This window comes from Leifsonia sp. EB34, assembly GCF_041260585.1.
Lineage (GTDB): Bacteria > Actinomycetota > Actinomycetes > Actinomycetales > Microbacteriaceae > Leifsonia.
Genome location: NZ_JBGCCV010000001.1, coordinates 1,677,668 through 1,732,629, shown reverse-complemented (window position 1 = coordinate 1,732,629; position 54,962 = coordinate 1,677,668). Strand labels below are relative to the sequence as shown.

62 protein-coding genes and 1 pseudogene (1 of these 63 cut by a window edge) are annotated in these 54,962 nt (G+C 71.2%); 20 read left to right on the top strand and 43 right to left on the bottom strand.

Going from position 1 to position 54,962, the window contains the following annotated elements; genetic code table 11:
* Positions 1-594: the 5' portion of a hypothetical protein gene (locus tag ABIA36_RS08435; RefSeq protein WP_369961845.1), read on the bottom strand. Its footprint begins 45 nt before the window's first position; only the first 594 of its 639 coding nucleotides appear in the window; the start codon lies at positions 592-594; its stop codon lies off the left edge, out of view.
* A gap of 99 nt (positions 595-693) precedes the next feature.
* On the opposite strand from ABIA36_RS08435, the gene ABIA36_RS08430 reads away from it, so the two are divergent.
* Entirely contained in the window at positions 694-921 is a 228-nt protein-coding gene (locus ABIA36_RS08430) for a hypothetical protein (protein ID WP_369961844.1), read from the top strand.
* Positions 922-962: 41 nt separating this feature from the next.
* Here the strand turns inward: ABIA36_RS08430 and ABIA36_RS08425 are convergent, their stop codons facing one another.
* Complete coding sequence (locus ABIA36_RS08425; RefSeq protein ID WP_369961843.1) at positions 963-1,151, bottom strand: hypothetical protein; 189 nt, start codon at positions 1,149-1,151, stop codon at positions 963-965.
* 16 nt (positions 1,152-1,167) lie between these two features.
* Complete coding sequence (locus tag ABIA36_RS08420) at positions 1,168-1,797, bottom strand: TMEM175 family protein (RefSeq protein WP_369961842.1); 630 nt, start codon at positions 1,795-1,797, stop codon at positions 1,168-1,170.
* On the opposite strand from ABIA36_RS08420, the pseudogene ABIA36_RS08415 reads away from it, so the two are divergent.
* Positions 1,730-2,296 (top strand): annotated as a pseudogene (locus ABIA36_RS08415) (NUDIX hydrolase); the annotation flags it as partial. The gene ABIA36_RS08420 and the pseudogene ABIA36_RS08415 overlap by 68 nt on opposite strands.
* 20 nt (positions 2,297-2,316) lie before the next feature.
* On the opposite strand, the gene ABIA36_RS08410 reads toward ABIA36_RS08415, so the two are convergent.
* Genes ABIA36_RS08410 through ABIA36_RS08400 form a run of 3 tightly spaced genes read right to left on the bottom strand, consistent with a single transcriptional unit; the run spans position 2,317 to position 4,388 of the window.
* Entirely contained in the window at positions 2,317-2,892 is a 576-nt protein-coding gene (locus ABIA36_RS08410) for a cysteine hydrolase family protein (RefSeq protein WP_369961841.1), read from the bottom strand.
* Between the two features lie 28 nt (positions 2,893-2,920).
* Complete coding sequence (locus ABIA36_RS08405) at positions 2,921-3,322, bottom strand: DUF6855 family protein (RefSeq protein ID WP_369961840.1); 402 nt, start codon at positions 3,320-3,322, stop codon at positions 2,921-2,923.
* Positions 3,323-3,359: 37 nt separating this feature from the next.
* Complete coding sequence (locus ABIA36_RS08400) at positions 3,360-4,388, bottom strand: serine hydrolase domain-containing protein (protein WP_369961839.1); 1,029 nt, start codon at positions 4,386-4,388, stop codon at positions 3,360-3,362.
* 175 nt (positions 4,389-4,563) lie between these two features.
* Between ABIA36_RS08400 and ABIA36_RS08395 the strand changes: the two genes are divergently transcribed.
* The 5 genes from ABIA36_RS08395 (at position 4,564) to ABIA36_RS08375 (ending at position 10,270) form a co-directional block, all read left to right on the top strand.
* Complete coding sequence (locus ABIA36_RS08395) at positions 4,564-5,859, top strand: sugar ABC transporter substrate-binding protein (protein WP_369961838.1); 1,296 nt, start codon at positions 4,564-4,566, stop codon at positions 5,857-5,859.
* Between the two features lie 10 nt (positions 5,860-5,869).
* Positions 5,870-6,850 carry a carbohydrate ABC transporter permease gene (locus ABIA36_RS08390; RefSeq protein WP_369961837.1) on the top strand — a complete coding sequence of 327 codons (981 nt, stop codon included), beginning with the start codon at positions 5,870-5,872 and terminating at the stop codon, positions 6,848-6,850.
* Positions 6,847-7,755, top strand: a complete 909-nt coding sequence (locus ABIA36_RS08385; RefSeq protein WP_369961836.1) for a carbohydrate ABC transporter permease — start codon at positions 6,847-6,849, stop codon at positions 7,753-7,755. The genes ABIA36_RS08390 and ABIA36_RS08385 overlap by 4 nt, the downstream gene beginning before the upstream one ends.
* A gap of 8 nt (positions 7,756-7,763) precedes the next feature.
* Entirely contained in the window at positions 7,764-9,389 is a 1,626-nt protein-coding gene (locus ABIA36_RS08380; RefSeq protein ID WP_369961835.1) for an amylo-alpha-1,6-glucosidase, read from the top strand.
* A gap of 356 nt (positions 9,390-9,745) precedes the next feature.
* Positions 9,746-10,270, top strand: a complete 525-nt coding sequence (locus ABIA36_RS08375; RefSeq protein ID WP_369961834.1) for a hypothetical protein — start codon at positions 9,746-9,748, stop codon at positions 10,268-10,270.
* On the opposite strand, the gene ABIA36_RS08370 is transcribed toward ABIA36_RS08375, so the two are convergent.
* Positions 10,267-11,178 (bottom strand): endo-1,4-beta-xylanase, encoded by a 912-nt coding sequence (locus ABIA36_RS08370; protein WP_369961833.1) that lies wholly within the window; start codon positions 11,176-11,178, stop codon positions 10,267-10,269. The two genes, ABIA36_RS08375 and ABIA36_RS08370, sit on opposite strands and share 4 nt — an antisense overlap.
* A gap of 204 nt (positions 11,179-11,382) precedes the next feature.
* Complete coding sequence (locus ABIA36_RS08365) at positions 11,383-12,042, bottom strand: GntR family transcriptional regulator (protein ID WP_369961832.1); 660 nt, start codon at positions 12,040-12,042, stop codon at positions 11,383-11,385.
* A gap of 152 nt (positions 12,043-12,194) precedes the next feature.
* Here ABIA36_RS08365 and ABIA36_RS08360 point away from each other — a divergent pair, with 152 nt between their 5' ends.
* From ABIA36_RS08360 to ABIA36_RS08335, 6 genes are all read left to right on the top strand, one after another.
* Positions 12,195-14,237 carry a beta-galactosidase gene (locus ABIA36_RS08360; RefSeq protein WP_369961831.1) on the top strand — a complete coding sequence of 681 codons (2,043 nt, stop codon included), beginning with the start codon at positions 12,195-12,197 and terminating at the stop codon, positions 14,235-14,237.
* Complete coding sequence (gene gcvPA, locus ABIA36_RS08355; protein ID WP_369961830.1) at positions 14,234-15,610, top strand: aminomethyl-transferring glycine dehydrogenase subunit GcvPA; 1,377 nt, start codon at positions 14,234-14,236, stop codon at positions 15,608-15,610. Before ABIA36_RS08360 ends, gcvPA begins: the two co-directional genes overlap by 4 nt.
* Positions 15,607-17,229 carry an aminomethyl-transferring glycine dehydrogenase subunit GcvPB gene (gene gcvPB / locus ABIA36_RS08350; protein ID WP_369961829.1) on the top strand — a complete coding sequence of 541 codons (1,623 nt, stop codon included), beginning with the start codon at positions 15,607-15,609 and terminating at the stop codon, positions 17,227-17,229. Before gcvPA ends, gcvPB begins: the two co-directional genes overlap by 4 nt.
* Positions 17,226-18,377: an ATP-NAD kinase family protein gene (locus ABIA36_RS08345; protein WP_369961828.1), complete on the top strand. Its 1,152-nt coding sequence runs from the start codon at positions 17,226-17,228 to the stop codon at positions 18,375-18,377. Before gcvPB ends, ABIA36_RS08345 begins: the two co-directional genes overlap by 4 nt.
* Positions 18,368-19,126: an SDR family NAD(P)-dependent oxidoreductase gene (locus ABIA36_RS08340; RefSeq protein WP_369961827.1), complete on the top strand. Its 759-nt coding sequence runs from the start codon at positions 18,368-18,370 to the stop codon at positions 19,124-19,126. The genes ABIA36_RS08345 and ABIA36_RS08340 overlap by 10 nt, the downstream gene beginning before the upstream one ends.
* 96 nt (positions 19,127-19,222) lie before the next feature.
* A complete protein-coding gene (locus tag ABIA36_RS08335; protein WP_369961826.1) occupies positions 19,223-19,972 on the top strand; it encodes a formylglycine-generating enzyme family protein in 750 nt (249 codons plus the stop codon).
* Between the two features lie 35 nt (positions 19,973-20,007).
* On the opposite strand, the gene ABIA36_RS08330 is transcribed toward ABIA36_RS08335, so the two are convergent.
* The 31 genes from ABIA36_RS08330 to ABIA36_RS08180 form a co-directional block, all read right to left on the bottom strand.
* Entirely contained in the window at positions 20,008-21,333 is a 1,326-nt protein-coding gene (locus ABIA36_RS08330) for a glycosyltransferase (RefSeq protein ID WP_369961825.1), read from the bottom strand.
* Between the two features lie 225 nt (positions 21,334-21,558).
* Positions 21,559-21,795, bottom strand: coding sequence for a carbon storage regulator CsrA (csrA, locus tag ABIA36_RS08325; protein ID WP_369961824.1), 237 nt, complete (start codon positions 21,793-21,795; stop codon positions 21,559-21,561).
* Positions 21,796-21,858: 63 nt separating this feature from the next.
* Positions 21,859-22,608 (bottom strand): ABC transporter permease, encoded by a 750-nt coding sequence (locus ABIA36_RS08320; protein ID WP_369961823.1) that lies wholly within the window; start codon positions 22,606-22,608, stop codon positions 21,859-21,861.
* 241 nt (positions 22,609-22,849) lie between these two features.
* The gene (locus tag ABIA36_RS08315) at positions 22,850-23,626 is read right to left on the bottom strand and encodes a hypothetical protein (RefSeq protein ID WP_369961822.1); all 777 of its coding nucleotides are present in this window, start codon (positions 23,624-23,626) and stop codon (positions 22,850-22,852) included.
* Positions 23,601-25,646 carry a flagellar biosynthesis protein FlhA gene (locus tag ABIA36_RS08310; RefSeq protein WP_369961821.1) on the bottom strand — a complete coding sequence of 682 codons (2,046 nt, stop codon included), beginning with the start codon at positions 25,644-25,646 and terminating at the stop codon, positions 23,601-23,603. The genes ABIA36_RS08315 and ABIA36_RS08310 overlap by 26 nt, the downstream gene beginning before the upstream one ends.
* Entirely contained in the window at positions 25,643-26,764 is a 1,122-nt protein-coding gene (locus ABIA36_RS08305; RefSeq protein WP_369961820.1) for a flagellar biosynthesis protein FlhB, read from the bottom strand. The genes ABIA36_RS08310 and ABIA36_RS08305 overlap by 4 nt, the downstream gene beginning before the upstream one ends.
* Positions 26,764-27,519, bottom strand: a complete 756-nt coding sequence (locus ABIA36_RS08300) for a flagellar biosynthetic protein FliR (RefSeq protein WP_369961819.1) — start codon at positions 27,517-27,519, stop codon at positions 26,764-26,766. Before ABIA36_RS08300 ends, ABIA36_RS08305 begins: the two co-directional genes overlap by 1 nt.
* Positions 27,520-27,521: 2 nt before the next feature.
* A complete protein-coding gene (locus ABIA36_RS08295) occupies positions 27,522-27,794 on the bottom strand; it encodes a flagellar biosynthetic protein FliQ (protein ID WP_369961818.1) in 273 nt (90 codons plus the stop codon).
* Between the two features lie 10 nt (positions 27,795-27,804).
* Positions 27,805-28,647, bottom strand: coding sequence for a flagellar type III secretion system pore protein FliP (fliP, locus tag ABIA36_RS08290; protein ID WP_369961816.1), 843 nt, complete (start codon positions 28,645-28,647; stop codon positions 27,805-27,807).
* Positions 28,644-29,102, bottom strand: a complete 459-nt coding sequence (gene fliO / locus ABIA36_RS08285; RefSeq protein WP_369961815.1) for a flagellar biosynthetic protein FliO — start codon at positions 29,100-29,102, stop codon at positions 28,644-28,646. Before fliO ends, fliP begins: the two co-directional genes overlap by 4 nt.
* 3 nt (positions 29,103-29,105) lie before the next feature.
* Entirely contained in the window at positions 29,106-29,795 is a 690-nt protein-coding gene (gene fliN, locus ABIA36_RS08280; RefSeq protein ID WP_369961814.1) for a flagellar motor switch protein FliN, read from the bottom strand.
* 14 nt (positions 29,796-29,809) lie between these two features.
* The gene (locus ABIA36_RS08275) at positions 29,810-30,697 is read right to left on the bottom strand and encodes a flagellar motor switch protein FliM (protein WP_369961813.1); all 888 of its coding nucleotides are present in this window, start codon (positions 30,695-30,697) and stop codon (positions 29,810-29,812) included.
* Positions 30,694-31,530 carry a flagellar motor protein MotB gene (locus ABIA36_RS08270; protein WP_369961812.1) on the bottom strand — a complete coding sequence of 279 codons (837 nt, stop codon included), beginning with the start codon at positions 31,528-31,530 and terminating at the stop codon, positions 30,694-30,696. The genes ABIA36_RS08275 and ABIA36_RS08270 overlap by 4 nt, the downstream gene beginning before the upstream one ends.
* Complete coding sequence (locus tag ABIA36_RS08265) at positions 31,527-32,348, bottom strand: motility protein A (protein ID WP_369961811.1); 822 nt, start codon at positions 32,346-32,348, stop codon at positions 31,527-31,529. Before ABIA36_RS08265 ends, ABIA36_RS08270 begins: the two co-directional genes overlap by 4 nt.
* Before the next feature lie 2 nt (positions 32,349-32,350).
* Positions 32,351-32,578 (bottom strand): flagellar FlbD family protein, encoded by a 228-nt coding sequence (locus ABIA36_RS08260; RefSeq protein WP_369961810.1) that lies wholly within the window; start codon positions 32,576-32,578, stop codon positions 32,351-32,353.
* Positions 32,579-32,674: 96 nt separating this feature from the next.
* The gene (locus tag ABIA36_RS08255) at positions 32,675-33,853 is read right to left on the bottom strand and encodes a flagellar hook protein FlgE (RefSeq protein WP_369961809.1); all 1,179 of its coding nucleotides are present in this window, start codon (positions 33,851-33,853) and stop codon (positions 32,675-32,677) included.
* Positions 33,854-33,879: 26 nt separating this feature from the next.
* Complete coding sequence (locus ABIA36_RS08250; RefSeq protein ID WP_369961808.1) at positions 33,880-34,317, bottom strand: flagellar hook assembly protein FlgD; 438 nt, start codon at positions 34,315-34,317, stop codon at positions 33,880-33,882.
* Positions 34,318-34,333: 16 nt separating this feature from the next.
* Positions 34,334-35,683, bottom strand: a complete 1,350-nt coding sequence (locus ABIA36_RS08245; RefSeq protein WP_369961807.1) for a flagellar hook-length control protein FliK — start codon at positions 35,681-35,683, stop codon at positions 34,334-34,336.
* Positions 35,680-36,528 carry a C40 family peptidase gene (locus tag ABIA36_RS08240; protein WP_369961806.1) on the bottom strand — a complete coding sequence of 283 codons (849 nt, stop codon included), beginning with the start codon at positions 36,526-36,528 and terminating at the stop codon, positions 35,680-35,682. The genes ABIA36_RS08245 and ABIA36_RS08240 overlap by 4 nt, the downstream gene beginning before the upstream one ends.
* Positions 36,525-36,953: a flagellar export protein FliJ gene (locus ABIA36_RS08235; RefSeq protein ID WP_369961805.1), complete on the bottom strand. Its 429-nt coding sequence runs from the start codon at positions 36,951-36,953 to the stop codon at positions 36,525-36,527. Before ABIA36_RS08235 ends, ABIA36_RS08240 begins: the two co-directional genes overlap by 4 nt.
* Complete coding sequence (locus tag ABIA36_RS08230; RefSeq protein ID WP_369961804.1) at positions 36,950-38,278, bottom strand: FliI/YscN family ATPase; 1,329 nt, start codon at positions 38,276-38,278, stop codon at positions 36,950-36,952. Before ABIA36_RS08230 ends, ABIA36_RS08235 begins: the two co-directional genes overlap by 4 nt.
* The gene (locus tag ABIA36_RS08225; protein ID WP_369961803.1) at positions 38,275-38,889 is read right to left on the bottom strand and encodes a FliH/SctL family protein; all 615 of its coding nucleotides are present in this window, start codon (positions 38,887-38,889) and stop codon (positions 38,275-38,277) included. Before ABIA36_RS08225 ends, ABIA36_RS08230 begins: the two co-directional genes overlap by 4 nt.
* Entirely contained in the window at positions 38,879-39,901 is a 1,023-nt protein-coding gene (gene fliG, locus ABIA36_RS08220) for a flagellar motor switch protein FliG (protein ID WP_369961802.1), read from the bottom strand. The genes ABIA36_RS08225 and fliG overlap by 11 nt, the downstream gene beginning before the upstream one ends.
* Positions 39,898-41,496, bottom strand: a complete 1,599-nt coding sequence (gene fliF, locus ABIA36_RS08215; protein WP_369961801.1) for a flagellar basal-body MS-ring/collar protein FliF — start codon at positions 41,494-41,496, stop codon at positions 39,898-39,900. Before fliF ends, fliG begins: the two co-directional genes overlap by 4 nt.
* Positions 41,497-41,805, bottom strand: a complete 309-nt coding sequence (locus ABIA36_RS08210; protein ID WP_369961800.1) for a flagellar hook-basal body complex protein FliE — start codon at positions 41,803-41,805, stop codon at positions 41,497-41,499.
* Entirely contained in the window at positions 41,805-42,197 is a 393-nt protein-coding gene (locus ABIA36_RS08205) for a flagellar basal body rod protein FlgC (protein ID WP_369961799.1), read from the bottom strand. The genes ABIA36_RS08210 and ABIA36_RS08205 overlap by 1 nt, the downstream gene beginning before the upstream one ends.
* A gap of 2 nt (positions 42,198-42,199) precedes the next feature.
* A complete protein-coding gene (flgB, locus tag ABIA36_RS08200; protein WP_369961798.1) occupies positions 42,200-42,550 on the bottom strand; it encodes a flagellar basal body rod protein FlgB in 351 nt (116 codons plus the stop codon).
* Between the two features lie 112 nt (positions 42,551-42,662).
* Positions 42,663-42,968 (bottom strand): hypothetical protein, encoded by a 306-nt coding sequence (locus ABIA36_RS08195; protein ID WP_369961797.1) that lies wholly within the window; start codon positions 42,966-42,968, stop codon positions 42,663-42,665.
* On the bottom strand, positions 42,961-43,389 hold the full coding sequence (gene fliS, locus ABIA36_RS08190) for a flagellar export chaperone FliS (RefSeq protein ID WP_369961796.1): 429 nt from the start codon (positions 43,387-43,389) through the stop codon (positions 42,961-42,963). Before fliS ends, ABIA36_RS08195 begins: the two co-directional genes overlap by 8 nt.
* A 38-nt stretch (positions 43,390-43,427) precedes the next feature.
* Entirely contained in the window at positions 43,428-44,870 is a 1,443-nt protein-coding gene (fliD, locus tag ABIA36_RS08185) for a flagellar filament capping protein FliD (RefSeq protein ID WP_369961795.1), read from the bottom strand.
* An 81-nt stretch (positions 44,871-44,951) separates the two neighbouring features.
* A complete protein-coding gene (locus tag ABIA36_RS08180) occupies positions 44,952-45,773 on the bottom strand; it encodes a flagellin (RefSeq protein ID WP_369961794.1) in 822 nt (273 codons plus the stop codon).
* Positions 45,774-45,998: 225 nt separating this feature from the next.
* Between ABIA36_RS08180 and flgN the strand changes: the two genes are divergently transcribed.
* From flgN to ABIA36_RS08155, 5 genes are all read left to right on the top strand, one after another.
* Positions 45,999-46,484: a flagellar export chaperone FlgN gene (flgN, locus tag ABIA36_RS08175; RefSeq protein WP_369961793.1), complete on the top strand. Its 486-nt coding sequence runs from the start codon at positions 45,999-46,001 to the stop codon at positions 46,482-46,484.
* 9 nt (positions 46,485-46,493) lie between these two features.
* Positions 46,494-47,924, top strand: a complete 1,431-nt coding sequence (gene flgK / locus ABIA36_RS08170; RefSeq protein ID WP_369961792.1) for a flagellar hook-associated protein FlgK — start codon at positions 46,494-46,496, stop codon at positions 47,922-47,924.
* Positions 47,925-47,931: 7 nt separating this feature from the next.
* Entirely contained in the window at positions 47,932-48,816 is an 885-nt protein-coding gene (gene flgL / locus ABIA36_RS08165; protein ID WP_369961791.1) for a flagellar hook-associated protein FlgL, read from the top strand.
* On the top strand, positions 48,813-49,169 hold the full coding sequence (locus ABIA36_RS08160) for a flagellar assembly protein FliW (RefSeq protein ID WP_369961790.1): 357 nt from the start codon (positions 48,813-48,815) through the stop codon (positions 49,167-49,169). The genes flgL and ABIA36_RS08160 overlap by 4 nt, the downstream gene beginning before the upstream one ends.
* 133 nt (positions 49,170-49,302) lie before the next feature.
* Positions 49,303-49,734, top strand: a complete 432-nt coding sequence (locus tag ABIA36_RS08155) for a flagellar protein FlgN (protein ID WP_369961789.1) — start codon at positions 49,303-49,305, stop codon at positions 49,732-49,734.
* A 7-nt stretch (positions 49,735-49,741) separates the two neighbouring features.
* Here ABIA36_RS08155 and ABIA36_RS08150 read toward each other — a convergent pair whose 3' ends face one another.
* Positions 49,742-50,533: a sigma-70 family RNA polymerase sigma factor gene (locus ABIA36_RS08150; RefSeq protein WP_369961788.1), complete on the bottom strand. Its 792-nt coding sequence runs from the start codon at positions 50,531-50,533 to the stop codon at positions 49,742-49,744.
* A gap of 215 nt (positions 50,534-50,748) precedes the next feature.
* On the bottom strand, positions 50,749-51,996 hold the full coding sequence (locus ABIA36_RS08145; RefSeq protein WP_369961787.1) for a serine hydrolase domain-containing protein: 1,248 nt from the start codon (positions 51,994-51,996) through the stop codon (positions 50,749-50,751).
* 201 nt (positions 51,997-52,197) lie between these two features.
* Here ABIA36_RS08145 and ABIA36_RS08140 point away from each other — a divergent pair, with 201 nt between their 5' ends.
* Together ABIA36_RS08140 and ABIA36_RS08135 are read left to right on the top strand one after the other, a co-directional pair.
* The gene (locus ABIA36_RS08140; protein WP_369961786.1) at positions 52,198-52,611 is read left to right on the top strand and encodes a DUF4383 domain-containing protein; all 414 of its coding nucleotides are present in this window, start codon (positions 52,198-52,200) and stop codon (positions 52,609-52,611) included.
* A 23-nt stretch (positions 52,612-52,634) separates the two neighbouring features.
* Positions 52,635-53,153 carry a hypothetical protein gene (locus tag ABIA36_RS08135; protein WP_369961785.1) on the top strand — a complete coding sequence of 173 codons (519 nt, stop codon included), beginning with the start codon at positions 52,635-52,637 and terminating at the stop codon, positions 53,151-53,153.
* A gap of 37 nt (positions 53,154-53,190) precedes the next feature.
* On the opposite strand, the gene ABIA36_RS08130 is transcribed toward ABIA36_RS08135, so the two are convergent.
* Positions 53,191-53,547 carry an FHA domain-containing protein gene (locus ABIA36_RS08130; RefSeq protein WP_369961784.1) on the bottom strand — a complete coding sequence of 119 codons (357 nt, stop codon included), beginning with the start codon at positions 53,545-53,547 and terminating at the stop codon, positions 53,191-53,193.
* A 95-nt stretch (positions 53,548-53,642) separates the two neighbouring features.
* Positions 53,643-54,947, bottom strand: a complete 1,305-nt coding sequence (locus ABIA36_RS08125) for an ATP-dependent RecD-like DNA helicase (RefSeq protein WP_369961783.1) — start codon at positions 54,945-54,947, stop codon at positions 53,643-53,645.
* Between the last annotated feature and the right edge of the window lie 15 nt (positions 54,948-54,962).

Sequence of the window (54,962 nt, the reverse complement as noted above, 5' to 3'; positions counted from 1 at the left end):
CAGCGAGAGGAGGGCGACCCGGATGCCGCGGTGATCGAGCCCGGGCGACGTGAAGAACGCCGTCACCCAGCTGGGCAGCGCCGGGCACAGCGACGGCCGGGCCAGGCATTGCGTCCCGACCAGGTCCAGACTCACCGAGGCGAGCGCGCAGACGTAGAGGAGGGTCAGGCCGAGCGCGAACACCCGCAGCGACGCGGCGCCCCGTCCCGCCTGCCACTCGCCGGTGCGGGGCTGGTCCGGGATGCGGCGCGTCCAGTACGCCGTGTTGCACAGCCCGAACGGCAGGATCAGGAGCCAGGCGAGCTGTACGAAGAACTGCCCGATCGCCACGAGCGCACCTCCGCCGTAGCGGGCCAGCATCCCCCACGAGTAGGCCTCTCGGCGGATGACCGTCGGCGGCGTCGCGGGATCGGCCGGATCGGCCGGATCCGCGGTCGGGACGTAGAAGCCGCCGTTCTCGTCGGCCTGGTCCGGGCGCACGTCGCCGGGCGCGACGCCGAGCATCTCCGCCGGCGGCGTGTTCTTGATCCCGTGGATCCGCAACTCCAGGACGGTCGGCCCGCGCCTGGCGAAGACCGACGGCGACCGCGCCATGCCCGCAGAGTACCGGGGGGCGGACCGGGGCGTCTACAGCGAGTGCACGCCTGTGCAGACCTCTGGTCGCGCGGGCCGCGAAAGCGTAATCTCCTGCGTATGAGCAACCCTGAAGAGCCCACCGGCGACGCCCGCGAGAACCTCGAGGGCAGCTACACCGAGTCCGACGACGAAGGACCGCACGAGCGCACGGTCCACGGTCAGTACACCGAGACCGACGAGAACCCCGGCCCGGAGCCCGACGTCGAGGGGACGTACACCGACGTCGAGGAGCCCGCGGACGCGCCGGAGGGCGAGTACACCGAGGGCGACTACCGCGAGCCCTGAGCCTGTGAGCCCTGAGCGGCGAGCCCGGAAGGGGCTACCGCTCAGGCGTAGCGCTTGCGCGCCTTCTCGGCCTGCTTCTTGGCGGTCTTGCGCGCCTTCTTGACGTCCGGGTTGTTCCAGAACGCGGTCACCGACTCGACGATCTGGTCGTAGCGCTCCCGTCCGGCGCGGGAGCCCAGGATGTAGGCCGCAGCGATGACGATGAGCACGAAAAAGGTCTTGGGTCGCATGCCGCGACGATAGCCCTCAGCGCGTCGGCTGGGAAGGTCTGGGCGAGAGCCTCCGGAGGACGAGGTGCAGCGGCTCCGAAAGGAACATCAGGAAGAGCCAGAACATCCCGACCGCCGGCACGAGGACCGCCAGCACCAGGCTGACGGCGATGATGATGATCGCCGACCATCCGCGCGTGGAGTCCATCGCGCCGCGGGCCTCGTCGCGGACGAGCTCCGGACGGCGGGTGAGCACGACGCCGATGAGCTGCATCGTCAGCGCGATCGCCAGGAGGTTGCCGATGTAGAGGGCGTAGACCTCCGGCCGCCGGCCGTTGGTGTTCGAGAGCACGTTGGTCGTGAACGGCATGAACGCGATGGTCGCGAGCCAGAGGAAGTTGAGCCAGACGAGGGTCCCGTCGTAGCCGCGCACCCACTCGAACACCCGGTGGTGGACCATCCAGAAGCGCGCGATGACCGCGAACGAGATGGCGAAGGCGAGCAGTTGCCAGAAGTTGCGGGAGATGAACGTGCCGAAGCTCTCGTGGGCGATCTCGGATGCGGCATCCACGAGCGGCAGGATCAGCAGCGTGATCGCGATGGCAACGGTCGCGTCCGAGAAGTTGACCAGCCGGTCGAGCCCCCGCTCCGTCCGAATCACCGCCATACGCACATCATGCCCGAGTTCGGCGAGGATCGGTCAGACTGAGGGGATGCCGCATCTCAACACCGGTCCCGGCGAGTACGACCTCACCGCGAGCGCTCTCATCCTGCGCGAGCTGGAGGGGCGCACCCACGTGCTCGTGCACCGCCACCGCAAGCGCGGCCTGCTGATGCAGCCGGGCGGCCACGTCGAGCGCGCGGAGGACCCGTGGGCGGCGGTCGCCCACGAGCTGCGCGAGGAGTCCGGCTACGACCTGGAGCAGTTGCTGCTGCTCCAGCCCGCGCACCGGATCGAGCGCGCGGAGGGCATCGCCGTGCTGCCGACACCGCTGCTCGTCGACGTGCACCCGATCACCGACGAGCACGCGCACACCGACATCGTCTACGCCTTCGTCGCGACCACCGACCCGGCCGGCAGACCTGGCGAGGACGAGTCGCAGGAGCTGTACTGGCTGCCGGTGGACGAGCTGGACGGCCCGCAGCCCGCCGGCGACCTCGCGCCGGGGCTCGCGGAGGTCGTCCGCTACGCGAGCGACTCGATGAAGTCCTCGATGCTGGTCACGATCACGCCGCCGCGGGCGAACACCTTCGCGGTGAGCACCCGGTGGACCTCGGGGTCGGAGTCCCAGCAGCCGTCCTCCAGCACCACCAGCCGGTAGTCCCGGTCCGAGGCGTCGCGCACGGTCGAGAGGACGACGCCGCTCGTGGCGACCCCGGCGAGGACCAGGGTGTCGACCCCGCGGGCGTCGAGCTGCTCCTTCAGGTCGGTGGTGCTGAACGCGCCCACGCGCTTCTTGCGGACGACGATCTCGCCGTCCGCGGGCGCGATGCGCGGGTCGATCTGCGTCTCGGGACGGCTCGCGTCCAGCCGCTCGGCCGCGCCGGCGAAGCGCGAGCGCGACGGGACGACGGCCGCCTCCTCCGCGGTGAGGGCGACCCGGACGTAGCCGACGGTCATGCCCGCGGAACGGGCGGCCTCGCGAGCCCGCACGAGTCCGGCGAGGAAGGTGTCCGAGTCGGGCACGCGGCCGAGGATTCCCGGCTGCAGGTCCATGAGCAGGAGGGCGGTCGAGGCGGGGGTGAGGGCGAGGTCGTTCACATGGATAAACTACCTCGCTCTGTGCCGCCTACTTCGCCCGCGCCCGGTTGTTGCGCGGCTCGTGCGTCAGCTCGATCAGCCCCAGCTGCTCCAGCAGCGGCGGGAGGTACATCCCGAACCGGCCGCGGTAGCCCTTGCGCAGCCCGTACCAGCCGCCCACCGGGTTGACCGGGTCGCGGGCCCAGGCCTCGATCGTGCCGGCGACCACCGGCTTGTTCTCGTCCGCGGCGCCCAGCGGCACCCAGCCGCCCTGCTCCCGCAGCCACGCCGCGAGGTCGTCGATCGCGCTCGCGCGATAGCTGAGGCGTGTCGCGCCGACCTGGCAGACCAGCGCCGGCGGGTCGGCCTCGTCGTCGCGGTACATCGTGTACTCCGAGGTTCCCGGCGCCGTGGTCAGCCGCCACGGGTCGTCCTTCGTGCCTGCGCTCATGGTTCCTCCTGTGCTTCTGCGAGAAGTCTGGACCCGCTCAGTCGCAGGCGACCAGTACCGCGTCGCTCACATCGCTGAGGTGCCGGAGGGCGCGGCGGCGCTCGTCGGCCGTGTTGGTCAGGTAGGCCAGCACGATGTCCCGCACCGGGTCCGCCCAGACGTTGCAGATGCTGCTGCCGTTGTGGCCGAACGTGCGCGGGTCCGCACGGGAGCCGGTCGGCCGCGCCAGGCCGATCGGGCCGCCGAGCTGGAAGCCGTGCGCCCAGCGGACGGGGTGACCCATGATCCGGTCGGGCTCGCCGTCGCTGGAGACGGCCCGTGCGGCGGCGATGGTCTCCGGCCGGAGGACGCCCTCGCCGCCCGCGAGCAGCATCCGATAGAACTCGGCCAGCTCGCGGCCGTTGGTGCTCACCGCGGCGGCCGGCACCGGCACGGCGCGCGTGCGCGGCCGGTTGAAGAGGAGGGTGCGCGCTCGTTCGGGAGCGCTCAGCGCGCGCAGCGGGACGGCGCGCCCGGACTGAGCGACCGGGAGGCCGAGGGTCGTCTCGGTCAGTCCGGCGGGCCGCAGGAGGTTCTCGGCGATGAAGCGCTCCGGCGGCATCCCGGCGACCCGGCGCACCAGCTCGCCGAGGATGAAGCCGAAGCTCAGCACGTGATACCCCACTACCTCGCCCGCTGCCCAGCGCGGACGCGCGTCCTCGGCGGCCGCGACGGACCGCCGCGGGTCGGTCATCCGCACCGTGTCGCCCAGCAGGGTGCCGGTCGAGTACGGCACGCCTGCCCGATGCGTCAGGACGTGCCGAATGGTGATGTCGGACTTGCCGCCGCGCGCGTACGCCGGCCAGTGCGCGGCGACGGGGTCGTCCAGGCGCAGCATCCCGCGCTCGGCGAGCAGGTGGACGGCGAGCGCCACGAAGGGCTTGCTCACCGAGAACGTGTAGAACAGGGCGTCGCCGTCGCACCCGACCCGGCGGTCGAGGACGACCTCCCCACCATGGACCACGGTGAGCCACGACGCGCCCCCGCGGGCGTCCACGAGGTCGAGGACGCGGCGGAAGTCGGGCATGACCGCATCATCGCGTGCGGCGGGAACGCATGCAAGGCGTGGCTTTCCGCGGCCGCCCGAACACTTGCATTCGTCATCTGCCTACTGTATACAGAATACAGATCAACCGAAGCACCACCCACAGCACCACCCACAGCACCACCCACAGCAGAGACTCTCAAGGAACGAGGTACTCATGTCTCGCGTCGACTCAACGGTGAGAAGGGCGCTGGCCATCACGGCGGCCGCCGCATTGGCACTCGGGCTCGCTGCCTGCTCCGGCAACGGCGGCTCCGGCACCAAGACCGTCGTCTGGTCCACCTGGGGAACCCCCGAGGAACTCACCAGGTACAAGGAATTCGACACCCAGTTCATGAAGCAGCACCCCGACATCAAGGTCGTGCTGCAGCCGGTCGCCGACTACGGCGACTACCACACCAAGCTGCTCGCCGAGCTCGCCTCCGGCACCGCTCCGGACGTGTTCTACATCGGCGACGACAAGATCGGTCAGTTCGTCAACTCCAAGGCGCTGTTGCCGCTCACCTCGCTGATGAACTCGTCGGCGAGCAAGACCAAGCCGGCGGACTTCGCGCAGGGGCTGTTCGGCGCCACCAAGAAGGGCGACGAGCTCTACGCGGCGCCCAACGACTCCAACCCGGACGCGCTCTGGTACGACAAGGCCGCGTTGAAGAAGGCCGGCGTCACCGAGGATCCCGCGAAGCTCGCAGCCGAGGGCAAGTGGACGACCGCGGCCTTCCTCGACATGAACGAGAAGCTGCACAAGGCCGGGATGACCGGCTCGATGTTCTGGAACTATTGGTCTACGCACTACGGCTGGATCTCGTCGCAGGGCGGCAAGGGGTTCGACTCCAGCGGCAAGTTCGTCGCGAACACCGACCCGACCAGCGTCAAGGCGATGGACGTGCTGGCCAAGAACTTCCAGAACGGCACCTTCGTCGTGGCCGACACCCTCCCCACGGGCGCTGGCGCGGACAGCGTGTTCGTCACGCACAAGGCCGGCTTCTTCGTCCAGGGCCGCTACACGATCGGCACCGTGAAGGCCGCGGGCGACCCGGAGAACTACGACGTCGCGCCGTGGCCGACGCCCTCGGGCAAGGCCGCCCCGACCGGCGTCGCGGTCAGCTACCTCGCGATCAACGCCAAGACGAAGAACCAGGACGCCGCGTTCACGTTCTGGACGAACTTCCTGTCGGCCGAAGGCCAGACGTTCCGTCTCAAGGGCGGCGGCAACGCGGTCCCGTCGATCAAGGGCGCCGACTCGGTCGTCCTCGACGGCTACCCGGCGCACGCGCAGACCCTGCTCGACATGCGCGACATCGGGTTCGAGGACCCGACCACCGAGGCCTCCGTCTCCGGGCTGTCCAGCGACATCAGCGACAAGATGCTGGCGCTGTACCAGGGCAAGGAGTCCACGCAGGCCACCCTCGACGACGTCGCGAAGATGATCGCCGACAAGACCGGCGGCAAGTGAGGCGACGGACGTGAGCGCAGTGGGTCAGCAGGCCGTCAGCGAGGCGACAGTCGTCGCCGAGGCCGACCACGTCCCCGCGACGCCGGGCGGGCTCCGCAAGGAGTCCGCCTGGCGGCGTCGCGACCGGCGGTGGGGCTACGTCTTCGTCGGCCCGCAGCTGCTCGGGATGGCACTCTTCGTGGTCGTGCCGTTCGTGGCGAGCATGGTGCTCGCCTTCGCGCACTGGGACGGCCTCAACGACCTGAGCTGGGTCGGCTTCGAGAACTTCAGGACGGAGCTGACCGACCCGCTGTTCGGGAGGGCCATCCTCAACACCCTGCTGATCGCCGTCATCACGGTGCCGCTCGGCCTGGGGCTCGCCGTCGTGCTCGCGGTGGCGCTCGAACGCCTCAAGACGCGGACGCTCTACCTCATCCTCTTCTTCGCCCCGGTGGTCACCTCCTCCGTGGCCGTCGCGATGATCTGGCAGCAGCTCTTCCGCAAGGACGGCGTGATCAGCGGCTTCATCGCCTCCGTCTTCCACATCGCGCCGCCCGACTGGCTCGGCGACCCGCACCTGGCCCTGCTCGCCGTGTGCATCGTGACCATCTGGTCGTCGGTCGGCCTCAACGTGATCATCTTCCTGGCCGGCCTCCAGAACATCTCGCCCTCGGTGATCGAGGCCGCGCGGATCGACGGCGCCGGCGCGCTCACCCTGTTCTTCCGGGTGCGGCTGCCGCTTCTGTCGCCCATCATCTTCTTCTCGACGGTGATCGCGTTCATCAGCTCGCTGCAGACCTTCGACACCGTGTTCATCCTCACGGCGAACGCCGGGCCGGACAACGCGACCCGGACGATCGTCTACCACATCTACGACCTGGGCTTCGGAAAGTTCCAGTTCGGCCCCGCGAGCGCGGCCTCCATCATCCTGCTGATCATCACGCTGATCATCACGGGCATCCAGTTCACCGCGCAGAAGAAGTTCGTCCACTACGAGGATGGTGCAGCATGACCACCGCAGAGCTCCGGACGCCGACGCCCACGCCGACCTCGGCCTCCGCGCCCCGGCCGCCGCGCACCGGACGCGCCGCCGCGCGTGCCCGCAAGACCGTCCTCCACGTCGTGCTGCTCGCCGGCGGGATCGCGATGGTGTTCCCGTTCCTGTGGATGCTGGTCACCTCGTTCAAGTCGCTCCCGCAGCTGCTGAACGACCCGCTGAGCTTCTGGCCGCAGCCGTTCACGCTGCAGAACTACGTGGACGCCTGGAACGACGTGCCGTTCGGTTCCGCCTACTGGAACACCATCTACATCGCCGTGCTCGTCGTCGCCGGCACGCTGGTCACCGCCGCGATGGCCGGGTACGCGTTCGCTCGCATCCCCTTCCGCGGCAGCCGGGTGCTGTTCGTGCTCTTCCTGGCGACGCAGATGATCCCGATGCAGGTGACGCTCATCCCGTTCTACTTCCTGATGGCGAAGCTCGGCTGGGTGGACTCGCACCTGGCGCTGATCGTGCCGGCCGCGCTCGCCAACCCGTTCGCGGTGTTCCTGATGCGCCAGTTCGTGCTCTCGCTGCCGAAGGAGCTGGAGGAGGCCGCGATCGTCGACGGCGCCGGACGCTGGCGGATCTTCTGGAGCATCATCCTCCCCAACCTCCGGCCCGGCCTCGGCGCGCTCGCGATCATCGTGGCGCTGAGCACCTGGAACAACTTCCTGCTGCCGCTGGTGATCCTCAACACCCAGGACCTGTTCACGGTGCCGCTGCTGCTGCAGAGCTTCCGCGGGCAGTTCGGGTCGGTGAACTACGGCCTCATCATGGCGGCGTCGGCCATCGCGACCGTCCCGATGCTGATCGCGTTCGTGATCGGACAGCGGCGCATCCTGAACAGCATGGCGGCGTCGGGGCTGGGCGGACGGTGAGCGGGGTCGTGGCCGATCCTCGAGCCGTCGGCGACCGGGTTTCGCCGTTCCTCGACCTGGTGTCGGCGCCGTTCACGCTACCGGGGTCGCGGATCCTGGTGTTCCGGGACGGGGACGGCCTGACCATCCGGCTCGCGGAGTACGAGCGCGACCTGGACGACTGCGTGCTGGTGCGGACGCTGCGGGTGTTCGACGGCGAGGGACATCCGGCCCCGGTCTCGACCGTGCGTCCCGACCGGATCGCATTCGGCGACGTGACGCTCACCTTCGACGGGCCGTCAGCCCTGAGCGTCGGCGGCGACGGGTCGTGGAGCGTGGAGGTCGACCTCCCGTCCGGCGACGCTCCCCTCCGGCTCACCTCGGCCGACGGCGCCGTGCGGATCGCCGCAGACGGGATCTCGCGCGGCGCCGCCCACGACGGCGCCCTCGCCGCGACCGCGCGGGTCTGGGACGACTGGCTCGCCCGCACCCCGGCCGTCCGCGCCGACCTCGTCGACATGACCGCATTCTGCTGGTGGGTGCTCGGGGCGAACATCGTCTCGCTGCCCGGCCGCGGCGCCCGCGCGGTCGTGCCCTCGAAGATCGGCGACGTCGGGCTCTGGCAGTGGGACGCGTACTTCATCGCGTCCGGCCTGCGGCACGGCGACCCCGAGCTGGCACGCGAGCAGCTGGAGTTGGCGTTCGGGTATGCGGGGGCCGACGGGCAGCTCCCGGACGTCGTGCACGACGAGGGCATCCTCGCGTCGAGCGACGACCTCCCGCCGGGCGACCGCGACACCCTGCGCCGAGCGGGCTCCGCGATCGCGGACCCGACCGCGCCCATCCCGCTGACCAAGCCGCCGCTCGCCGCCTGGGCGCTGCGCCGGCTGGAGGGCTACGTGGACGACCCGGCGTTCTTCGACGCATCGTGGGGGGCCGTCGCCCGCAGCCAGGAGTGGTGGTTCGCGCGCTCCGACCTCGACGGCGACGGGATGCCGGAGTACGGCCACCCGTACTCGTCGGGGCTGGACGACAGCCCGGTCTTCGACGCCGAACTGCCGGTGGCCTCCCCGGACCTCGCGGCCTACTTGATCCTGCAGGACGACCTGCTGGCGGCGCGCGCCCGGGAGGTCGGCGATGCGGAGGCCGCCTCTCGCCACGCCGCGCGCGCCTCCCGGACCCTGGCGCTGTTGGAGTCGATGTGGGACGAGTCGGAGGGCTACTTCCGCTCGTACGGCGCCGGCTCCCCGATCGACGCCGAGACGGCCGTCTCGCTGCTGCCGCTGCTGACCGGCCGCCTGCCGGGCCGCTACGTGGCCGGCATCCTCGCGGCGCTGGACGACCCGGCCCGTTTCGCCACCACCTGGAGCGTGCCCACCGTGGCGCGCCGGGAGGCCTCCTACTCGGACGTGCGGATGTGGCGCGGCCCGGTCTGGGTCAACGTCAACGCGCTGCTGGCGGAGGGCCTGGCGGTCTCCGGGCACGCTGACCGCGCACGTGCGCTCATCGAGGAGACGCTGCGGCTGGTCATGCACGGCGGCGGCCCGCAGGAGTACTACAACCCGTCGACGGGCGCCAAGGCGCCGCGCGCGACCACCGCGTTCGGATGGTCGGCGGCGCTGTTCGTGGACCTGGCGGTGTCGGTGTCGGCGTGACGGCGCGTCCGGCGGCGCGTTCGGCCGGGATGCGACTCCTCTCCCTACGATGGGCGGGGTGAACTCGCATCTCTCCTGCATCGGATTCGACGTCGCGGACGTCGGCGAATTCGAGGCCCTCGTCGTCCGGCTGATGGAACGTGCGTACTCGCTCGGCACGGCCGACGGCGTCGAGGTCCTCCGCTGGGAGGACCCGAGCGGCGCGCATCACCGTGGGGCGGGCCCGCACCGGGATCGTCGACTTCCTGCCGTCGTTTGCGGGGACACCGGGGGTGGAGCTCGTGGACTGCCGTCCCGTCAGCAGCGAGGTCGTAACCGCCGTCGTCGTTGACGACGATGGCGACCAGACGACGGCTATGACCTTCGAGCTGGAGCAGCGCCGAGCGCTCGGTCGGGACGGGAGCTACTCCGGGTCGGCGGCCGTCACGGCGTTCGGGATGACGGCGGAGTTCTTCCCGGATGCCGACGCGTTCGCACGGTCGGAGCGCAGCCTCCTCGATCCCGCCACCGCGGACGATCCTGCGCCGGACCAATACGTGGAGAACGGCTTGATGTGGCCGCCGAAAATGGCGCCAGAGTCGTTCATCTCGTGGGGCGCGTTCCCTGGGGGCGATGACGCTGTGGCCGACGCCCGCCTGAACGGCGTCGTGCTCAGCGCAGAGCGGCGGCGGAACGTCGCGACCGGTCGGCGCTTCCTGGCCGCGCGCGTCGCGTGCCTGGGATTCGAAGTCGACCTGGTGACCGAGTGGGAACACGAGGACGTCCCGGCGCCCGGATCCATCGTCGCGACCGATACCTTCCTGGTCGCATCGATCGACACGCTCACTTTCAGCGGACCGACGAGCGCTCCCCGACGCCGCTGGTCCCTCTTCGGACGTTAAGCGGTCAGCTCGACCACGCTCGACGTCTCCACGCCGCGCCCGACCTCGAAGTCCACGGCGGCGTCACCTGACGCGACGGTGTAGCTCCCGGCGACGCCGTCCACTCGGATCCGCCCGGCGTCGTCGGTGCGCACCCGCGTCGGCGGCGTCCACCACTCGCCGCGGATCAACCGCTCGAGCACGTCGTACGACGGCTTCGGTGAGCCGTCGGCGCGCACGATCCCCGACGGCGCGCCCAGCCAGGCGCCGGCGTCCGTGAAGCCCCAGTAGGTGAGCGACTCGACGGCGGGGTGGCCGTAGAGCGAGCGGTAGTGGCGCTCGATGTCGTCGGCCTGCCGGGCCTCCCCCTCGGGCGTCGTCGGCCACGCGTCGACCCGGTAGTCGTTGAGGTCCTCGATCTCGAGCGGCATGAGGTCGCCGGAGACGAAAGTCGTCTCCGTGAGCTGCAACGGGAGGCCGAACCGGGCGAAGCGGTCCACGATCGACAGGATCTCCTCCTCGCCGCGGTAGCCCTGATGCATGTGGGTCTGGAGGCCGATCGCGTCGATGCGCACACCGCCGTCGAGCGCCTCCTCGATCACCCGTTCGTAGTCCGGCGACAGGTCGAAGTCGTTGATCACGAAGGTCGCGGCCGGGTTCGCCGCTCGCGCCTCCTCGAAGGCCAGCCGGATCAGGTACTGGCGTCCACGGCTCGCCGCGAGGGGCGTGATCGCGTTGTCGCCGTTGTCGAAGACGGGCATGATGACGGTCTCGTTGATCGCGTCCCAGAGCTGGATGACGTCGGCGAAGTCCGCGACCACCTCGCGCACGTGCGCCCGGAGCAGCGGCTCCACCTCGTCGTCGCCGACCGCCATCAGCCAGTCGGGCTGCACGGTGTGCCAGACCAGCGGGTGGCCCTTCACGCGCACGCCCTGCCCCACCAGCCAGGCGGCGGTCTCGTGGAGGCGTGCCGAACCCGAACGCGTGCGCGCGCTGCTCGACCGTCACCTCGCGGTCGGCGAGCGGCGAGCCGTCCGCGCCGAGGAGGGTGACGACCGTGCTTCCGGTGCGATGGGCGGGCGCGGACGTGGGACTGCTGACGACCTCCATGCGCCCACGCTACCGGGGCGACGTCAGCTCAGCCGCTCCCACTTGATGCCGGCGTCGCCCAGCAGCCGGCGCATCCCGTTCGTCCAGTTCTCCGCCAGCGCGGCCTTCGCAGCCGGGACGTCCCGCTCCACGAGGTGGCGGGCGATCTGCGCGTGCTCCTCGGCCGAGCGCTCCACCAGCACATCGTCGCCGACGAGGAGGCTCTCGTAGCGGTGGATCGCGCTGCGGACCTGGGCGATCTGGTCCAGCAGCGTGCGGTTGGGGCAGGCGCTGAGCATGAGGTTGTGCCACTCGTCGTCCTTGCGGTTGACGATGGCGTGCTCGGCGAGGTCGGCGGAGAACGCCGCGGCCAGGGCGGCGAGGCGTTCGCCGAGGGCGGCCAGCTCGTCGACCGGGGACAGGTCGAGCGCGAGACCCTCCAGGGTGACGATGATCGGGCAGAGGTCCTCGAACTCCTGCGCGCTCAGCGGGACGAAGCGGAAGCCTTTTCCGTTCTCGCTCTCGATCTGGCCTTCGCTCTCCAGGGCGATCAGGGCCTCCCGCAGCGGGGTCCGTGAGACGCCGAGCTCGGCGGCGAGCTGGACCTCGTTGATGCTCTCCCCCGGGCGGACATCGCCGGCGCGCATCCGGGCGAGGAGCTCCTCGCGCACCTGGGAACGCAGATTCTTGCGCTCGATCGCCATGTGACCCTCCCGGCCGGACTCGTGGTCGCCAGCTTAGGGGTTGACCCGTCGCTTCGATCCCTTTAGCGTTACTGTATACAGAATACAGTCGACACGTCCGCGACACAAGAAGTCGACCCCAGAAGTCGAACCAGACACGCACAAGGAGACCGATGACGATCCCCGCTCCCCGGAGCATCCGGCTCGACGCGCTCGCCTACGGCGGCGACTACAACCCCGACCAGTGGCCCGAAGAGGTCTGGGCGGAGGACGTCCGCCTCATGGTGGAGGCCGGCGTCAACATCGTCACGCTGCCCGTTTTCTCCTGGCCGCTGCTGGAGCCGGAGCCCGGCCGCTGGGACTTCGCGGGCCTCGACCGGATCATCGAACTCCTCTGGGCGCACGGCATCGCGGTCGACCTGGCCACCGCGACGGCGACCCCGCCGGCCTGGCTCGTCCGCGAGCATCCCGAGGTGCTGCCCTGGAACGTCGACGGCGTGCGGCTGGAATTCGGGTCGCGGCAGTCGTACTGCCCGAGCTCACCGGTGTTCCGGGAGGCCGCCCTCCGGCTCACCCGCGCCCTCGCCGAGCGCTACGGCGACCACCCCGCGCTCGCGCTCTGGCACGTCTCGAACGAGTACGGCGACCACGTCGCGCGCTGCTGGTGCCCGGAGTCCGCCCGGCACTTCCGCCGCTGGCTGGAGGCCCGCTACGGCGACATCGCCGGCCTCAACGAGGCGTGGGGAACAAGCTGCTGGGGCCAGCACTACCTCGACTTCGATCAGATCGAGCCGCCGCGCACGGCGACCGGGCCGATCAACCCGGCGCAGGTGGTGGACTTCGAGCGGTTCTCGTCCGACGCGCTGCTGGAGCTGTTCCAGGCCGAGGTCGATGTGCTGCGGGAGGTCACTCCCGAGGTCGCCGTGACCACCAACTTCATGAGCCTGTTCCGCGAACTCGACTACTGGGACTTCGCCGACGCAGAAGACCTCGTCACCGACGACGCCTATCCCGACCCCGCCGACCCGCACGCGCACGTCGGCGCCGCCCTCAACTACGGGCTCATGCGCAGTCTCAAGGACGGCCGGCCCTGGCTGCTGCTGGAGCAGGCGCCGAGCGCGGTGAGCTGGCGCGACGTCAACGTCCCCAAGGCGCCGGGTCAGCTGCGGCTCGGCAGCCTCCAGGCGGTCGCGCACGGGTCGGACGGCGTGATGTTCTTCCAGTGGCGGCAGGCGAAGTTCGGGCCGGAGAAGTTCCACTCGGCGATGCTCGGCCACCGCGGCGAGCGCAGCCGCAGCTACCGCGAGTCGAAGGCGTTCGGCGCCGAGCTGAAGAAGCTGGAGGCCGTGCGCGGCACGCGCGTGCGCTCCTCCGTCGCGCTGGTGGCCGACTGGGACGCCTGGTGGGGCGTCACCCAGACCGAGTCGATGCCGTCGCAGCGACTGAACTGGCTGACCGAGGCGCGCGCCTGGCACGCCGCCGCGTTCGCCCTCGGGCAGCCGGTGGACGTCGCTCGCGCGGCGGGACCGTTCGGCGCGCACCGGGTGGTGCTCGTCCCCAATCTGTACGCGGCGACCGCCGAGCAGGCCGCGTCGCTGGCCGCGTTCGTCGAGGGCGGCGGCCAGGTGGTCGTCGGGCCGTTCTCGGGCGTGGTCGACCACCGCGAGCAGGTGCACGCGGGCGGCGCCCCCGGCCCGCTGCGCGACCTCCTCGGCGTGGAGGTCGACGAGTGGTGGCCGCTCGCCGACGGCGCTCAGCGCACGGTGGAGCTGGGCGGCCTCGTCCACTCGACGCGGGTCTGGGGCGAATGGGTGGAGGCCGCACCCGGCACCGAGATCCTCGCCCGCTTCGCCGACGGCGACCTCGCCGGCCTCCCCGCCCTCACCCGCCGCGCGCGAGGCGACGGCGCCGCCTGGTACCTCGCGGCCGGTCTGGACGAGGCGGGGATGCGCGCCGTGCTCTCCGATGTGTTCGCCGCCGCCGGCGTGGAGGCCCGCGAGCCCGACACGACGCTCGAGGTCGTCACCCGCACCGACGGCATCACCGACTTCACCTTCGTGCTCAACCACGGCCGGGACGCACGGACCGCTCCGCGCATCCCGGGCGGCGTTGACCTGCTCACCGGCGCGGACGCCGGCGACGGGCTGCCGCTCGACGCGTTCGGCGTCGCCGTGATCCAGCATCCGACCCGCACCGACAGCGAGAGGCAAGCATGACCCACCCCTTCGTCCATCCCTACGTGCCGAACACGGCGCCCGCGTCGCGGCAGGCCATGCTCGACGCGGTCGGCGCGTCCTCCGTCGAGGAGTTCTACGCCGACGTCCCCGCCGACCTGCGGCTCGGGCGCAACCTCGACCTCCCGGAGCCGCTGATCGCCGAGCAGGACCTGGTCCGGCACGTCGGCGGCCTGCTGCGCCGCAACCGCGCGGTGGAGCCCGGCCGGCTCTTCCTCGGCGCCGGCACCTACAACCACGCGGTGCCCGCGGTCGTCGACGAGGTCATCAACCGGAGCGAGTTCCTCACCGCGTACGCGGGCGAGCCGTACGAGGATCACGGCCGCTTCCAGGCGCTGTTCGAGTACCAGTCGCTGATGGCCGAGCTGCTGAACCTCGACGTGGTGAACGTACCCACCTATGACGGTTACCAGGCGGCGGCGACCGCGCTGGCGATGGCGACGCGGATCACCGGGCGCCGCGGCATCCTGCTGGTCAGCGACGTGCACCCCGACAAGCTGTCGAAGGTGCGCGATTACCTGCTGCCGGTCGCGGACCTGACGATCATCCCGACGCTCGACGGGGTCGCAGACGTCGCCGCGGTCACCGCGTTGATCGGCCAGGACACCGCCGCCGTCTGGGTCGAGACCCCCAGCTTCCACGGTGCGCTGGAGACCGCGGTCCGCGAGCTCGCCGACGCGGCGCACGCTACCGGCGCCCTGCTGGTCGCCGGCACCGACCCGATCGGCCTCGGCGTGCTCGCCTCACCCGCCGACCTCGGCGCGGACATGGTGCACGGCGACATCCAGTCGCTCGGCCTCCACCCGTGGTTCGGCGGGGCTCACGCCGGTTTCATCGCCGTGCGCGACGACACCCGGTTCGTCCTGGAGATGCCGTCGCGACTGTTCGGCCTGGAGTCCACCGACGTGGCGGGCGAGTACGGTTTCGGCGACGTCGCCTACGATCGCACCTCGTTCGCCGTGCGTGAGGAGGGCAAGGAGTGGGTCGGCACCGCCGCCGCACTCTGGGGCATCGCCGCCGGGGTCTACCTCGCCCTGATGGGACCGCAGGGGATGGCCGAGCTCGGCGACACTCTCATGTCCCGCACGGCATACGCCCGCCAGGCGCTCACCGCGCTGCCCGGAGTGGAGGCTACCGACGGCGCCATCCACTTCCGCGAGTTCGTGCTCGACCTCGGCGCGGCCTCGCTCACCGCGCCTGAAGTCGTCGCCGCCCTGCGCGCCCGTGGCTTCGAGCCAGGTCTCGCGCTCGATGATATGCGCCTGCTTGTATGCGTCACCGAGCAGAACACCCAGACCGACATCGACGACCTCGCCGCCGCGTTCGGCGCGGTCCTGAAGGAGAACGCACGATGACGCTCCCCGTCGCCCCCAAGCCCGCTCTGCGCCGCTTCCACCAGGCGCGCTGGGACGAGCCGATCGTCTTCGAGTTGGATGCGCCCGGTGAGCGGGGCGTGCTCCCGTCACGCACCGAGGACGGCGTACGCGCCGCCGTCGGCGACGTGGTCGCCGAACTGCCCGCCTCCCTCCGCCGCGCCTCCGCGCCCGCACTGCCCGAGCTCGGCCAGATGCGCGTGCTCAAGCACTACCTCCGGCTCAGCCAGGAGAACCTCGGCGCCGACCTCAACGTCGACGTGGGTCAGGGCACCTGCACGATGAAGTACGCGCCCAAGGTCAACGAGGCGATCATCCGCACCCCCGATCTCACCGAGCTGCACCCGCTGCAGGACCCGGAGACGGCGCAGGGCGTGCTGGAGATCGTCTGGCGCACGGAGCGGATGCTGGCGGCGATCTCCGGGATGAGCCGTGTCTCGCTGCAGACGAGCGGCGGCTCGGAGGCGATCTGGGCCAACATCTCGATGATCCGCGCGTACCACGCGGCCCGCGGCGAGGGGGAACAGCGCGACGAGGTGATCACCACGATCTTCTCGCACCCGTCCAACGCCGCCGCCGCGAAGATGGCCGGCTACAAGGTCATCACGATCTTCCCGGACGCCGACGGCTACCCCGACGTGGAGGCGCTGCGCGCGGCGATCTCGCCGCGAACCGCTGCGATCATGGTCACCAACCCCGAGGACACCGGCATCTACAACCCGCGCATCCGCGAGTGGGTGGACCTGGCGCACTCGGTCGGCGCGCTGGCGTCGTACGACCAGGCCAACGCCAACGGCATCCTCGGCATCACCCGTGCCCGCGACGCCGGTTTCGACGTGTGCCACTTCAACCTGCACAAGACGTTCGGCACGCCGCACGGCTGCGGCGGTCCCGGCTCCGGCGCCAACGCGGTGTCGGAGGCGCTGGCGCCGTTCCTGCCCGGCCCCGTGGTCGAGAAGGTCGGCGACCGGTTCGTTCTCGACGGCGACCGTCCGCAGTCGATCGGCTCGGTGGCGCCCTTCTACGGCGTCATCCCGAACATCGTGCGCACCTACGCGTGGATCCGCGCGCTCGGCGCTCCGGGGCTGCGCGCGGTCGCCGAGACCGCGGTGCTCAACAACAACTACCTGATGAAGCTCGTCCTCGACATCCCCGGCGCCAGCGTGCCGTTCGCCACCGGGCGGCGCCGCATCGAGCAGGTGCGCTACTCGTGGCAGGAACTGTTCGAGGAGACCGGCATCAGCTCCGAGGAGATCGGCATCCGGGCGAGCGACTTCGGGATGCACTACTGGACGAGCCACCACCCGTACGTGGTGCCGCAGCCGTTCACGCTGGAGCCGACCGAGTCGTACTCGAAGGCCGAGCTGGAGGAGTATGCGCGCGTGCTCGCCGAGGTGGCCCGTGAAGCCCGGGAGACCCCGGAGGTCGTCCGCACCGCCCCGCACAACCAGACCGTGCACCACACGCACCACGATGACCTGGACGACCCGGAGCGCTGGGCCGTGACCTGGCGGGCCTATCGGCGCAAGCACTTCGGGGACGGTTCCGGGGTCGCGTCGCCGGCCGAGTCGGCCGCCGAGCTGGAAGAAGCGGTCGTGTGACGATCGGTCTCATCGTGAACCCGGTCGCAGGCGTCGGCGGCCCGGCCGGACTGGCCGGCAGCGACGGCGTCGCGGTGCAGCGTGAGGCGCTGCGCCGCGGCGGGCGCCCGTGCGCGGGCGAGCGAGCCGTGCAGGCGCTCCGCGTGCTCGCGACGGTGAGGCCCGGGGCCGAGGTGCTCACGGCGGCCGGGCCGCTGGGCGAGGACGCGGCCCGGGAGGCCGGGCTCATGCCCGTGGTGGAATATACGCCGCGGATGGTCCCCGGCACCACGGCCGACGACACGGCGCGAGCGGCCGCCGCCCTGCGCGCGGCAGGCGCGTCCTTGATCCTGTTCGCCGGCGGCGACGGCACCGCGCGGGATGTCGCGCGCGGCCTCCCCGCCGGTGCGCCGGTCCTCGGCATCCCCGCGGGCGTCAAGATGTACTCCGGCTGTTTCGCGGTCGGCCCGGCCGCTGCGGGCGCCCTTGCGGCCGACTGGCTCCGGGCTCCGCTGCCCACCGCCGAGGCCGAAGTGCTCGACCTCGACGAAGACCTGATGCGTGCAGGCCGGCCCGACCCGCGCCTGTTCGCGCTCGTCCCGATCCCTGTCGCCGCCGGCCGGACCCAGGCGCGCAAGGCCGCCACCCCCGCGAGCGCCCGAGAGGCCGTCCGCCGCGCCGCAGCGGGCGCCGCCGACCGCATGCGCCCGGGGGTTCGCTACCTGCTCGGCCCGGGCGGCACCACCGCCGAGCTCGGCCGCCTCCTGGGGCTCGACACCTCCCCGCTCGGCGTCGACATCGTCCAGGACGGCCGCCTCCTCGCCCGCGACGTCACCGAGCAGCAGGCCTTCGACGCCGTCGCCGGCCATGACGCCCAGGCGGTCGTCACGGTCATCGGCGGCCAGGGCTTCCTGCTCGGCCGCGGCAACCAGCAGCTTTCCGCGCGCGTCGTCGCGGAGTTGGCCGCTCCTCCCCTGCTCGTGGTCGCCACCGAGCAGAAACTCATCGACCTCGCCGGCCGCCCGCTCCTGGTCGACACCGGCGAACCCGCCCTCGACCTGCGGCTGGCCGGTCACGTCACCGTGATCACCGGCCCTGCCACGGCGAGCCTCTACCCAGTCTGTGCCGCGTCAGCGGCCCCCACCGAAGGAGTATCCGAATGCGTCTAGCCGGCAAGTCCGCCATCGTCACCGGAGGGGCCGGCGGCATCGGCCGAGCCACCTCCCTCGCCTTCGCGGCGGAGGGCGCGCGCGTCGCCGTCGTCGACCTGCAGCAGGAGGCCGCCGAGGCCGTCGCCGCCGAGATCCGCGCGGCCGGAGGCGAGGCGATCGCGCTCGGCGCCGATGTGTCGGCCGAGGACGACGTGCAGCGCGTGGTCGCCGCCGTGGTGGAGGCGTTCGGCGGCGTCGACGTCTCGTTCAACAACGCGGGCATCATCCGCCGCACGACCGCCGTCGAGACCACGGTCGAGGAGTGGGACCGCGTGTTCGGCGTGAACGTCCGCGGCGTCTTCCTGATGTGCAAGCACGTCGTCCCGGTCATGGCGGCCGCCGGCAAGGGCTCCATCATCAACACCGGCAGCGGCTGGGGTTTGAAGGGCGGCGGCCAGGCCATCTCGTACTGCGCCTCCAAGGGCGCAGTCGTGAACATGACCCGCGCGCTCGCGATCGACCACGGCCCGCAGGGCATCCGCGTCAACTCGATCAACCCGGGCGACGTGAACACCGGCATGCTGCGCGACGAGGCCCGCCAGCTCGGCCAGGAGGCCGGCTCGTTCCTCGCCGAGGCCGCGGACCGCCCGCTGCGCCGGATGGGCGAGCCCTCCGAAATCGCCGCCGCCGTCGTCTGGCTCGCGAGCGACGAGTCCTCCTACGTCACCGGCACCGCCCTCGTCGCCGACGGCGGCGGCATCGCGTAGCTCTCCCCCACCATCGCCTCCGGACTTGTGTACGCCCGCGACCGGCGCGTCGCGTACAGAAGTCCGGAGGCGATTGCTGTGTGAGAGGGTGGTGCTGTGGAGGGCGCGGACATCGACCTGGCGTACATCCCGCCGGGGGCGGTGCAGCTCCACGACGCCCGGCTGAAGCGGCGCTGGACCGTCGAGCTGGAGTCGTTCGAGATCGGCGTCTTCCCGGTGACGGAGGAGCAGGTCGCCGAGCTGATCGGGGAGCCCGCCACGCATCCGCGCCGGCCCGCGACCGGCGTGAGCTGGCTGCGCGCCATCCGGTTCTGCAACGCAGCGTCGGAGTGGGAGGGCCTCGACCCCGCCTACTCGTTCGAGGGCGAGGAGGTCACCTGGCACGTCGACTCCGACGGCTACCGGCTCCCCACCGAGGCGGAGTGGGAGTACGCCTGCCGTGCCGGCTCGACCGGTCCGCACTACGGGCCGCTGGCGGAGGTCGCCTGGACCAGCGCCGACGGCCTGACGGCGCCGCACGACGTGGGCGGCAAGCTGCCCAACCTGCACGGCCTGTTCGACACGCTCGGCAACGTCTGGGAGTGGTGCTGGGACTACCTCGACCCGGCCCGCTACGACGACTACCGGGTGTTCCGCGGCGGCGGCTTCGCCGACGACGCCTGGAGCGTGCGCGCGTCGGTGCGGCGCGGCGGCTCCCCGCGGACGCAGCACGAGGACCTCGGCTTCCGGGTCGCGCGCGGCGGGTTCGACGCCGAAGGCGCCGCCCAGGGCTGGTCGGCGGAGGCGGATCGCGAGCGGGCGGCGCTGGAGTTCCCGCTGCCGCCGGGCTGGACGCCCCGGCGCTGACCGCCGGCAAACGCACCGCGGCCCGCGGATCGCGATCAGCGCACGTCGACGCCGCCGACCTGGTGCTCCACGGGAAGCGCCACCTCGACCCCGCCCCGCGTCCCCCAGCGGTTGCGCTTGAGCGTCAGGAGCGCGTACAGCCGCAGCCAGATCAGCACGAACACGTGCAGCAGCCCGTAGAGCGGCGCCAGCAGGAAGCCGCCGACCCGGTCGCCGACACTGCGTGCCGTGCCGGGCATGTCGAGATAGCGGATGGAGCGGGCGTACGCGAGCAGGGCGATGCAGAGCAGGTAGCCGACGAGCGGCGTGCTGCCGTTGAGGACGGGCGCGATGACCACGGCATGCATGATGGCGAGCGAGAACACCACCCAGGTGCCCAACTCGACGGCGGTGAGCCAGAACGCCGGCTTCCGCGCCGAGATCGAGCGCAGCACCCAGACGGACTCCCGGAAGAACGACTTGTTCCAGCGGATCTGCTGGCGCGCGAAATGCCCGAACCGCTCCGGCACCGCGGTGTAGGCGATCGCGTCCGGCTGCAGGAGGGCGTCGCCCTCCAGGAGGCCGTAGTTCGTGAGCCGGCGGTCGTCGCCGAAGACGGCGGGGACGCCGAGGAAGGTCTGGGTGAGGAAGTCCTCCCGGTAGGCGCGCATCACCTCGGCGCGGTAGACGGCGAGCGACCCGCAGGCGCAGAGCACCGAGCGCAGGGTGGAGTAGGCGCCGCGCTCGAAGAGGAACGCGTTCGCGTAGCGCAGGTCGGTGAGCCGGGTCAGCAGATTCCTGCGGTAGTTGATGGCCAGGACGAGACCCGTCACGACTTTCACCCGCTCCCGCGCGAACGGGATGATCGCCTTCTCCACCGCCCGCTCGTCCAGGACGGTGTCGGAGTCGACGCAGAGCAGGAGGTCGGCCGCCGGCTGCCGGTCCAGGCACTCCATCAGCCCCTCCCGCTTGCCGCGGTTGACGCCGAACGCCGCCACCTGCAGGTCGATCCCCCGCTCGGCGAACGACGGGATCCAGCTCCGCGCCTCCTCGATGGCCGCGCCGGTCCGCGATCCGTCGTCCACGACCACCACCGTCTGCACGGGGCGGGTCTGCGCCAGCAGCGACGACAGGCAGGCCCGCAGCATCTGCGGGTCCTCGTTGTACATCGGGATGGCGACGCCGACGGTGAGCGCGTCGACCCGGCGCTGGTCCCCCGCGGTCTCGACGGTCTTGGGGCGGTGCAGCCAGGACAGCAGGAGCTTGGCCGACAGGAGCGCGGTGACGGCGATCCCGTACCAGCCCGGACCTCCCGCACTCCACCAGAGGGCACCGAATGCCGCGCTGACGACGACGAAGATCCCTACGGATACCGCCCTCATGACCAAACCCACCCCGCTGTCAATGTATGTCAATCTCACACTGGAGAGTGACATTACATCCAAGAGTCAGTCGACCGAGGGGTGCGCAGATGAGCGTGCGCTCGAGGGAAGCGGGTGAATCCGCGCGTTCCGGCACGCGGAAAGGGTGAGAACAGACTGGGCCGTGGGCGATGAACGGTGGGGCGTCACCCCCGGGTTTTCACCCGGGGCACGTCGCGCGGGAGCTCAGAGCCCGAGCGAGCGCTTGATCAGCGCTTCGGCGTCCTCCGGCGCGACCGCAGGAGCCGTCGCCTCCAGATTCGCCTCGCCGACCGCCTTGACGACCTCGTCGCGCTGGATGCGGATCCCCCGCGGGGCCTCGATGCCGACCCGCACGCCGTCGCCGCGGACGTCGAGGATCGTGACGACGATGTCGTCACCGATGAGCACGCGCTCGCCGACCTTCCGGGTCAATACCAGCATTGATCCAGCCTATCGGGCGGGCGACCCATCGCCCACTCCCCCGTCCGCCCCGCCGATCCGCGGTCAGCGCAACCGGGCCGGCCGCACCCGCACCGGCGCGAGCCAGGCCGCCACCATGACCGCGGTGATCGACCCGGCCGCCATGATCGCGGCGAGCACCACCACCTGGAACCGGCCTGCCTCCAGGGGCGAGACGCCGCCGAAGATCGCGCCGACGAAAGCGCCGGGCAGCGTGACGAGGCCCGTGGTCTTCGTCTGGTCGACGGACGGGATGAGCGCCGAGTACACCGCTCCCCTCGCCAGCTCCAGGGTCGACTGCCGGGGCGTGGCGCCGAGCGCGAGCCAGCCCTCCACCTCGTCCCAGTGGTCGTCGACCCCCTCCGTGAAGCGCCGGCCCGCGAGGGTCGCGATGCTCATGGAGTTGCCGATGACGATGCCGCCGATGGCGAGCGCGTACCGGGACGAGAACTCGATCGCGCCCGTGAGGAAGACCACCGAGAAGGCGACGACCACCCCGGTGAACATCGAGGCCCCCATCATGAGCGCGTGCTCGGCCGACCAGCCGATGCGGCGCGTCGCGGTCGCCGCGGCGACACCGAACATGACCAGGAGGGCCAGCGCGACCCAGACCGGGTCCGTGATGACACCGGCGAGCACCACGCTGATGATCGCGAGTTGCGCGGCCCCGCGGAGGATCGCGAGGGCCGGCGCCCAGCGGTGCGGGACACGGTACGCGCCCAGGACGGCGGTCGCCAGTAGCGCGAGCACGGACACCCCGAGGAGGGTCGGCGCGAGCTCGGCGAAAATGGGCACGTACCACCCTATTCCGCCGCGTTTCGCACACGATCATCCACAGGGTTTCACACGGTATGAATTACGGCCGTGTAATTTCGAAGCTCTCTTCGAATCGCCGATAATTCTCGTGAAAATGCTGGTCACGACGACAATCATCCTGAAAGGCAATCTGAGAGGCCTTTAATCTCGGGCGTGTCCTCCACACCTCGGCGGAGTTGTTCCACCCGTTTTCAACAGAGTTATCCACAGGTGGAGAACGTCAGCGGTCGCTCCAGCCGACCGGTACCCCCAAAAAGGAGGTCGAGTCCGGCGTCGTCGTGTAGGCGACGCCGATCGCGGCGATGGCGTCCACGCCGCCGCCCGCCTCCGCGACGAGGTTCGCCCAGACCCGGGTGTCCTCGGGCTTGCGGGTCACGTCGACCGCGATCCAGACCTGGTCGGGGACCACGTCGTGCAGGATGCCGGCGTAGCGGGCCGCGTCGGCCGGGGCCTCGCCGACGCCGATCGCGACGATGGTCGACCCGTTGCGTCGCACGCCGTCCGCGCGTGCCTGCAGCGCCTCCCGCCGGCCACCGACGTGCCGGGAGCCGGTGCGGCCGACCGTGCCGGCCACGGCGACCTCGATCACGGGGGTGGCCAGTGCCATCGCCTGCGCGACGGTCAGCGCGTCCTCGCGGAGGCCGAAGACGAAGACGAGGTCGCCGGGGTTGGTCGCCAGCCGCGGCGCCGGCCGGCTCGGCTCCTCGAAGCGCTCGGGCTGCCGGGCGGGGGAGGAGACGGGGAACGGATCGAGCACGATGGTCGTGGGCTCCACCGGGACGGGCAGATTCCGGGTCGGGACGAGCGCCTCGGGGTCGGTCTCGGCGATGATCTCCTCCATGACCTCCTCGAACTGCGACGATCCGTTCGCGTGCTGGAAGCGGACCTCCTGCTCGTCGGCGTCGGCGAGCAGGCCGGCGATCGCGTCGGAGGGGGCCAGCTCGTGGAGGTCCTTCTTCGGACGCCAGGCGTTATGAGGCCAGAGTCGGGGTGACAATTCGAATTACTCCGATCGTTTCGATGGGCGCCGGGGAGGTGGTGGCCTCGTTGTAGGACAGGACGGGGAGGGCGGGCGCCTGCGCGGCGATGAGCCGGCGGACGGCCGGGCGGAGCTGCGGCGCGCAGACGAGCACCGCGCCTTCGTGCTCGGTGGCGGCGGAGCGGACCTCGGTCAGGACCTGCTCGAGCACCGGGGGATCGAGGACGAGCTGCGAGCCGTACTCGGTCTGGCGCTGGCCCTCCAGCATCGCCTGCTCCAGCATCGGCTCGAGGGTGATGACCCGGAGGGTGCCGTCGTCCACGTACGGGTTGGAGAGCGCGGCGCCGAGCGCGAGCCGGGCCGCCTCGACCAGTCCCTCGGGCTCGAGGGAGACCTTCGCCCGCAGGGTGAGCGCCTCGTAGATGCGCGCGAGGTCGTTGATGGGCACACGCTCGGCGAGCAGCCCCTGCAGCACGCGCTGCACCTCGGCGAGGCTGAGGAGCGCCGGGACGAGCTCCTCGACCGCGGAGGGGTTCACGCGCTTCACGCCCTCGGTGAGCACCCGCACGTCCTCGCGGGACAGCAGCCGGGCGGCGTTGGCCGTGACCGCCGACGAGAGGTGCGTGACGACGACGGAGACGCGGTCGATGACCGTGGCGCCCGACATCTCGGCGCTGTGCCGCAACTCGGCCGCGATCCACTTGGCGGGGAGGCCGAACACCGGCTCGATCGTGTCGACGCCGGCGAGCGCGGTGAGGTCGTCGCCGAGCGCGAGCACCTTGCCTCGCGGCGCCTGGCCGCGGCCGACCTCCACCCCGGCCACCGTGATGGAGTAGGTGGCGGAGGGCAGCTCGCCGTTGTCGCGGGTCCGGACCGGGGGCACCACGATGCCGAGCTCCATCGCCAGCTTGCGCCGGAGTGCGCGTACCCGGCCGAGCAGGTCGTCCGAGCCTCCGGAGACGATGTCGATCAGGTCGGTGGCGAGCTGGATCTCCAGCGGATGCACCCGCATGTGCTCGAGCAGGTCGTCCGTGGTGTCGCTCGCGCCCGTCGTCTTCTCGGCGACCGCCTTCGCCCGCTCCGCGGCGGCGACCTTCGCGGCGCGCGCCTTGATGCGCTGCGCGGCCCAGAGCAGGAGGCCGCCGACGGCGAGGAACGGGATCATCGGCATGCCGGGGATGAGGGAGAGCGCGATCGAGGCGGCGGCGGAGATCGCCAGCGCGACCCGCGACTGCGCGAGCTGCGCGCCGGCCGTCGACCCCATGTCGGAGTCGGCGCCTGAGCGCGTGACGATCATGCCGGTGGACACCGCCATGAGCAGTGCGGGGATCTGCGCCGTGAGCCCGTCGCCGATGGTGAGCAGCGTGTACTTGTTCAGGGCGTCGGTGATCTGCATGCCGTTCTGCAGCATCCCGATGCCGATGCCGCCGATGACGTTGATGACGATGATGAGGATGCCGGCGATGGCGTCGCCCTTGACGAACTTGGAGGCGCCGTCCATCGCCCCGTAGAAGTCCGACTCGGCGGCGACCTCGGCCCGGCGTTCCCTGGCCTGCGCGTTGGTTATCAGCCCGGCGTTGAGGTCGGCGTCGATCGCCATCTGCTTGCCGGGCATCGCGTCGAGCGTGAACCGGGCGCCGACCTCCGCGACGCGCTCGGCGCCCTTGGTGATGACCACGAACTGGATGACCACGAGGATGAGGAAGACGACCGCGCCGATGATGATGTTGCCGCCGACCGCGACGTTCCCGAAGGTCTCGATCACCTGCCCGGCGTAGCCCTGGCCGAGGACGAGCCGGGTGGAGGCCACGTTGAGCCCGAGCCGGAACAGGGTCGCGATCAGCAGCAGCGAGGGGAAGACCGAGAAGTCGAGCGGTTTGCGCGCGAACATCGTGGTCAGCAGCACGACGAGCGCGAAGGCGATGTTGACGACGATGAGCGTGTCGAGCAGCCAGGCCGGGATCGAGACGACGAGGAGGAGGACGATGCCGACCACGCCGACCGGCACGGCCAGGAGCGAGAGGTTCTTGTTCTTCACGAGTGGACCAGCCTCCTGCTGTCGAGGGGGGTGCGCTGCCGCTGCGCCGCGGGCAGGGTGTGGATGTCGGTGAGCGAACCGCCGCGGCGCTTCAGGGCCATGACGAACGCGAGCACGTGCGCGACCGGGGTGAAGAACTCGGCCGGGATCTCCTGACCGAGGTCGCAGGCGGCGTGCAGGGCGCGCGCGAGCGGCACATCGGAGACCATCGGGACGCCCTTCGCCAGGGCCTCCTCGCGGATCCGGGCGGCGATCAGGTCCGCGCCCTTCGCCACGACCTTGGGCGCCGAGGCTCCCGGCTCGTACTTCAGCGCGACGGCGACGTGCGTCGGGTTGACCAGCACGACGCTCGCGTCGGCGACGGCGGCGATCATCCGGTTGCGGCTCATCGCGAGCTGCCTGCTGCGCCGCTGCGCCCGGATCATCGGGTCGCCCTCTGCGCTCTTGTGCTCGTCCTTGACCTCGCGCTTGGTCATCCGGGTCGCGGTGCGGTTACGGCGCAGCACCACGACCAGGTCGATCGCGGCGAAGAGCAGGCCGCCGCCGATCGCGAGCTGGAGCAGGGAGCCCAGGGAGCCCTCCGCCGCCGCGACGAGCGCGGGCACGGAGAGGCCGCCGGTCTGGAGGACGAGCGGGATCAGGCCCTGCACGACCACGTACAGCCCGATCCCGACGAGGGCCGCCTTGCCGAGGGTCTTGGCCAACTCCCACGCGCTGCGCGCGCCGAACATGTTGCGGATGCCCTTCAGCAGGTCGAACTGCTCGAAGTGCGGCTTCAGCTTCTTGACGTGGATGCCGCCCTGGGCGGCCGTCGCGGCGATGATCATCAGCGCGACGACCAGGAGGAGCGGCCACACCGTACCGGCGACCGACAGGAGACCGGTGCCCAGGGCGGCGAGCGCGCTCGCGGGCGTCGGGTCGCGGATGATGTCGCGGAACGCGAAGATCTGCGACTCGGCCGCCTGCTGCGCGCTGCCGATGACCATCGGGATCAGCGCCATCGCGACGCCGATCGAGAGCCAGGCCGGGAGGTCGCGGGCCTTCTGCAGCCGGCCCTTCGAGCGCACCGACTTGAGGTGCTTCTCTGTAGCCTGCTCGGTGCGTTCCTGTGCGGACATCAGGGGCCTCCGATCGCGTGGACGGCCTGCCCGGCGATGGCCTGCACGATCATCGGGAGGGCGATGATCCCGACCGCGCACAGCACGACGGTTAGGAGGACCAGCGCGGGCGGTCCCATCGAGTAGACGTTGAGCGCCGGCGCCACACGGGAGAGCAGACCGAGGGCGGCGTTCGCGACGAAGAGCACGGCCATGATCGGGCCGGCGATCTGGAGTGCCGCGAGCAGCATCTGGGTGACGGAGCCGGTCAGGGTCTGCGTGATCGACCTCCAGTCGACCGACATGGTCAGCGGGACGGCCGTGAAGGAGCGCACCAGGCCGCCGAGCACGAGCTGGTAGCCGTCGCTGACGAACAGCAGGGCCAGCGCCGTCATCTGGAACAGCCGGGAGAACTGGGCGGCGTTGACGTCGGCCGCCGGGTCGTACTGCTGCGCCGCCTGCAGGCCGCCCGAGAAGTCCAGGAGCGACCCGGCGGACTGGATGGCGGAGAACACGAGGTAGACGAGGAAGCCGAGCACGGCGCCGGTCGCCGCCTCGCTGAGGAAGTCGAGCAGGAACTGGCCGGTCGAGCCGGCGGAGTAGTGCTGGGCGGCCTGCGGGGCGACGACGATCCCGAGCAGGACGGCGAGCATCCCTTTGATCTGCAGCGGGAAGGACTGGTACGAGAACGGCGGCGCGATCAGCACGAACAGCAGGATGCGCACCGACACCAGCGCGGTGGCCTCGATCGCGCCCAGGTCGACGGGGATGTTCATCGTCAGCCTCCCAGCAGGGTGGGGAGCTGCTGGAACAGGTACTGCGTAAAGGTCACGAGCTGCTCGATCATCCAGTTGCCGCACACGATCAGCGCGATGGAGACGCCGATCGCCTTCGGCACGAACGAGAGGGTGACCTCCTGGATCTGGGTGATCGACTGGATGAGCGACACCGCGAAGCCGATCGCGAGCGCGGTCAGCACCATCGGTGCGGCGAGCTGCGCCATCAGCAGCAGGGCCTGCGTGGCGATCTTGAGGACGGCGGCGGAGTTCACGGTCGGCCCCCTACTTGTAGCTCGCGACGAGGGACTGGATGATCAGGCCCCAGCCGTCCACCAGGACGAAGAGCAGGATCTTGAACGGCAGCGACACCATGACCGGCGGCAGCATCATCATGCCGAGCGACATCAGGCCCGCGGAGACGACGAGGTCGATCACCAGGAACGGCACGTAGATCACGAAGCCGATGATGAAGGCCGCCCGCAGCTCCGAGATGACGAACGCGGGCACGAGGGTGGTCAGCGGGACGGCGTGGAGGTTCGCCGGGTTCGCACGCCCAGCGGCGCGGGTCATCAGCGCGATGTCCTCCTGCCGGGTGTGCGCGCCGAGGAAGGCCTTCAGCGGTGCCTCCGCGGCCTGCAGCGCGCCGCCGAAGTCCAGGTGCCCGGCGAGGTACGGCTGGACGGCGTGCACGTTGATGTCGGTGAGGGTCGGCGCCATGATGAACAGGCTCAGGAACAGCGCGAGCCCGGCCAGCACCTGGTTCGGCGGCACCGACTGGAGGCCGAGGGCGTTGCGGGTCATCGAGAGCACCACGAACACCTTGGTGAACGACGAGACCATGACGAGCAGGCCCGGCGCCACGGAGATGAGCGTCACGCCCAGCAGGGTGACGATGGTGTCGGCGGGCGTCCCGTTGAGGCCGTTGATCGAGATGGTCGCGCCGCCGCCGCTTGTGGGCCCGGACGGGCCGACCGGCGGGGCGGGGGAGGGCACCGGCGTCGGCACAGCGTGCGCGCTGCCCGCGGTCAGGAGCACGATGCCGAGCACCGCCGCCAGCACCAGGAGCGCGAGGACGATCGGCCGCGCGTAGCTGCGGCGCGTGCTCGCGAGCGCAGCCGCGCTCACCGCGGAGTTCGGAGGGACTGGGCCGCCCTCCGCCAGGTGTCGGGGGAGGTGATCGCCTGCCCGAAGGTCGGAACGGGGACTGGAGCGGACGCAGGGACCGGGACGGGCGCAGGGACCGCGACGGGCGCGAGCGCCGGAGCGTCGTCCGCCTCCGTCGGCAGGCTTACCGGAGCGTTCGCCTCCTCGGCCGCGAGGGCATCCGCGAACGTGTCGAGTTCGCGGGACTTGAGCACCACGACCGAGCTGTCCGTCACGCCGAGCACGAAGTGGGTGCCGTCGGCCTCCACGATCACCACCCGGGACTTGCCGCCCAGCGACTGCCGTCCGATGACGGTGATCGGCCGCTTGCTCCTCTTCCGGCTCCACTTCGCGCTCCGGCGCTGCACGAACCAGATGAGTCCGATGATCAGCGCGAGGGAGACGGCGACGCGGAGCGCGGTGAAGAGGGTGTCCACGGGTCAGACCAGGGCGTCGGCGGTGTCGAGGATCTGGGTGACGCGTACGGCGTAGTCCTGGTCGACGACGACGATCTCGCCGTGCGCGATCAGGCGGCCGTTGAGCAGGATGTCGGCGGGCGATCCCGCGGACCGGTCCAGCTCGATCACGGTGCCGGGCTCGACGGCGAGCACGTCGCGCACGGACATCCGGGTGCGGCCGATCTCGACCGTGAGGGCCATCTCGACGTTCGAGATGCGGCCGAGGCGTCCGGCGACGTCGGTCGCGGCCCCGGTCGGCGCGGTGCGGGCGTCGCCGCGGATCGCGAACCAGGCGACCTGCTGGCCGGCCGGGTCGGTGACGGTGAAGCGGTGCGCGGACGCGTCCGCGAACAGGTGGGTGGCGTCCTCGATCCTGGCGTCCCCGAGCACGCCGGACCCGAGCTGCTCGGCAGCGGCTGCGAGCGTCGGCTGGAGGACGTCGGCGAGGCCGACGCCGAGCTGGCCGCCGGTCTCGGCGAGCACGACCTCCGGGTCGCGGACGGCGATGGCGAGCTCGGCGGAGGGCGAGCCGATGAAGGTCGCGACGACCGCGTTCCCCGCGGTGGTCGGCACCGCCGCCGCCTCAGCGTCGGGCGAGACGGTCAGCCCGCCTATGCCCAGCGGGGCATGCGTCAGCGTCTGCGCGGCTGCGGTGTATGCGTTCTGGGGCATCAATGGTCTCTCCATCAGTTGTTGTCCTCAGCGGTGGTGACGACGACGGCAAGGCGCGACCCGGCGGTGCCGATGGCAGCGGTCCCCACCGGCTCACCGCCCGCGGCGACCTGGATCGGCCGGCTGACCGGGTGCGGCAGGCGGATGACATCGCCGACCGCCAGCCCGAGCACGGAGGCGGGGGTGACGTTCGCGGAGGCGAACCGTGCGCTCACCTCGACCGGCACCTGCGCGAGCTGGGCGTGCAGGAGCTGCTTGGCGTTGTCGACCTGAACCGTCGGGTTGGTCTCGCCGAGCCGCTCCAGCAGGATCCGCGCCGGGAGGGCGATGGTCGCCTCCGACGCGTCCTCGCCGACGCGCGTGGTGAACCGCGCCACGATCATCAGCTCGCTGGTGGGAGCGGCCTGGGCGAACTGCGAGTTGTACTGGATCGCGTCGATCCGCACCGTGTTGGTGAACAGCGGGCCGAGCGAGTACTGCAGGTCTTCGAGCGCGTCGTTCATCAGGCCGACGACCAGGGCGTGCTCGATCGGCGTGAACGTGCGGTCGAGCAGCGGGAGCGGACGGTTGCCGCCGAGCATCGCGTTCACCCAGCGCAGCGCGGCCCCGGTCGGGAGTTGGATGACGCCGCGGGAGTCCACGTCGCTGATCGAGCACAGCACCATCGCCGTGCTGGACGGCAGCGCCGCCGCGTAGTCGTCGTAGGTGTGCATGGTGACCTGCTCGCACGTGACCTGCGACAGCACGCGCACCTTCGCGGTGAGCTGCGTGCCCCACTGGCGGGCGAAGGTCGCGAAGGCGAGCTCGAGCACGCGGGAGTGCTCGCGGGCCAGCGTGGTCGGGCGGCGGAAGTCGTAGGCGCGCACCTCGCGCTCGGCCGGCCGCGTCATGGTCTGGCTCATCCGCCTGCTCCCTTCGCCGCGACGATCCCCGGAATGAGATCGCGCGCCTCCTGCGGCAACGCCGACCGGACGACGATGTCGACGCGGCGGTCCTGGGCGAGCTGCGCCGCGTCCGACCCGGTGGCCTTCGCCGACGCCGAGCCGTCGCTGACGGCGTAGATCCGCGTCGCCTGGATGCCGGAGACATCGGTGAGCCGGCGCAGCACCGAGATGGCGCGCGCCGCGGCCAGGTCCCAGTTGGTGGCGTAGGGCGGCCCGGCGGGCCGGCTGTCGGCATGCCCTTCGACCGAGATGGTGTACGACGTCGGGTACAGGACGGGCCCGACGTTGTCGATGATCTGCACCGCCAGCGGGGTGAGCGTCGCGAGGTTGGAGTCGAAGAACGCGTTGCCGCCGATCAGCCCGACCGTCAGCCCGCGGGCGTCGATCGTGTACGAGACCGCTCCTTGCAGGCCCTGCGAGGTCAGCCGGGCGTTGATCGCCGCCTCGATCGCGCGGAGGTCGGCGACCTCCACTTTGGCCGCCTCCAGCGCCGACAGCGGGGGAGCGGTCGACGCCGACGAGGACAGCGGCGTCGGCGCCGCGTCCTTCGGCGAGACGATCACGCCCTTGGCGGTGTCCACCTTCTGGCTCACCACCTGGCCGAAACCGGTCTGGAGCGAGTTCTTCAGCTCGTTGAACTTGTGGGCGTCGATCGAGGACATCGAGAACAGGACGATGAACGTGCACATCAGCACGGTGACCATGTCCATGTAGGAGGCCATCCAGCGCTCGTCGTTGGCGTGTCCCTCGCCGTGACCGTCGGCGGCCGCCCTGCGACGACTGCGGCTCACGGCCCGACCACGGGGGCGGCCTCGGTGACCGGGGCGGACGCGTCGCTCTTGGCCTTGCTGCGCTTCGGCTTGGAGCTGTACGGGACCATCGCGGTCAAGCGCTCCGAGAGAGCGCGCGAGGGGGTGCCGGACTGGATGGCGAGGACGCCCTCCACGACGATCTGCCTGCGCTCGGCCTCCAGCTCGGCGAGCCGGCGCAGACGCGTGCCGAGGGGGAGCCAGATGAAGTTGGCGGAGAGCAGACCCCAGAGCGTGGCGACGAACGCGCTGGCGATCATCGGGCCGAGCTTGTCCGGGGTGGAGAGGTTGCCGAGCACGTGGGTGAGCGAGACGACCGTGCCGACGATGCCGATGGTCGGCGCGTAGCCGCCGAGCGCGGAGAAGAACGAGGAGGACACGCGCGTGGCCTTCGACCACGTCGCGATCTGGTCTTCGAGCAGGTTGCGCAGGTCCTCGGAGTCGGCGCCGTCGGCCACACCCTGCAGGGCGCTGGCGAGGAACGGGTCGTTGACCTCCTCCGCCGAGGACTCCAGCGAGAGCAGCCCGCGCTGGCGCGCGACATCGGCGAGGTCGAGCAGGGTGGCGACCGTTCCGGAGAAGTCGGGCTTCTTGCCCTTGATCGCGCCGGGGACGGCCTTGAACGCGTCGAGCGCGTCCTTCAGGGTCGCTCCCGCCACTCCGACCGAGACGGTGGCGCCGAGCACGAAGATGACCGGCCCGATGAGGAGGAGCGCTGCGGGGCTCTCGCCCTCGATCAGCACCATCGTCAACAGCGAACCGAACGCCGCGATGATCCCGACGATCATTGCCAGATCCATGCTCAGCTCCCTTCGCCCGAGTCGGCCGGCCGGCCCAGCCGGTATGCGCGTTCGAGCACTTCCGCGCGGTAGCCGGTGATGCGGTCGATGACTTCGGCCATCGACTCGGTCACCACGTAGCGGACGCCGTCGACCATCGTCAGAGTGGTGTCGGGGTCGGCGTTGATGCGCTCGATCAGATCCGGGTTCACGGCGAAAGGCACGTGGTTCAGCCTGGTCACCGTGATCATGAGGACTCCGCAGAAAGGGGAAGGGATCGAACGCCTCCGTGACGGAGGTGCTCGCCTTCCCCTATCGGCAGGAGGGGCGGTTCCGTTAGCTCAGGATCACTGCGTCTTCAGCTGCAGGAGCTCCTGCAGCACGTCGTCGGAGGTCGTGATCACCCGGGCGGAGGCCTGGAACGCGCGCTGCGCCACGATGAGGTTGGTGAACTCCCGCGCCAGGTCGACGTTGGAGCCTTCGATCGCGCCGCTCGTCATCGTGCCGAGGCTGCCGCTTCCCGCCTGACCGACCTGCGCGAGCCCGGAGTTCGGGGTGGCGATGAAGTTGGAGTTGCCCGCCTTCTGCAGGCCGCCCGGGTTGGTGAAGTTGGCCAGGGCGACGCGGCCGACGGCCTGCTTCTCGCCGTTGGAGAAGGCGCCCATGATCGTGCCGTCGCCCTCGATCGAGAACGACTGCAGCGATCCGGCGGCGGTGCCGTTCTGGGAGGCGAAGTTGACGCCGCCCGAGCCCGCGAAGCCGGTGATCTTCGACAGGTCGACGGTGACGGCGCCGACCGTGAGGGTCTGCGCGCCGGTGTTCACGCCGGACGCGAACGTCATCAGGCCGGAGGCCGTGTTGCCCGCGGCGTCGGTCCCGGTGACATCCCAGCCGCCGGTGCCGTTGCGGGTGAAGGCCATGGTCAGGTTGCTCTGCGCCCCGTTCGCGTCGTAGACGGTCACCTGGCTGTTGACGGTGGCGCCGACCGCTGCGTCGTCGGCCAGGTTGCCGGTCATCGCGGCCTTCGAGGTCGCGCGCGCCGCGGACAGGCCCGTCGTCGACAGGGTGATGTTGGAGACCGGGGCGGACGAGTTGACGACGCCGTTGGTCGCGTTCCAGCCCTGCACGATCGCGCCGTCCGGGCTGACGAGGTTGCCGGCGGCGTCCGTGGTGAACGCGCCGGAGCGGGTGTACTGGGTCTGGCCGCCGTTGTTGACGATGAAGAAGCCGTCGCCGTTGATCATCAGGTTGGTGCCGACGCCGGTGGTCTGCGCGGCGCCCTCGGTGAAGTTGGTGGCGGTCGCCGCGACGCGCACACCGAGGCCGACCTGGGCCGGCGACTGGCCGCCCTGGTTGCCCTGCGGCGCCGAGGCCGTCCCGATCATCTGGGAGAGGGTGTCCTCGAACTCGACGGACGAGGACTTGTAGCCGGTGGTGTTGACGTTGGCGATGTTGTTGCCGACCACGTCGAGCATGGTCTGCTGCGCCTGGAGGCCGGAGACGCCGGAGTCGAGAGAACGGAGCATGGGAGTGTGCCTTTCGGTGGTGGGGATTAGGAGGCCGGAGTCTGCTGGACGCCGAGGATTCCGGAGAGGGGGAAGGTGCCGCCGTTGACGGACACGGTCGGGGTGGTCCCCGAGAACGAGGCGCCCGTGACGACGCCCGCCTGGCGCTTCCCGGCGAGGTCGTTGTAGCTGACCGTCTTGCCGATGAGGTCGGCCGCCGCGGTCTGCATCTGCAGGTTGAGGGCGGTGTTGCTGCTGGAGCCCAGCGCCGTCATCTGCTGCATCATCCCGAGCTGGGTGGTCTGCTGGACCATCGCCGCCGAGTCCATCGGCGAGCTGGGGTCCTGGTTCTTGAGCTGCGTGACCAGGAGCTGCATGAAGTCGTCGGCGGTCAGCGACTGGTGCGGCGCCCGGGTGGGCGGCGTCGACCACAGCGAGGTGGTCGACGCGGCCGAGCTGGGATCGGTCGAGATGGGAGTGACCATGGGTTCTCCTTCGTGGTCAGACGACGATGTCGAGGGTTCGGGCGCCGGGGAGGACGCGAGGCTGGGTAGGGCCGGCCGAGGCGACGCCGCGGACCGGGGACTGCTCGTCGGGACCGTCCGCCGGGCCGTCCGGGGTGGCCGATCCGCGCCCGGTCGCCCCACGCTCGTCCGGTGATGTCCACGGCGACCGCCCTCCGCCGCCGCTCTCGGCGCCCGGTGCGTTCTGGTCCGACACGGAGACCGAGGCGTTGGCCGTCGTGGCGTTGAGGTCGCGCCGCAGCTCCGTGAGGATCTGCCGGATGGCGTCCCGTCCGGCGTCGCTGGGCGCGAACAGCTCGATGTGGACGCCCGTGTCGCTGACCCGCGCCTGGACCGTGACCGGGCCGAGGTTGTCGGGCGCGACCCGCACGACCACCAGGTGGTCGCCGTCGGGCTGCCGGGCGAGGGTCATCACCGGCTGGGCGAGCTGCTGCTGGAGCGGGGGTGCCGGGGCCGCGGGTGCGGCCGGGGCTGCCGAGGCGAGCGCCGCCGCGAACGTCGGTGCGGCGGGAGCCTGCGCCGGCACGGGTGTCGTCGTCGCCGGAGTCGTGGCCGGCTCGGTGTCTCCGCTCGGGGCCGACGGCGCGGACGCCGCCTTGGGGGCCGGCCGGGCGGGTGCGGCAACGGGGGCCGCCGCGGATTGCTGCGCACCGGCGCCGGAGGCGACCGCCGCGACGGGCTGCGCACTCGCATCCGGAGCGGCGGACGGAGTCGGAGCGGCGGCAGGGGCCGCGGCGGGCGCGGTCAGCGCGTCGACCGTGGCTAACCCGGGCGCGGCCGCAGGCGCGTCCGCGGGAGCGGCGGCGGCCGGCGGCTCGACAGGAAGCGGAGCGGCGGCGAGCGCCTGCTGCACCGCGAACTGACCGGCGGCGAGTACGTCGGCGACGGCGGGGGAGGGGGCGTCGTGGCTGCGACCCGCGTCGGACGCGCGTCCCGGCGCGCCCGGCTTGCCGTGGTCGGCCCCGTCCGGTGTCGTCGCGGACGCAGCCGCCGGGACGTCGGGCTGAGCGGTCGGCGCGGTCGGCACCGGTGCTGCGACGCCGAGGAAGGCGGGAGGGGCCGACGCCACGGGAGCGAGCGGCGACGCGGGAGCGGACGGCGCCGTGGGCGACGTCGCCGGAGTGCCCGGCTCCGTCGTGCCCGCGTCGGCGGACGGCGCCGGGTCTGCCGGAGCGGCCGCGGTCGACGCGGCGTCGCCGGCCAGCGCGGACAGCAGCGCCGTGCCGAACGCCGTCGCGCCGCCGGCGGACGACGAAGGATCCGAGGGCGACGGGGGCGCCAGGAGGGCGGCGACGCCCGCGCCGAATCCTGAGACGGTCGCGCTCACGAGTTCGTCCCCGAGTTCTGACCGAGCAACGCCGCCAGCGCACTGCCGCCTCCGGAGCCCAGGAGGCCCGAAAGCGACGACCCGCCGCTCGACCCGAGCAGCCCGAGCACCGACGACCCGCCACTCGACCCGAGCAGCGTCGCCAGCGCGGATGAGGACGACGACGCGCCGGGCGACCCCAGCAGCCCCGCCAGCGACGCCCCGCCGCTCGACCCGAGCAGCGTCGCCAGCGCGGCGGCCGACGAAGCCGATGACCCCGCCGCCGGAGCGGCCGACGTCGCCGTCGGCACGATCCGGCGGATGGTCACCACGTTCGACGGCGAGATCCAGTTGTCCATCTCCTCCACCGAGCCGCCCGGCTTGGGCGCCTGGATGATCTTCCCGTTGCCCGCGTAGATGACGATGTGCTCGCCGCCGTTGCAGACGATGAGGTCGCCCGGCTGCGCGTCGGCCAGCGACGGAACGCTCTGGCCGATCGTCGACTGGCCCGAGACGAGCCGGGGGAGCGAGATGCCCATGTCGCCGTAGACGCGTTGGACGAGGCCGGAGCAGTCCAGGCCGGCGCTCGTCGTGCCGCCGAAGACGTACGGGACACCGAGGTACTTGCGGGCGTCCGCCACGATGTCCGCTCCGGTGGTCCCGTTGGACGCCTGCTGGCCGGCCGCCGGGGTGACGTGCGCGCCGGTCGCGCCGGTCGCCGCGGCGAGCGACATCGCGAACGCGGACGCCTGGGTCCCCTGCGTCGCCTGGGTCGGCTGCGTCGCCAGCGCCGGCTGCCCGCCCGCGAGCTGGACCATCTGGGACTCGATCTGCTGGATGCGGCCCACGGCCTCCGTGATGCTCATCGGGCGTCCTTCCTGCTCTCGCGCCAGCCTTGGATGGCGACCTCGTCGAGGGCGGACTGCTCCTCGCGCAACTCCCGGGCGGTCTCGGCCTCGGTGTGCCTGCGGCGCAGCTTCTCGAGCGACACGGCGGACGCGCGCGCTGCGCCGTGCGCCGACCGGGCCTCCCCGGCCTCCCGCGAGGCGAGCTCGTGCAGCGCGGACAGCTCGCCGAGCAGCACCTGCGCGCTCGCCCGGGCGGCCACGACGGCCGAGAGTGTCGCCGCGTCGACCGCGTCCGAGCGGACCCCGGCCAGCGAGGCGCGCGTCCTGGCCCCGCGGGCGCGGACGGCGTCCACCGCCCGGTTCGCGTCGGCGAGCTCCGCCGCCGCGCGCTGCTCCTCCAGGTCGCGCACGCGCAGCAGACCCGCCAATCCGAAACGCTTCATGCGGCCGCTCCGAACGCTCGGGTCAGCTCGCGGAGCGAATCCCACGCGCCGTCCGCGGTGGAGCGCTGGTCCATGCCCTGCCGGAGGAAGCCGTCGATGGCCTCCTCGAACCGCACCGCCGCGTCCACCCGGGCGTTCGCACCCGGCTTGTACGCGCCGACGTCGAGCAGGTCCTGAGCGCTCCGCCGAGCGGAGAGCACCGCGCGGAGCGCCGTCGCGTCGGCCAGCCGGTCCGGCGGGGTGATCTTGGACGCGAGCCGGGAGATCGAGCCCAGCACGTCGATCGAGGGGAAGTGGCCCGTGATCGCCAGCGCCCGGTCGAGGACGACGTGCCCGTCGAGGATCGAGCGTGCCGCGTCGGCGATGGGCTCGTTGTGATCGTCGCCGTCGACCAGGACGGTGTAGAGCCCGGTGATGGATCCGGTGGCCGCCGCGCCGGAGCGCTCCAGGAGCGAGGCCAGCGTGGAGAACGTCGACGGCGGGTAGCCGCGCGTCGCCGGCGGCTCGCCGGCCGAGAGCCCGATCTCGCGCTGCGCCATCGCCACGCGGGTCAGCGAGTCCATCATCAGCACCACGTGCTGGCCGCGGTCGCGGTGCCATTCCGCGATCCGGGTGGCGACGAGGGAGGCCCGCAACCGCATCAGGGCGGGCTCGTCGGAGGTCGACACCACGACGATCGAGCGGGCGAGCCCCTCCGCGCCGAGGTCGTCCTCGATGAACTCGCGCACCTCGCGGCCACGCTCGCCGATCAGGGCGATCACCGACACCTCGGCGTCCGTCCCGCGGGCGATCATCGACAGCAGCGACGACTTGCCCACGCCGGAGCCGGCGAACAGGCCCAGCCGCTGCCCGCGGCCGGTGGCCACCAGGGTGTCAAGGGCGCGCACGCCGAGCTGCAGCGGCGACGTGATCCTGGCGCGCTCCAGCGGCCCCGGCGCGACGTTGGCGAGCCCGACATGCTGGGTCGGCGGGAGCGGGCCTTTGCCGTCGATGGGACGGCCGAGCCCGTCGATGACCCGGCCGAGCAGCGCGTCGCCCACGGGGACGGCGGGAGCGGCCGGCGCGGAACGCACGGGCGTGCCGATGGGGTGCGCCGCCGACCCGGACAGCACCATGCAGGTGAGCAGGCCCGGCCGCACGGCCACGACCTGGGCCGCGGTCTGCGCTCCGGGCTCGCCGATCGCCACGAGGTCGCCGACCGCGCCCTCCAGCCCGGCCGCCTCGATACCGAGCCCGACGACGGAGGCGACGCGGCCGATCCGCTCCGGGGCGGCCGCGCGGACGGCCGACGCCAGCCGGGCGCCGCCCGGTGCGTACCCGATCATGCGCGATCCCCCCTCAGGACGGTGCGCGCCCGCGCGAGGCCGGCGTCGATGCGGGCGTCCAGCCAGCCGTCGCGCAGCACCGCGACCGCGTCGCCTGGCGCGATGGACGGGTCGGGCAGGATCTCGGGGGAGGCGTCGTTCTCCTGCGCCACGAGGCGGGCGTCGTCCGGGTGCATCCGCACCGAGACCAGGTCTCCGGCCGGTGCGGCGGCGATGACCCGGCGCAGCGCGTCGGCCGCGTCGACGTGCCCCTCGGCCACCTCGCGCTGGAGGATGGCCTCGGCGAGCGCGAGGGCCGCCTCCACGAGTGCCTCGTCGGCGCTGGCGACGACCGGCACGGCGAGCGCGCGGACACCGTCCGCTGCGGCGGCGAGCGCCGCCACCGCCCGCCGGGTCGTGGCCTCGGCCTCGGCAGCCATCGCCAGCCACTGCTCGTGCCGAACGCGTTCGGCCTCCGCGTGCTCGGCCTCCGCGCGGCGCAGGCCCTCGCCGTAGCCGGCCGCGAACCCGCGCGCCCGCGCGCTGGAGGCGCCCTCGGCGCCGGCCGCGACGGGCGCGCCGGCTGCTCCGACCTCGGGGTACCGCACGGGGGCGAACGCGCTATTCGACATATTCGTCCTCGTCCGAGCGGTGGACCGTGATCTGGCCCTCCGCCTCGAGGTCGCGGATCGCACGCACGATCTCGGCCCTGGCCTCCTCGACGCGGGAGAGCCGGATGGAGCCGAGCACCGACGACTCCTCGTCGAGCACTTCGAGGTTGCGCTCGGAGAGGTTGGCGCGGATGACCTCCCTGGTCGCGTCCGGGGAGCCCTTCATCGCGATGGCGAGCATGGAGACGTCGATGCCGCGCAGCACCTGCTGGACGTCGCGCGGCTCCAGCTTCACGATGTCGGCGAAGGTCAGCATCCGCGAGCGCACCTCGGCGGCGAGCTCCGGGTCGCGCTCGTCCAGCTCCTCTAGGAGCGCGCGCTCGTTGGCGACGCTGGAGCGGTTGATGATGTCCACCAGGGGCTGCACTCCGCCGATGGCGTCCTGCTGACCCGTGATCTTGACGACGGAGCCGGCGCGGCTGCGCAGCGTGTCGGCGACGGTCCGCGCGACCTCGGGGCTGACGCTGCCCATCGTCGCGATGCAGTGCGCCACGTCGGTGCGGATCTCGGGCTTGAGCGCCGCGAGCACCCGCGACGCCTGGTCCGCCCGCAGGTGCGCCAGCACGGTGGCCATCGTCTGCGACAGCTCGCCGTCGAGCAGCAGGGCGATCTGCGCGGGCTCGGCGGTGTCCAGGAACTCGAACGCACGCCCGGCGAGCGAGGACGCCACGCGGGACATGACGCCCGCGGCGCGCTCGGTGCCGAAGGACGCTTCGAGCAGCCCGATGGCCGCGCTGCGACCCCCGCTGACGCGCGCCTGATGCCGCACGGCGAGCTCGTGGAACTCCTCGAGCGCCGCCTCGGCCTGCGTCCGGTCGACGCGGTTGAGCGCGACGATCTCAGCGGCGATCTCTGCCGACTCCGTCTCGCTGAACTGCTGCATGACGCGCGCGGCGGCCGCCTGATCCAGGTTCATCAGGATCAGGGCGGCCTTCTGCGCGCCCGTCAGGTTGGCGACCTTGGCGTCGGTCACGGCGTCGGCTCCTTCTCACCCATGAGGCTGAGCAGGAAGTCCGCCGCGCGCCGCGGGTCGTCCACGGCGAGCTGTTCGATCTCGGCCCTGCGCTGCTCCGCCTCGAGGGAGACCGGAGTCGGCGGAGGCGTCTTCAGCGGCACGGTCGGCGGAGTGACCTGGGTGAAGGCGAGGGTCGGCGCGGCCAGCTCGTCGTACTGGAAGCCGTCGTCGACCTCCGCCTTCTTGCCGCGGCGGCGGAAGACGAGGATCGCGACGATCATCGCGACCAGGACGCCCGCGGCGATCAGGCCCGTGCGGATCCACGTGTCGAGCTGCGCCTGCTTGGCCTGCGCGTCGGCCTGTGCGAGGGCCTGCTTCGCCGCCTGCGCGTTCGCCTGCGAGAAGTTGACGAGCTGCACGCCCACGGCGTCGCCGCGGGTGGTGTCGACTCCGGCGGCGTTGGCCACCATCTGCTGGAGCTGGCTGGAGCTCACGCCCGCCGTGCTCGCCGCCCCGCTGTCGACCGCGACCGAGACGGTCTGGCGCTGCACGCCGCCCGCCGGGATCTGCTGGGTGATGCTGGTCTTGTTCAGTGCGTTGTCACTCGTGGTGCTGTCGGAGCTGTAGCTGCCGTTGCCGCCGCTGTTCGCCGCGGTGTTCGCGACTCCGTTCGTCGTGGAGCTGGTGCCGAGCACGCCGGACTGCGCCGCCGCCCCGGTGCCGGTGTAGGTCTCCTTCTGCGAGGTCGAGCTCGACTGGGGCGCCCCGGTCGGGATGCTGTAGCTGTCGCTCGTCTTCGTGGAGGTCGAGTTGTCCATCAGCGCGCTCACGACGACCGTCGAGTTGCCCGGGCCGAGCACCTTGTCGAGCATCGACTGCACGCTGGCCTGGACGTTGCTGTCGTAGGCCTTCGCCTGGTCCCCGGTCGATCCCGTGGTGGCCCCGTCGGTGGACGAGAGCACGTTGCCCGCGGCGTCGATGACGGAGACGTCGGTCGGCTTCATCCCCACGGTCGAGGACGACACCAGGTGCACGATCGCCTGCACCTGCGCGGCGGTCAGGGTGGTGCCGGCGCTCTCGTCGACGAAGACGCTCGCCGTCGGGTCCTTCGCCTGGTCGGTGAACACCGTCGGCTGCGGGATGGCGAGCTTCACCGAGGCCGTCTTGACCCCCTGCATCGCGTCGATCGTGCTGGCGAGCTCGCCCTCCATCGCGCGCTTGTAGGTGACGTCCTGCTGGAACTCGGAGGTGGTGACCCCCATGTTGTCGAGCAGGGAGTAGCCCTGGTTGCTGCTCGCCGGGAGGTTGGCCGCCGCCGCCTTCAGACGCTCCTGGTAGACCTGCGCCTGGGGGACGAGGATGGTGTTGCCGCCGTCGGTGAGCTGATACGGCACGTTGTCGGTGTGGAGCTGGGTGGTGATCGCCGAGGCGTCGGACGCGGAGATCCCGCTGAACAGCGGCACGTACTGCGGCTGGCTCAGCCAGACCGACAGGCCGGTGATGCCCAGGGCGAGCACGAGCAGCGCGAGGATGGAGACGGTCTTCTGCGCGAAGCTGAAGCCGGCGACCGTGGTGCCGACGCGCTTGAAGAACGCCTGGAGCGGGGCCGGCACCTAGCCCCCCATCCGCATGATGGTGTTGAACGCGTCCACGGCCTGGTTGCGCAGCGTCGCCATGAGCTGCACGGTGGTCTGCACGCGGGCCGCGGCGACGGTCGCGTCCTGGATGTCGTTCAGGTTGCCGGTGACCGCCTTCACGTTCGCGGCGTCGGACGTGCTCTGGAGCTGCTGCAGGTTGTTCACCGCTCCGGTCAGCGCGGCGCCGAAGCCGCCGGCGCCCGACCCGGAGGACGCGGGAGCGACGGGCGGAGTCGGCTGTTGGACGGATCCGAGCGAGAGTGCTCCGATGGCCGGGATGCTCATCACTTGGCTCCGATCTGGAGGGCCGACTGGTACATGTCCTTCGCGGCGTTCACCGCGTTCGAGTTCGCCTGGTAGGCGCGCTGCGCCTCGATCAGGTCGGTCATCTGGCTCGCCATGTCGATGGTGGTCTTCTTCACGTAGCCCTGCGAGTCCGCGTTCGGGTCGCCGGGGGAGTAGACGAGCTGGCCCGCGGCCGAGCCGAACGCCACTCCACCGATCGAGACGCCGTTCATGCCGGGGTTGGCCTGGGCCTGGACGAAGCGCTCCTGGAAAGCGGGGTTGCTCGGCGACGTGGTGTCGTTGATGTTCGCGAGGTTGTCGCTGATCGAGTCGAGCCAGGTCTGGTTGAGGGTCATCCCCGTGCTGGAGATGCCGATGGCGTCGTAGCCCATGCTCAGTTCACCGTCGCAGCCGCGCGCAGCTCGCTGAACTGCTGGGACATCGCCTGCGAGGCCGCCTGGAACTTCAGTCCGTTGCTGACCTCGGCGAGGGTCTCCTGCTCGAGCGACACGTTGTTGCCGTTGAGCCGGGTCGGGTCCATGCTCGTCGTCGGCGCGATGGCGGACGCCGGAAGCTGTCCGCTGTGGGCCGCCACCGACTTCTCGAGGGCCGACGCGAAGTCGACGACCTGGGCGTGGTAGCCGGGCGTATTGATGTTCGCGATGTTGTTCGAGATCGCGGTCTGCGCCGCGGCGTAGCCGTCGAGGGCGGAGTGCATCGCGTTCATCGTCACGGAATCGAGCAAGGCTCACCTCATGAATCGTGGAAATTCCCAGGAGGAGGCCGATCCGTGGCCTGCGGCGAGCGATCCGTGCTCATAGGGGCCTATCGGCAGGAAGGGCGAGCGCGTAAGCGTTCTAGCCGATCAGATCGAGATAAAGCGGAGGTTCGCCCTCCGAACGCGGCGGCTGGACGCTGCCCAGCGACGCCAACTCGCCGCGGATCCGTGCCTGCTGCTCGCGCAGCCCGTCGATCGCGCGCTGCTGGGTAGCCTGCACCGCCCGCGCGCGATCGGCGAGCGCCGCCGGCAGCGCGGGGAGGGGCGCGACGGCGCGCCACGGCTCGAGTCCCGCCGGGCCGGCCGCCTGCGCGGCGCGCGCCTCCAGCTCGTTGAGGGCCGCGGTCCACGCGCTGTCGGCAGCGACGTCGAGCGGTTCAGGCAATGGCGACGACCTCGCTGTTGTCGTCCGCGGAGTCGAGCTCCCACGAGGTCCCCGACGACAGCGAGTCCGCCGCCTGGTGCCACGCCTGGCGCAGCGGCTCCAGCAGCGCGATCGCCTCGATGACGAGCGCGACGTCCCGGGTCACCCGGCAGTGGACGAGAGCGTTCGAGATGTAGATGTAGAGGCCGAGGAGGCCCTCGGCGGCGTCCCAGACGTCCAGGCGCAGCGACTGCGCCAGCGCGCTGAGGATCTCGACCGCGTGGGTGAGCCGGTAGTCGGCGACCGCGAGGTCACCGGCGTCGAGCGCGTCCTTCGCCGTGTTCAGGTCGAGCAGCAGCCGGTCGTACAGCATGGTGAGCAGCCGCGACGGCGACGCGGAGAGGATGGCGTTGTCGCGGTAGGTCTGTGCCGCTGTAGGCATGTCGGTCCTTTGTGCTTTCTCTGGAGAGTCCGGCGGCGTCAGTGCGATGACGGGTTCATCGCGTCGATCTGCTGGGTCAGGTAGTTCTGCTCGTTCTGGAGCTGGCCGAGCGTCGTCACGAGGGCCGTGTACTGCGCCGTCAGCAGCTTGCGCTTGGCCGCGAGCATCGTCGTCCAGTTGCTCACGCCCGACTGGTCGTTGGAGATCTGGGTCTGCTGGGACGTGATGGCCGCCGTCACGGTGCCGGTCACCGGGTCGGAGGCCGTGGCGCTGACGGCCTGCACGCGGGAGGCGATCGTCTGCACGGCGGCGATGGTGCCGGCGGGGTCGCTCGCGAGGGCGGCCTGGAACTTCGCGCTGTCGAACTTGATCGACCCGTCGGACTGGATCGCGATGCCGTAGGTCGCGGGAGAGATGGTGCCGCCGGAACCGACCGGGGCTGAGACCGCGGACTGCAGGCCGCGGTACACACCCTGGATGAGGAGGCTGCCCGTGAACGTCCCGGCGGTCGTCGTGCTGGAGCCGTCGGTGTTCTGCGTGGTGCTGACGGCGGACTGCTGCGAGATGTACGAGAGCAGCGTGTTCACGCCCGAGACCAGGGAGGACGCTGTGGAGGTGATGCTGGCCTTGTCCATCGTGGAAGTGAGCGTCACCGGGGCGGCGGTCGGCTTCGCGACCGTGACGGTGACGCCCTGCACGAGGTTCGCGAACGTGTCGGTGGACGACGAGACCGTCTGCGCCGCGGCGGTGCCCGGCCAGAGGGTGACGGTCGCGTCCTGGGCGGCGGTGACGGTGGCGGCGCCGGCCTGGGTGAGCATGTTCGTGGCGGTGCCGGCCGTGTAGGCGGCGCTGGTTCCGGCGTAGACCTGGAACGCAGCGGCGGCGCCGGTCTGCGTGGAGGTGAGCTGAAGCCGGTACTGCGGGTTGCCCGAGGCGTCGGTGCCCGAGGCGACCTGTGCGGCGGTGACGCCGGCGCCGGCGGCGTTGATGGCGGCGACCACGTCCGAGATGCTCGAGGACGCGGCCGTGATGCCGTGCGCCGCGCCGGTGGAGTCGACGACCGTGATGGCGCCGCCGCTGTCCGGCCAGGTCGTCATGACTCCGGTGACGGACACCTGCGCCTGCGCCACCTGGTCGACCTGCAGCGAGAAGGAGGTCGGCGACGCCGCGGTGGTCGCGGTCGCCGTGACGGACGAGTCCGTGCTGGAGACGGTGAGGAGGTTGAGGCCGTTCGTGGCCGAGGCTCCTGCTGCGCTCGTCTGCAGGGCCTGCAGCGTCACGTTCAGGTTCTGGAAGGCCGAGAGCGTGGACTGCTCCGTCTTGACCTTGGCCTGGAGCTGGGTCTGCGGGATGGCCTCCGCGGTCATCAGGGCGTTCACGATGGCCGTGGGGTCGAGGTTGTTGACCAGGTTGGAGACCGTGACCTGGCCGTTGCTCCCCACGCCGAGGGAGGGCAGTGAGATGGTGCCGACTGAGCTCATCCGAATTCCTCCGATCCGCGTTCAGGGTGCTGGGGGCGGGCGGCGACGGAACCCGAATCCGTTGCCGCCCGCCTGAGGGCGTCAGCCCTGGAGCAGCTTGAGGATGAGCTGGCTCTGCTGGTTGGCCTGCGAGAGCATCGCGGTGCCGGCCTGCATGAGCACGTTCTCCTTGCTGTACTTCGCCATCTCGGACGCCATGTCGGTGTCCGCGATCTGCGAGTTGGCGGCCGTCAGGTTCTGCGAGTTGACCGCGATGTTCTGCGCGGTCGCCGTCAGAACGTTCTGGGTCGCGCCGAGGGTGGCCTGCGCGGTCGACACGGTCTGGATCTGAGTCTGGATCGCGGTGATCGAGGCCTGAGCGTCGGTCGCGTTGTCGAACTTCAGAGCTGCCACATTGGTGGCGATCGTCTTGACGTTGGCCGTGCTGAGGTCCAGCGTCACCGAGTCAGTGTTGTTGGCACCGGTCTGGAAGTTCAGCGCGGTAGCGGTGCCATCGAGAAGGGCGACGCCGTTGAAGTTCGTCCCCGTACCGATCTGCGTGAGAGCACCGGCGAGTGCCGTGACCTGCGTCTGGATGTCCGTGCGCGACAGGGTGTTGTTCGTGTCGTTCGCGGCCTGGACGGCGAGGCTGTTGATCGTCTGCAGGATGTTCGACACCTGGGACAGAGCGCCGGAGGCGGTCTGGATCAGGTTGATGCCGCTAGCGGTGTTCTGCGCGGCCTGGTTGAGGCCGCCGATCTGCGCCTGCAGGCCCTGCGAGATCGCCAGGCCGGCCGGGTTGTCGGCAGCCGTGTTGAGCTGCGAGCCCGACGACAGCTTGTTCATGCTGTTCTGCAGAGCGGCCTGGTTGAGGTTGAGCGAGTTCGTGACCGACAGGGCGCTCAGGTTGGTGTTGATGGTCATAGCCATGATGTTCGATTCCTCCGTGAGAGTGTGCAGAGCCGGTCCATCCGTGGGCCGACGAATGGTGTTATCGGCAGCTCGGCCGGGGATGTAAGCACCTGATCGAAATCTTCTCCGTGTCCCCCGAAATGCTTACACGCGGCCCGTTCCTGCCGATAGCGGAAGGTACGGCAGACAACGTGTGTGCCCCTTGCTATGGATGGCTGATGGGAGCGTGGGAGCGCGGTGGGCGCCAACGAACTATCGAATGAGCTCTGGCGTCAGAGAGAGCTCCTGGAGCTGCTGCTCTACAAATTCGAGGTCGAGCAGTTGCTGCTCGCCTCCGGCAGGGCCCGCTGGGTGCCCCACGCCACCCGCGAGGCCGAGGTCGTGATCGAGCGGCTCCGCACCGCCACCCTGTCGATGAGCGTCGCCGCGTCCGCGCTGGCGATCGAGTGGGACCTCCCCGCGGACACCCGGCTGCGCGAGCTCGCGGCCGGCGCCCCCGAGGGGGCCTGGCAGGGCATCTTCGCCGCGCACCTGGAGGCGCTCGTCTCGCTGACCCGGGAGATCCGCACGGTGCGTGCCGGCAACGACCGACTGCTGCGGAACGCGCTCCGCGCCGCCCAGGACACCTTCGACGCCGTTGCCGACGGCGCGTCGGTCTACACCTCCGACGGGACCACGGACCTGCCCTCTGCACGCGCCCGCCTCGTCGACGCGACGCTGTAGGAGACGACAGTGTCCGGCAACCTTCTCGGCTCCCTCAACACCGCCTTCTCGGGCCTCGCCGCCGCCCAGGCGGGCATCGAGGTCACCGGCGACAACATCGCCAACTCCACCACCCCGGGCTACGTCCGCCAGCAGGTCGACCTCCAGGCCGTCGGGGGCCCCGCCCAGGTCGGCCCGTTCGCGCAGCCGCCGACCGCGGGCCAGGGCGTGCGTGTGGCCGGCGTCATCCAGCTCGGCTCGGTGCTGCTGGACGCCCAGGCCCGGTCCGCCGGCGCCGCCGCCGGCTACAGCGGCGTGACGGCCTCGGGGCTGAGCGCCCTCGAGTCGACCCTCGGCGAGCCGAACGGCGACGCCATCTCCGGATCGCTCTCGAAGTTCTGGTCGGCCTGGCAGGACGTCTCCAACCAGCCGGGTGCGGCCGCTCCCGTCGCCGCCCTGCTGGGCAAGGCGGGCTCCCTCGTCGGGCAGATCGCCACCGCCTACCGCTCGGTGCAGTCGCAGTGGTCGCAGACCCAGCAGGACCTGGCCACCGCGACCGCCCAAGTGAACTCCGACGCGGCCAAGGTCGCCCAGCTCAACGGCCAGATCCGCTCGATCGCGGCCTCGGGCGGCGACGTGAACGCCCTCGTCACCCAGCGCAGCACCCTCCTGTCCGGGCTCGCGTCGCTCTCCGGCGCGGCCGTCGTGAACAACGCCGACCAGACCGTGACCGTGAGCATCGGCGGGGCGAACCTGGTCCAGGGCACGGTCGCCCGGTCGCTCACGGTCACCGGATCGACGACGATGGAGGGCGCCGCGACGTCGCCCGCCGGAGTGCAGTGGTCCGACGGCGCCGGGCCGGTCACGCTCAGCTCCGGCACGGTCGCGGGCGACCTCGCGCTCCTCGCGCCCGCCACCGCCGCCGGCAACGGCGGCGCCATCGCGGAGACCGCGGCGAAGCTCAACACCCTCGCGACCTCCCTCGCCCAGCAGGTGAACGCCGTCAGCGTCACGGGGACGACCTCCAGCGGCGCCACGAACGTCGCGTTCTTCGGGATGTCGGCCACCGGCCCGGCAGCACTCGGACTGAGCGTGCTCGCGACCGACCCCTCCGGCGTCGCGGTCGCGGCACCCGGCGCCGGCGCGGTGGACGGGTCGATCGCCGACGCCATCGGCCGACTCGGCGTCGGCGCTGGCTCGCCCGACGTCGCCTGGGCCACGGGGGTCATCGCGCTCGGCACGGCGACCAGCAACGCGACGCAGCAGTCCACGCTCGATCAGAGCGCCCAGGCCGCCGCGACGAACGCGCAGTCCTCGCAGGAGTCGGTCAGCCTCGACGAGGAGAACATGAACCTGATCGCGTACCAGCACGCCTACCAGGGCTCTGCACGTGTGATGACCGCTCTGGACTCCGTCCTCGATCAGCTCATCAACCACACCGGACTCGTCGGATTGGGATAGGTCGAACATGTCATTCCGCATCACCGAGTCGACGCAGCTCGCGTCGGCCCAGCGCAACATCCAGCTCAGCGCGCAGCGGCTCAACCAGCTCGACGAGCAGGTGGCCAGCGGACTCGCCATCAGCAAGCCGTCGGACGACCCGGCGGGCGCGGCGACCCTGCTCGACCTGCAGCGCCAGCTCGCGCAGAACACCCAGTACCAGCGGAACGCCGGCGACGGCGCTGCCTGGCTCGCCACCGCGGGCACGGCCCTTTCGTCGATGAACGACACGCTCAACCAGGTGCGCGACCTGACGGTGCAGGCGGCCAACACGGCCACGCAGAACCCGGCATCGCGCACCGCCATCGCCACTCAGCTCCAGTCGCTGAAGCAGACCTTGCTGACGCTGGCGAACACCCAGTACCAGGGCCGCAGCGTCTTCGCCGGCACCTCCGACTCCGGCAGCGCCTTCAACCCCGACTACTCCTTCAACGGCACGGCCGGGTCCTCCGTGAACCGGCGCGTCGGAGCGGACTCGACGGTGCGCGTCGACGTCGACGGCTCGTCGGTGCTCGGCAGCGGATCGTCCTCGGTCTTCGCGCTGATCGACTCGATCGCCGGCACCGTGAGCAGCGGAGGGAACGTGAGTGCCCAGCTCGCCTCCATCGACGCCGTCGCCGCGAACATCCGCGGCGCCGAAGCGACCGTCGGCAGCGCGCAGAACCAGCTCACCGGGGCGACCTCGGCGCTGACCACGCAGGCGACGACGCTCCAGACCGCGCAGAACGGGATCCAGAACGTGGACGCCGCGCATGCCATCCTGGAGATGCAGACGCAGCAGGTCGCCTACCAGACGGCCCTGGCCGTCACCGCCAAAAGCATCCAGCCGACCTTGATGGACTACCTCAGATGACAGTGCAGATCAGCTTCCAGGAACCGCTCGCCGGTCTCGGGTCGTTCACCGAGTACGACTTCGCGCCGCTCGACGGCGCGCGCGACACCTACACCCTCCGGGCCAGCGAGCAGCCCGCGATCCGGCTCTTCGTGGTCGACGCGGCCGCCTACCTGCCGGACTACGTGGGCGAGCTCGACCACCCCGCGCACCGGGAGTCCGGCGTCTTCGTGGTGGTGACGCCGCACGCGGACGGGGTGAGCGTCAACCTCCTCGCGCCCATCTTCATCGACCCGGTCACGCGCACCGGCGCGCAGGTGATCGCCACGGACGACATCGAACGGGTACAGGTACCGCTGCGCCGGACGGCCTGAAAGTCGCCACCCCGCGGCGAAAGATTCCGCCACACGCCACGCTCGGTTCGCACCGGGACGGCAAGTATGGTGTATGCAACGCGGCCCCACTGGGGCCGACCACCCGACGTGCGCTTCACGAATGGAACTGCCGATGACGACGAACGAGGCCAACGAGCTGACGGCGCAGCTCTGGCGGCAGCGGGAGCTCCTGGAGATGCTGCTCTTCAAGTACGAGGAGGAGCGGCTCCTGCGCACGGCGGGGATGACCCGCTGGCTCGCACACGCCGCCCGCGAGATCGACGTTGTCACCGCACGCCTCGGCAAGTCCAGCCTGTCGACCGCCGTCGCGATCTCGAGCCTGGGCGAGTCCTGGGGCCTTCCTCGCGGCGCCCTCCTGCGCGACCTCGCGGAAGGCGCGCCGAGCCCGATGTGGGCCGAGATCTTCACCGACCACCTGCGCGCCCTGGTCGACGTCATCACCGAGATCCGCGAGGTGCGGGCGCAGACGAACGCCACCTACCGCGCGAACGGCGAGATCGATCACACGGAGCAGACCGCCCGGCTGATCGACACCGTCCTCTGACGGTCGGTCAGGCGGTGACCCGCTGGGTCGCCGTGGCCGGGTGCGCGGTGAACTCCGCGAGCTTGGCGAGATAAGCGGACCGCTTCGTCCGGGGGTTCCGGTCGGGCAGCGGGAGCACGCCGGCGTCGCGGTCGAAGTGCAGGAGCCAGCCTTCGTGCAGCAGCTTCATGGCCTCGGTCCGCGCCAGCGACACGGCCGCGTGCGTGACGCCGAGCTCGGCGGCCACGTCCTTGACCTGCTGGTCCTCGAAGAAGAGCCGGGTGACGATCAGGTGCAGCCGCTCGGGGAGGGCCTCCACCGCCGCGCGCAGGAACGTCTCGCGCTCCGACGTCTCCGCCGACTCCTCGGGGCCGAGGATCGCCGAGACCAGCTCCTCCGACCGCTCCTCGATCGCGACGGGGCCCGTCGCGGACTCGCGGAGCGTGGCGGCGATCGTCGCGCGGTCCACGCCGAGGGAGACGGCCATCTCGTCGATGGTCGGGGTCCGGCCGAGGGTCTGGTAGAGCCCGTCCCGGATCGCCAGCGTCTCCTTGATCTTCTTGCGGGTGCCGCGGGAGACCCAGTCCTGCGAGCGCAGCTCGTCGGCCAGGGCTCCGGTGATGCGGGCGCGTGCGTACGCGCCGAACGGCACGCCGCGGTCGGGGTCGAACGAGCGTGAGGCCTGGAACAGGGCGAACTGCCCGGCCGAGGCGAGCTCGTCCCGGTCGAGATGGGTGCCGCGGTTGCAGAGGTCGGAGACGATGTAGCCGACCAGCGGCAGGTGCTCGATGACGAGCTGATCGCGCGAGTGTGTGTTCACGTGTTCCTCAGTCGTTCGCGGTCCTAGGGCGGGACCGCGACGGGTGTCGGTTGATGCAATCACGCTCGGGTGCGCTGTTTCACCGCCGCGCCCGATAAGGGGTAGACGCTTCGGCACTCTTGAAATTAGCCGGGCGACATGCATGCTGTAACGACCCAAGTCGGGTGACAAATGAATGCATTGCAATGGCGCAGCCGTCCGCTATGCTCCGCCGGTCAGCCGGCGGCGGGCTTCGTCGGACAGGGCGCGGCGGCCTTCATGGCGGCGGCGGCCTGGTCCTCCGACCAGGGCAGGGACGCGACGACCTTCGCGCCCTTCTGCACGGCCGGGACCTTCGACACGATCGACGCCAGCCGCTGGGCCAGCGCCTGCGCGAAGCCCGCGCCCGGCGTGGAGTCGTTGAGCGCCACGACGATGGTCAGCCCCGACGACGGGTCCGCGTACATCGCCGACAGGTAGCCGGGGACGGCGCCCGACGCGCCGCGGAGCGGTCCGACGACCTGCATGCCGAGGCCGTAGCTCAGCCAGGACGCGCCCGCGCTGACCGTCTTCGCCTGCGCGTCCGCCGAGCTGCTGCTCAGCAGGGACCCGCTGGCGAGGGCCTGCGCGAACACCTTGAGGTCGTCGACGTTCGAGACGACGCCCGCGGCCGTCCAGCCCAGGGAGGGCGAGAGCGCGGTGATGTCCTGCGGCTTGTCGCACACGGGTGCCCCGCTGGCGTCGAGCGGAGCGACGTAGCCGGCGGGATGCGGGCCGGGCACCGTGAGGACGCTGTCGTCCGGGAGCACGCTCGCGGCCATCCCGAGCCGGCCGAACACGTAGCTCTGATAGAGCTGCTCCGCGTTGCGGCCCGCCGCGTTCTGCAGCGCCATCCCGAGCAGCAGCGCGTTCGTCTGCGACGGGCTGTACTTCGCACCCGGCTGGCCCGTGCGCGCCATCGCGACGCCGTCGCTCACCAGCTCGAGCGGCGGCCAGTAGCGTTGCGGGTTGGCGAGGAACACACCGTGCAGCGCCGACGCGTAGTCCCCGATCCCTGAGGTGTTCTGGCAGAGCTCCCGCAGCGTCACGCCGTCGACGCCCACCAGGCCGGGCACCCACTTCGAGACTGGATCGTCGAGCCCCACCACGTCCTGGTCGACCAGCTCCAGGAGCACCGTGCAGGTCATCGCGGTGGTGAGCTGGCCCACCCGGAAGGTCATCGCCGGAGCGACCGGCGCGGACCCGCCGCGCGTCGTGGTGCCGATCGCGGCCGTCCAGCTCCCCGCCCACGGCGCCCACACCCCGACGAGGGCGGCCGACCCGCCGGAGAGCGCGACCGCGTCCGTCACCGCCGCCGTGAGCCTGGTCACCGTCGCCGACGGGAGGGCGCGCTGCTGCTGCGGCGGGAAGTCGGGGTTCACGCCGGCGTTGCCGCACGCGGCGAGGGTGAGGGCAAGCGCGGCGGCGGACGCCGCGAAGACCATTCTGCGCAGGCTGCTCCGACCTCCCAGACCGGTCCGACGTCCCATCGCATCCCCCCGACGCCCCTCTGTGGCTGCGATTGTAGCCCGCGGCGACCCCCGCGCGGAGTCCCCGGATTCCGTGTCCAATCCGATCGGCCGACCGCCCCGAATGTTTGGATGAGGCGCGCATGCCGCGCGCCGTCTTCCAAGGAGGAACGACTCATGCGCACATCACCGAACCGCCTCGTCGCCACCATCTTCGGCGCCGTCTACCTGCTCGTCGGCCTGCTCGGCTTCGCCTTCACCGGCGGCGTCGGCTTCGTGGCCACCCAGGGCGGACTCATCCTCGGCATCTTCGAGGTCAACCCGCTGCACAACGTGGCCCACCTGCTGATCGGCGCGGCGCTGCTCATCGCCGGCCTGACCAGGGTCGCCGCCGCCAAGGCCGTCAACACGACCGTCGGCGCGGTCTACCTGCTCCTGGGCATCGTCGGCTTCTTCCTCGTCGGGACCGGCGCGAACATCCTCGCGCTGAACACTCCCGACCACTTCCTCCACTTGGTGAGCGCGATCGTGCTCCTCGGTGTCGGTCTCGGCGCCGAGCGGACTGTGCGCGCCTCCTCGGCGACCGTCTGACCGGCTGGGCCACGGCGCTTCCCATGAGCAGGATGAAGGGGTCAGCCCCGGTCGCCCCGGCGATCAGGGCCTTCCTCGCCGTGGCCGCGCTGGGGGCCGGGCTGCTTCACGCGGCACTGGCCCCCAGCGCACCTCTCCCGCTGCTCGCGCTGCTCGTTGCGATCGCCGCCGCCGAGCTGGCCTGGGCGGTGCTCACCCTGGCCCGCGAGCGGCCTCCCCTGTTCGGCCTGATCCCCGCGCTGGCGCTGGCGCCGCTCGGGATCTGGGCCGCGCTCGCCACGGCCGGCGCCACGGCGACGTCGGGCACGGTGCTCACGCTTCCCTTCCTGCCGATGGGCGTGGCATCGCTGCTCGACGTCGTCGTGGCGGCGGTCGCCGCGGTCGTCCTGCGGCGCGGCCGGCCCGCACGGCCGGGGAGCGACGCCCTCCGGTTCGTCACGGCGCTCGCGCTCAGCGCGTGCGCGGTCTGCGCGGTGACCATCCCCGCGCTCGGGGCCACCGACGCCGGAGTCGCGGCGGTGACGGTGCACCACCACCACTGAGCCCGGTACGACTCAAGCCGCGCTCAGGCCCGCCGGCTCAGCTCCGCCGGCTCAGCGCGAACGACGCGTTCCCGAACCGCACGATCGACCCCGGGTCGACCTCGTGCCGGGTGTTCGGATCGCAGGCGAAGGTGCCTTCGCCCGGATAGGTGATCGTGGTGCCGTTGGCGGAGCCGAGGTCCATCACCCAGAAGATCCCGTCGTACTGCCCGAACGCGAGGTGCGCGCGGGAGACCGACTTGGCGTCGTCCGCCACGGTCACCAGCTCGACGTGCGCGGGGTCGTCGAACTCGGTCCCCGGCGTGTGGGAGGCCGGATTGCGTCCGATCACGCCGTTGCCCGACGTCTCGACGTGCTGCCCGTCGCTCAACTCCAGTGCGAACATGACCGCCATCGGCGTCTCCTCTCGTCGGCGCACCCGAAAAGCGCCTCGCCCAGCATGCCATGACCGGGGCTGCGCTCCCTAGGATCGCGCTGGAGCCCACCCGGTCACTCCGCGGCGACCGGCACCCGCATCGACCGGGCGTCGCGCATGAAGCGCTCCACGTCCGGGTCCACCGTGATGTCGCTCGGGCGCAGCGGGCGGGTGAGGTACAGGCCCTCGAGGGTGGTGATGCGGCTGAGCGCGACGTAGGTCTGACCGGACGTGAACGCCCGCGTGCCGAGGTCCACGATCGCCGCGTCGTACGTCTTGCCCTGCGACTTGTGGATGGTGACCGCCCACGCCAGCCGCAGCGGGAACTGCGTGAACTCGGCGACCACGTCCTTCGTCAGCTTCTTGGTCTCGGGGGAGTAGCTGTATCGGTACTTCTCCCAGATCGCCGGCTCGACCTCGTGGACCTGGCCGTCGACCTCCACGTAGACGTTGGAGTCGATGCGCGTCACGGTGCCGATGGTGCCGTTCACCCAGCGCGGGCCGTCGCCCTGGCCGACGTCGTTGCGCAGGAACATCACCTGCGCGCCGATCTTCAGCTCCAGCACCTCCTCCGCCGGGTAGTTGCGGCCGCCGAAGTCGCCGCTCACCTCGGCCTTGGCCGTCAGCGGGCGGCCGGGGAGACGCTCCAGCGCCTGCGCGTTGATGCGGTTCACGGTGTCGTTGCGGGTCGCGAGCGTGATCGTGCCGTCCCGCGGCGCAGGGCGCGCGCCGACCTCGTTCAGCCGGTCGGCGATCTCCTTCGTCACCTGCCCGTGCCGGACCGCGTTCAGCATGTAGCGGAAGTCCGACTCGTGCTGGCGGTGCACCTGCAGCAGTTCGACGATCTGGAGGTCGGCCTCCCGCCACACCTTCGCGTCGAAGAACCACATCGAGCGGTAGGTGTCGGCGAAGTAGGCGCGCTCCTCGTGGTCGCCTGGCACCGGGGCGAGCTGATACGGGTCGCCGAACAGCACGATCTGCACGCCGCCGAACACCTCCCGCGGCCGCTGCCTGGCCTGGCGGAGGCTGCGGTCGACCGCGTCCATGAGGTCGGCGTTCACCATCGAGACCTCGTCGATCACGAGGGTGTCGATGCTGTTCAGCAGCTTGCGCAGCTCGCTGGTCTGCTCGATGTCGTGGTCGGCGATGACCCCGATCGGCAGCTTGAACAGCGAGTGGATGGTCTGGCCGCCCACGTTCAGCGCCGCGACCCCGGTCGGGGCGGCGATGACGATCGACTTCTCGGTGTTCCACGAAAGGTGGTTGAGCAGCGTGGACTTGCCGGTCCCGGCCCTGCCCGTCACGAAAACGTGGTCGCGTGTGTGCTCGATCAGCTCGAACACCGCCCGCTGCTCGGGCGAGAGCGAGAGTCCGCCCATCCGGATCCCTTCCCT

Excerpts from the sequence above, each read along its gene's own strand:
- ABIA36_RS08430 (WP_369961844.1), top strand. The coding sequence starts at position 694 with ATGAGCAACCCTGAAGAGCCCACCGGCGACGCCCGCGAGAACCTCGAG.
- ABIA36_RS08425 (WP_369961843.1), bottom strand. The coding sequence starts at position 1,151 with ATGCGACCCAAGACCTTTTTCGTGCTCATCGTCATCGCTGCGGCCTAC.
- ABIA36_RS08420 (WP_369961842.1), bottom strand. The coding sequence starts at position 1,797 with ATGGCGGTGATTCGGACGGAGCGGGGGCTCGACCGGCTGGTCAACTTC.
- ABIA36_RS08405 (WP_369961840.1), bottom strand. The coding sequence starts at position 3,322 with ATGAGCGCAGGCACGAAGGACGACCCGTGGCGGCTGACCACGGCGCCG.
- ABIA36_RS08400 (WP_369961839.1), bottom strand. The coding sequence starts at position 4,388 with ATGCCCGACTTCCGCCGCGTCCTCGACCTCGTGGACGCCCGCGGGGGC.
- ABIA36_RS08395 (WP_369961838.1), top strand. The coding sequence starts at position 4,564 with ATGTCTCGCGTCGACTCAACGGTGAGAAGGGCGCTGGCCATCACGGCG.
- ABIA36_RS08385 (WP_369961836.1), top strand. The coding sequence starts at position 6,847 with ATGACCACCGCAGAGCTCCGGACGCCGACGCCCACGCCGACCTCGGCC.
- ABIA36_RS08375 (WP_369961834.1), top strand. The coding sequence starts at position 9,746 with ATGACCTTCGAGCTGGAGCAGCGCCGAGCGCTCGGTCGGGACGGGAGC.
- ABIA36_RS08365 (WP_369961832.1), bottom strand. The coding sequence starts at position 12,042 with ATGGCGATCGAGCGCAAGAATCTGCGTTCCCAGGTGCGCGAGGAGCTC.
- ABIA36_RS08360 (WP_369961831.1), top strand. The coding sequence starts at position 12,195 with ATGACGATCCCCGCTCCCCGGAGCATCCGGCTCGACGCGCTCGCCTAC.
- gcvPA (WP_369961830.1), top strand. The coding sequence starts at position 14,234 with ATGACCCACCCCTTCGTCCATCCCTACGTGCCGAACACGGCGCCCGCG.
- gcvPB (WP_369961829.1), top strand. The coding sequence starts at position 15,607 with ATGACGCTCCCCGTCGCCCCCAAGCCCGCTCTGCGCCGCTTCCACCAG.
- ABIA36_RS08340 (WP_369961827.1), top strand. The coding sequence starts at position 18,368 with ATGCGTCTAGCCGGCAAGTCCGCCATCGTCACCGGAGGGGCCGGCGGC.
- ABIA36_RS08330 (WP_369961825.1), bottom strand. The coding sequence starts at position 21,333 with ATGAGGGCGGTATCCGTAGGGATCTTCGTCGTCGTCAGCGCGGCATTC.
- csrA (WP_369961824.1), bottom strand. The coding sequence starts at position 21,795 with ATGCTGGTATTGACCCGGAAGGTCGGCGAGCGCGTGCTCATCGGTGAC.
- ABIA36_RS08305 (WP_369961820.1), bottom strand. The coding sequence starts at position 26,764 with ATGTCCGCACAGGAACGCACCGAGCAGGCTACAGAGAAGCACCTCAAG.
- ABIA36_RS08300 (WP_369961819.1), bottom strand. The coding sequence starts at position 27,519 with ATGAACATCCCCGTCGACCTGGGCGCGATCGAGGCCACCGCGCTGGTG.
- fliN (WP_369961814.1), bottom strand. The coding sequence starts at position 29,795 with ATGCCCCAGAACGCATACACCGCAGCCGCGCAGACGCTGACGCATGCC.
- ABIA36_RS08275 (WP_369961813.1), bottom strand. The coding sequence starts at position 30,697 with ATGAGCCAGACCATGACGCGGCCGGCCGAGCGCGAGGTGCGCGCCTAC.
- ABIA36_RS08265 (WP_369961811.1), bottom strand. The coding sequence starts at position 32,348 with ATGGATCTGGCAATGATCGTCGGGATCATCGCGGCGTTCGGTTCGCTG.
- ABIA36_RS08260 (WP_369961810.1), bottom strand. The coding sequence starts at position 32,578 with ATGATCACGGTGACCAGGCTGAACCACGTGCCTTTCGCCGTGAACCCG.
- ABIA36_RS08255 (WP_369961809.1), bottom strand. The coding sequence starts at position 33,853 with ATGCTCCGTTCTCTCGACTCCGGCGTCTCCGGCCTCCAGGCGCAGCAG.
- ABIA36_RS08250 (WP_369961808.1), bottom strand. The coding sequence starts at position 34,317 with ATGGTCACTCCCATCTCGACCGATCCCAGCTCGGCCGCGTCGACCACC.
- ABIA36_RS08240 (WP_369961806.1), bottom strand. The coding sequence starts at position 36,528 with ATGAGCATCACGGAGGCCGTGGGCCGCATCCAGCAGATCGAGTCCCAG.
- ABIA36_RS08235 (WP_369961805.1), bottom strand. The coding sequence starts at position 36,953 with ATGAAGCGTTTCGGATTGGCGGGTCTGCTGCGCGTGCGCGACCTGGAG.
- ABIA36_RS08230 (WP_369961804.1), bottom strand. The coding sequence starts at position 38,278 with ATGATCGGGTACGCACCGGGCGGCGCCCGGCTGGCGTCGGCCGTCCGC.
- ABIA36_RS08225 (WP_369961803.1), bottom strand. The coding sequence starts at position 38,889 with ATGTCGAATAGCGCGTTCGCCCCCGTGCGGTACCCCGAGGTCGGAGCA.
- ABIA36_RS08210 (WP_369961800.1), bottom strand. The coding sequence starts at position 41,805 with ATGAGCATCCCGGCCATCGGAGCACTCTCGCTCGGATCCGTCCAACAG.
- ABIA36_RS08205 (WP_369961799.1), bottom strand. The coding sequence starts at position 42,197 with ATGGGCTACGACGCCATCGGCATCTCCAGCACGGGGATGACCCTCAAC.
- fliS (WP_369961796.1), bottom strand. The coding sequence starts at position 43,389 with ATGCCTACAGCGGCACAGACCTACCGCGACAACGCCATCCTCTCCGCG.
- fliD (WP_369961795.1), bottom strand. The coding sequence starts at position 44,870 with ATGAGCTCAGTCGGCACCATCTCACTGCCCTCCCTCGGCGTGGGGAGC.
- ABIA36_RS08180 (WP_369961794.1), bottom strand. The coding sequence starts at position 45,773 with ATGACCATCAACACCAACCTGAGCGCCCTGTCGGTCACGAACTCGCTC.
- flgL (WP_369961791.1), top strand. The coding sequence starts at position 47,932 with ATGTCATTCCGCATCACCGAGTCGACGCAGCTCGCGTCGGCCCAGCGC.
- ABIA36_RS08160 (WP_369961790.1), top strand. The coding sequence starts at position 48,813 with ATGACAGTGCAGATCAGCTTCCAGGAACCGCTCGCCGGTCTCGGGTCG.
- ABIA36_RS08155 (WP_369961789.1), top strand. The coding sequence starts at position 49,303 with ATGACGACGAACGAGGCCAACGAGCTGACGGCGCAGCTCTGGCGGCAG.
- ABIA36_RS08145 (WP_369961787.1), bottom strand. The coding sequence starts at position 51,996 with ATGGTCTTCGCGGCGTCCGCCGCCGCGCTTGCCCTCACCCTCGCCGCG.
- ABIA36_RS08140 (WP_369961786.1), top strand. The coding sequence starts at position 52,198 with ATGCGCACATCACCGAACCGCCTCGTCGCCACCATCTTCGGCGCCGTC.
- ABIA36_RS08135 (WP_369961785.1), top strand. The coding sequence starts at position 52,635 with ATGAGCAGGATGAAGGGGTCAGCCCCGGTCGCCCCGGCGATCAGGGCC.
- ABIA36_RS08130 (WP_369961784.1), bottom strand. The coding sequence starts at position 53,547 with ATGGCGGTCATGTTCGCACTGGAGTTGAGCGACGGGCAGCACGTCGAG.
- ABIA36_RS08125 (WP_369961783.1), bottom strand. The coding sequence starts at position 54,947 with ATGGGCGGACTCTCGCTCTCGCCCGAGCAGCGGGCGGTGTTCGAGCTG.